The 55,427-nt window shown below is 70.8% G+C and carries 53 protein-coding genes, 2 tRNA genes and 1 riboswitch (2 of these 56 running past the window's edge); of the genes, 15 read left to right on the top strand and 40 right to left on the bottom strand.

The features are described from left to right. The 6 genes from FDM97_RS05610 to FDM97_RS05585 form a co-directional block, all read right to left on the bottom strand. Positions 1-618, bottom strand: partial view of a response regulator gene (locus tag FDM97_RS05610; RefSeq protein WP_137989150.1) — the 5' portion only. The gene continues 45 nt to the left of window position 1, outside the view; 618 of the gene's 663 nt are visible here — the first part of the coding sequence; the start codon lies at positions 616-618; its stop codon lies off the left edge, out of view. Next, entirely contained in the window at positions 549-1,874 is a 1,326-nt protein-coding gene (locus FDM97_RS05605) for a sensor histidine kinase (RefSeq protein WP_137989149.1), read from the bottom strand. The genes FDM97_RS05610 and FDM97_RS05605 overlap by 70 nt, the downstream gene beginning before the upstream one ends. Before the next feature lie 127 nt (positions 1,875-2,001). Then, positions 2,002-3,648, bottom strand: coding sequence for an AMP-binding protein (locus tag FDM97_RS05600; protein ID WP_137989148.1), 1,647 nt, complete (start codon positions 3,646-3,648; stop codon positions 2,002-2,004). A 25-nt stretch (positions 3,649-3,673) separates the two neighbouring features. Next, positions 3,674-4,264 carry a lytic polysaccharide monooxygenase auxiliary activity family 9 protein gene (locus FDM97_RS05595; protein ID WP_137989147.1) on the bottom strand — a complete coding sequence of 197 codons (591 nt, stop codon included), beginning with the start codon at positions 4,262-4,264 and terminating at the stop codon, positions 3,674-3,676. A 154-nt stretch (positions 4,265-4,418) separates the two neighbouring features. Further along, a complete protein-coding gene (locus FDM97_RS37065) occupies positions 4,419-5,720 on the bottom strand; it encodes an SPFH domain-containing protein (protein WP_432816194.1) in 1,302 nt (433 codons plus the stop codon). A 1,089-nt stretch (positions 5,721-6,809) separates the two neighbouring features. Then, positions 6,810-8,180, bottom strand: coding sequence for a peptidoglycan-binding protein (locus FDM97_RS05585; protein WP_137989146.1), 1,371 nt, complete (start codon positions 8,178-8,180; stop codon positions 6,810-6,812). A 184-nt stretch (positions 8,181-8,364) separates the two neighbouring features. On the opposite strand from FDM97_RS05585, the gene FDM97_RS05580 reads away from it, so the two are divergent. After that, a tRNA-Lys gene (locus FDM97_RS05580) sits at positions 8,365-8,438 on the top strand. Positions 8,439-8,704: 266 nt separating this feature from the next. Here FDM97_RS05580 and FDM97_RS05575 read toward each other — a convergent pair. From FDM97_RS05575 to FDM97_RS05515, 13 genes are all read right to left on the bottom strand, one after another. Then, positions 8,705-9,337, bottom strand: a complete 633-nt coding sequence (locus FDM97_RS05575; protein WP_137994674.1) for a class F sortase — start codon at positions 9,335-9,337, stop codon at positions 8,705-8,707. Between the two features lie 41 nt (positions 9,338-9,378). Then, complete coding sequence (locus FDM97_RS05570; protein ID WP_137989145.1) at positions 9,379-10,044, bottom strand: PT domain-containing protein; 666 nt, start codon at positions 10,042-10,044, stop codon at positions 9,379-9,381. Positions 10,045-10,136: 92 nt separating this feature from the next. Then, positions 10,137-10,916 (bottom strand): HAD-IIA family hydrolase, encoded by a 780-nt coding sequence (locus FDM97_RS05565; RefSeq protein ID WP_137989144.1) that lies wholly within the window; start codon positions 10,914-10,916, stop codon positions 10,137-10,139. 82 nt (positions 10,917-10,998) lie between these two features. Next, positions 10,999-12,534, bottom strand: a complete 1,536-nt coding sequence (locus FDM97_RS05560) for an alkaline phosphatase family protein (RefSeq protein WP_137989143.1) — start codon at positions 12,532-12,534, stop codon at positions 10,999-11,001. A gap of 147 nt (positions 12,535-12,681) precedes the next feature. Next, positions 12,682-13,758, bottom strand: coding sequence for a 2-aminoethylphosphonate ABC transporter substrate-binding protein (locus FDM97_RS05555; RefSeq protein ID WP_137989142.1), 1,077 nt, complete (start codon positions 13,756-13,758; stop codon positions 12,682-12,684). Between the two features lie 14 nt (positions 13,759-13,772). Then, complete coding sequence (locus FDM97_RS05550; RefSeq protein WP_137989141.1) at positions 13,773-14,570, bottom strand: ABC transporter permease; 798 nt, start codon at positions 14,568-14,570, stop codon at positions 13,773-13,775. Continuing rightward, positions 14,557-15,465: a 2-aminoethylphosphonate ABC transporter permease subunit gene (locus FDM97_RS05545; protein ID WP_137989140.1), complete on the bottom strand. Its 909-nt coding sequence runs from the start codon at positions 15,463-15,465 to the stop codon at positions 14,557-14,559. The genes FDM97_RS05550 and FDM97_RS05545 overlap by 14 nt, the downstream gene beginning before the upstream one ends. Positions 15,466-15,481: 16 nt before the next feature. Further along, positions 15,482-16,597: an ABC transporter ATP-binding protein gene (locus FDM97_RS05540; RefSeq protein ID WP_137989139.1), complete on the bottom strand. Its 1,116-nt coding sequence runs from the start codon at positions 16,595-16,597 to the stop codon at positions 15,482-15,484. Then, entirely contained in the window at positions 16,594-17,271 is a 678-nt protein-coding gene (locus tag FDM97_RS05535; protein WP_137989138.1) for a phosphonatase-like hydrolase, read from the bottom strand. The genes FDM97_RS05540 and FDM97_RS05535 overlap by 4 nt, the downstream gene beginning before the upstream one ends. Positions 17,272-17,276: 5 nt before the next feature. Next, entirely contained in the window at positions 17,277-18,398 is a 1,122-nt protein-coding gene (locus FDM97_RS05530; protein ID WP_137989137.1) for a TIGR03364 family FAD-dependent oxidoreductase, read from the bottom strand. 140 nt (positions 18,399-18,538) lie between these two features. Then, the gene (locus FDM97_RS05525) at positions 18,539-19,354 is read right to left on the bottom strand and encodes a GntR family transcriptional regulator (protein WP_137989136.1); all 816 of its coding nucleotides are present in this window, start codon (positions 19,352-19,354) and stop codon (positions 18,539-18,541) included. 156 nt (positions 19,355-19,510) lie between these two features. Beyond that, on the bottom strand, positions 19,511-20,308 hold the full coding sequence (locus FDM97_RS05520) for a hypothetical protein (RefSeq protein ID WP_137989135.1): 798 nt from the start codon (positions 20,306-20,308) through the stop codon (positions 19,511-19,513). Between the two features lie 125 nt (positions 20,309-20,433). After that, positions 20,434-21,864, bottom strand: coding sequence for an ROK family transcriptional regulator (locus FDM97_RS05515; protein ID WP_137989134.1), 1,431 nt, complete (start codon positions 21,862-21,864; stop codon positions 20,434-20,436). A gap of 56 nt (positions 21,865-21,920) precedes the next feature. Between FDM97_RS05515 and FDM97_RS05510 the strand changes: the two genes are divergently transcribed. Beyond that, positions 21,921-23,000, top strand: coding sequence for a Gfo/Idh/MocA family oxidoreductase (locus FDM97_RS05510; protein ID WP_137989133.1), 1,080 nt, complete (start codon positions 21,921-21,923; stop codon positions 22,998-23,000). Positions 23,001-23,017: 17 nt separating this feature from the next. Here the strand turns inward: FDM97_RS05510 and FDM97_RS05505 are convergent, their stop codons facing one another. The 5 genes from FDM97_RS05505 to FDM97_RS05485 all read right to left on the bottom strand — a co-directional run bounded on the left by FDM97_RS05505 (position 23,018) and on the right by FDM97_RS05485 (position 26,470). Then, positions 23,018-23,575, bottom strand: a complete 558-nt coding sequence (locus FDM97_RS05505) for a Uma2 family endonuclease (protein ID WP_137989132.1) — start codon at positions 23,573-23,575, stop codon at positions 23,018-23,020. Positions 23,576-23,598: 23 nt separating this feature from the next. Continuing rightward, complete coding sequence (locus FDM97_RS05500) at positions 23,599-24,456, bottom strand: fumarylacetoacetate hydrolase family protein (RefSeq protein WP_137989131.1); 858 nt, start codon at positions 24,454-24,456, stop codon at positions 23,599-23,601. A 165-nt stretch (positions 24,457-24,621) separates the two neighbouring features. Next, the gene (locus tag FDM97_RS05495) at positions 24,622-25,290 is read right to left on the bottom strand and encodes a YidC/Oxa1 family membrane protein insertase (RefSeq protein ID WP_137989130.1); all 669 of its coding nucleotides are present in this window, start codon (positions 25,288-25,290) and stop codon (positions 24,622-24,624) included. An 81-nt stretch (positions 25,291-25,371) separates the two neighbouring features. Beyond that, positions 25,372-25,665: a DUF6412 domain-containing protein gene (locus FDM97_RS05490; protein ID WP_137989129.1), complete on the bottom strand. Its 294-nt coding sequence runs from the start codon at positions 25,663-25,665 to the stop codon at positions 25,372-25,374. A gap of 25 nt (positions 25,666-25,690) precedes the next feature. Further along, positions 25,691-26,470: a class E sortase gene (locus FDM97_RS05485; RefSeq protein ID WP_254705514.1), complete on the bottom strand. Its 780-nt coding sequence runs from the start codon at positions 26,468-26,470 to the stop codon at positions 25,691-25,693. 63 nt (positions 26,471-26,533) lie between these two features. On the opposite strand from FDM97_RS05485, the gene FDM97_RS05480 reads away from it, so the two are divergent. The 6 genes from FDM97_RS05480 to FDM97_RS05455 all read left to right on the top strand — a co-directional run bounded on the left by FDM97_RS05480 (position 26,534) and on the right by FDM97_RS05455 (position 35,393). Then, complete coding sequence (locus tag FDM97_RS05480; protein WP_137989128.1) at positions 26,534-27,553, top strand: SEC-C domain-containing protein; 1,020 nt, start codon at positions 26,534-26,536, stop codon at positions 27,551-27,553. A gap of 100 nt (positions 27,554-27,653) precedes the next feature. Continuing rightward, positions 27,654-29,201 (top strand): ATP-binding protein, encoded by a 1,548-nt coding sequence (locus tag FDM97_RS05475; RefSeq protein ID WP_137989127.1) that lies wholly within the window; start codon positions 27,654-27,656, stop codon positions 29,199-29,201. Then, positions 29,194-30,177 (top strand): PD-(D/E)XK motif protein, encoded by a 984-nt coding sequence (locus FDM97_RS05470; RefSeq protein ID WP_137989126.1) that lies wholly within the window; start codon positions 29,194-29,196, stop codon positions 30,175-30,177. The genes FDM97_RS05475 and FDM97_RS05470 overlap by 8 nt, the downstream gene beginning before the upstream one ends. A gap of 49 nt (positions 30,178-30,226) precedes the next feature. Next, entirely contained in the window at positions 30,227-33,208 is a 2,982-nt protein-coding gene (locus FDM97_RS05465) for a Z1 domain-containing protein (RefSeq protein ID WP_137989125.1), read from the top strand. A 58-nt stretch (positions 33,209-33,266) separates the two neighbouring features. Beyond that, on the top strand, positions 33,267-34,250 hold the full coding sequence (locus tag FDM97_RS05460) for a DNA cytosine methyltransferase (RefSeq protein WP_137989124.1): 984 nt from the start codon (positions 33,267-33,269) through the stop codon (positions 34,248-34,250). A 171-nt stretch (positions 34,251-34,421) separates the two neighbouring features. Beyond that, positions 34,422-35,393: a DNA cytosine methyltransferase gene (locus FDM97_RS05455; protein WP_254705513.1), complete on the top strand. Its 972-nt coding sequence runs from the start codon at positions 34,422-34,424 to the stop codon at positions 35,391-35,393. Positions 35,394-35,401: 8 nt separating this feature from the next. Here the strand turns inward: FDM97_RS05455 and FDM97_RS05450 are convergent, their stop codons facing one another. The 4 genes from FDM97_RS05450 to FDM97_RS05435 all read right to left on the bottom strand — a co-directional run bounded on the left by FDM97_RS05450 (position 35,402) and on the right by FDM97_RS05435 (position 40,055). Continuing rightward, positions 35,402-36,370: a DUF6339 family protein gene (locus tag FDM97_RS05450; protein WP_137989122.1), complete on the bottom strand. Its 969-nt coding sequence runs from the start codon at positions 36,368-36,370 to the stop codon at positions 35,402-35,404. Further along, on the bottom strand, positions 36,370-37,350 hold the full coding sequence (locus tag FDM97_RS05445) for a hypothetical protein (RefSeq protein ID WP_137989121.1): 981 nt from the start codon (positions 37,348-37,350) through the stop codon (positions 36,370-36,372). The genes FDM97_RS05450 and FDM97_RS05445 overlap by 1 nt, the downstream gene beginning before the upstream one ends. After that, positions 37,347-39,452, bottom strand: a complete 2,106-nt coding sequence (locus FDM97_RS05440) for a helix-turn-helix transcriptional regulator (RefSeq protein ID WP_137989120.1) — start codon at positions 39,450-39,452, stop codon at positions 37,347-37,349. Before FDM97_RS05440 ends, FDM97_RS05445 begins: the two co-directional genes overlap by 4 nt. 114 nt (positions 39,453-39,566) lie before the next feature. After that, a complete protein-coding gene (locus FDM97_RS05435) occupies positions 39,567-40,055 on the bottom strand; it encodes a very short patch repair endonuclease (RefSeq protein WP_137989119.1) in 489 nt (162 codons plus the stop codon). A 103-nt stretch (positions 40,056-40,158) separates the two neighbouring features. Between FDM97_RS05435 and FDM97_RS05430 the strand changes: the two genes are divergently transcribed. Continuing rightward, complete coding sequence (locus FDM97_RS05430) at positions 40,159-40,461, top strand: hypothetical protein (RefSeq protein ID WP_137989118.1); 303 nt, start codon at positions 40,159-40,161, stop codon at positions 40,459-40,461. A gap of 98 nt (positions 40,462-40,559) precedes the next feature. Here the strand turns inward: FDM97_RS05430 and FDM97_RS05425 are convergent, their stop codons facing one another. From FDM97_RS05425 to FDM97_RS05410, 4 genes are all read right to left on the bottom strand, one after another. Beyond that, positions 40,560-41,861, bottom strand: coding sequence for a DUF445 domain-containing protein (locus FDM97_RS05425; protein ID WP_137989117.1), 1,302 nt, complete (start codon positions 41,859-41,861; stop codon positions 40,560-40,562). Positions 41,862-41,878: 17 nt separating this feature from the next. Beyond that, on the bottom strand, positions 41,879-42,856 hold the full coding sequence (locus FDM97_RS05420) for an ABC transporter ATP-binding protein (protein ID WP_137989116.1): 978 nt from the start codon (positions 42,854-42,856) through the stop codon (positions 41,879-41,881). Between the two features lie 3 nt (positions 42,857-42,859). Further along, positions 42,860-43,636 (bottom strand): ABC transporter permease, encoded by a 777-nt coding sequence (locus tag FDM97_RS05415; RefSeq protein WP_137994672.1) that lies wholly within the window; start codon positions 43,634-43,636, stop codon positions 42,860-42,862. A gap of 67 nt (positions 43,637-43,703) precedes the next feature. Further along, positions 43,704-44,504: an ABC transporter permease gene (locus FDM97_RS05410; protein WP_175439374.1), complete on the bottom strand. Its 801-nt coding sequence runs from the start codon at positions 44,502-44,504 to the stop codon at positions 43,704-43,706. Positions 44,505-44,669: 165 nt separating this feature from the next. Between FDM97_RS05410 and FDM97_RS05405 the strand changes: the two genes are divergently transcribed. Then, positions 44,670-46,970, top strand: coding sequence for a transglycosylase domain-containing protein (locus FDM97_RS05405; protein ID WP_137989114.1), 2,301 nt, complete (start codon positions 44,670-44,672; stop codon positions 46,968-46,970). Here the strand turns inward: FDM97_RS05405 and FDM97_RS05400 are convergent. The 3 genes from FDM97_RS05400 to FDM97_RS05390 all read right to left on the bottom strand — a co-directional run bounded on the left by FDM97_RS05400 (position 46,967) and on the right by FDM97_RS05390 (position 48,175). Then, positions 46,967-47,287 (bottom strand): DMT family transporter, encoded by a 321-nt coding sequence (locus tag FDM97_RS05400; RefSeq protein ID WP_137989113.1) that lies wholly within the window; start codon positions 47,285-47,287, stop codon positions 46,967-46,969. The genes FDM97_RS05405 and FDM97_RS05400 overlap by 4 nt on opposite strands. A gap of 34 nt (positions 47,288-47,321) precedes the next feature. Next, a riboswitch (guanidine-III (ykkC-III) riboswitch) is annotated at positions 47,322-47,396 on the bottom strand. Between the two features lie 73 nt (positions 47,397-47,469). Then, the gene (locus tag FDM97_RS05395) at positions 47,470-47,808 is read right to left on the bottom strand and encodes a GroES family chaperonin (RefSeq protein WP_137989112.1); all 339 of its coding nucleotides are present in this window, start codon (positions 47,806-47,808) and stop codon (positions 47,470-47,472) included. Positions 47,809-47,854: 46 nt separating this feature from the next. Beyond that, entirely contained in the window at positions 47,855-48,175 is a 321-nt protein-coding gene (locus FDM97_RS05390) for a DUF3618 domain-containing protein (RefSeq protein ID WP_137989111.1), read from the bottom strand. A 121-nt stretch (positions 48,176-48,296) separates the two neighbouring features. On the opposite strand from FDM97_RS05390, the gene bcp reads away from it, so the two are divergent. Further along, on the top strand, positions 48,297-48,764 hold the full coding sequence (gene bcp, locus FDM97_RS05385; protein ID WP_137989110.1) for a thioredoxin-dependent thiol peroxidase: 468 nt from the start codon (positions 48,297-48,299) through the stop codon (positions 48,762-48,764). 36 nt (positions 48,765-48,800) lie between these two features. Next, positions 48,801-48,884 (top strand) — tRNA-Leu (locus FDM97_RS05380). Between the two features lie 56 nt (positions 48,885-48,940). Here FDM97_RS05380 and rdgB read toward each other — a convergent pair. The 4 genes from rdgB to FDM97_RS05360 all read right to left on the bottom strand — a co-directional run bounded on the left by rdgB (position 48,941) and on the right by FDM97_RS05360 (position 51,070). Continuing rightward, positions 48,941-49,543 (bottom strand): RdgB/HAM1 family non-canonical purine NTP pyrophosphatase, encoded by a 603-nt coding sequence (gene rdgB, locus FDM97_RS05375; RefSeq protein ID WP_137989109.1) that lies wholly within the window; start codon positions 49,541-49,543, stop codon positions 48,941-48,943. A 19-nt stretch (positions 49,544-49,562) separates the two neighbouring features. Continuing rightward, entirely contained in the window at positions 49,563-49,901 is a 339-nt protein-coding gene (locus FDM97_RS05370) for a hypothetical protein (protein WP_175439373.1), read from the bottom strand. Positions 49,902-50,028: 127 nt separating this feature from the next. Further along, positions 50,029-50,760 (bottom strand): ribonuclease PH, encoded by a 732-nt coding sequence (rph, locus tag FDM97_RS05365; protein WP_137989107.1) that lies wholly within the window; start codon positions 50,758-50,760, stop codon positions 50,029-50,031. Positions 50,761-50,836: 76 nt separating this feature from the next. Beyond that, positions 50,837-51,070, bottom strand: a complete 234-nt coding sequence (locus tag FDM97_RS05360; protein WP_033308152.1) for a glucose PTS transporter subunit EIIB — start codon at positions 51,068-51,070, stop codon at positions 50,837-50,839. Between the two features lie 218 nt (positions 51,071-51,288). Between FDM97_RS05360 and FDM97_RS05355 the strand changes: the two genes are divergently transcribed. Together FDM97_RS05355 and FDM97_RS05350 are read left to right on the top strand one after the other, a co-directional pair. Beyond that, positions 51,289-52,590 (top strand): PTS transporter subunit EIIC, encoded by a 1,302-nt coding sequence (locus FDM97_RS05355; RefSeq protein ID WP_137989106.1) that lies wholly within the window; start codon positions 51,289-51,291, stop codon positions 52,588-52,590. 276 nt (positions 52,591-52,866) lie between these two features. Continuing rightward, positions 52,867-54,132, top strand: coding sequence for a PTS transporter subunit EIIC (locus FDM97_RS05350; protein WP_137989105.1), 1,266 nt, complete (start codon positions 52,867-52,869; stop codon positions 54,130-54,132). Positions 54,133-54,238: 106 nt separating this feature from the next. Here the strand turns inward: FDM97_RS05350 and FDM97_RS05345 are convergent, their stop codons facing one another. Continuing rightward, positions 54,239-54,991 carry an MBL fold metallo-hydrolase gene (locus FDM97_RS05345; protein ID WP_137989104.1) on the bottom strand — a complete coding sequence of 251 codons (753 nt, stop codon included), beginning with the start codon at positions 54,989-54,991 and terminating at the stop codon, positions 54,239-54,241. Between the two features lie 188 nt (positions 54,992-55,179). On the opposite strand from FDM97_RS05345, the gene FDM97_RS05340 reads away from it, so the two are divergent. Next, on the top strand, positions 55,180-55,427 hold the 5' portion of the coding sequence (locus FDM97_RS05340; RefSeq protein ID WP_137989103.1) for a type II toxin-antitoxin system PemK/MazF family toxin. 226 nt of this gene lie beyond the right edge of the window; 248 of the gene's 474 nt are visible here — the first part of the coding sequence; the start codon lies at positions 55,180-55,182; its stop codon lies beyond the right edge, outside the window.

Raw genomic sequence — 55,427 nt, 5'->3', positions numbered from 1 at the left:
GTCCTCGGCGGGCGGCAGGTTCAGCTTCCCCAGGATGTTGCCGATGTGCTTGCCCACGGCGGCCTCGGTGACGACCAGCCGGCGAGCGATCTCCCCGTTCGAGTGCCCCTCGGCGACCAGCGCGAGAACCTCGCGTTCGCGCGGGGTCAGCGCCTCCAGCGGGTCGCGGTGGCGGCGCAGCAGCTGCCGTACGACCTCGGGGTCCACGACCGTGCCGCCGTCGGCGACCCGGGTGAGGGCGTCGAGGAACTCCTCGACCTGGCCGACCCGGTCCTTCAGGAGATAGCCGACCCCGGTCCCGTCGCCCGCGTCGAGGAGATCGGCGGCGTAGGTCCGCTGCACGTACTGGCTGAGGACGAGCACGGGCAGACCGGGGCGGTCGGCCCGCAGGGCGACGGCGGCGCGCAGCCCCTCGTCCTGGAACCCCGGCGGCATCCGGACGTCGGTGACGACGATGTCCGGGTCGTGCTCGGCGACGGCCGCGCGCAGTCCGTCGGCGTCGCCGACCGCGGCGACGACCTCGTGGCCGAAGCGGGCGAGCAGCCCGATCAGCCCTTCGCGGAGGAGGACGCTGTCCTCTGCGAGGACGACGCGGAGCGATCGGGCAGTGCGGGACAAGGAATCTCCACTCGTAGGAGGGTCGGGCCGCCGGCCGGGCTGATGATCGTCAGTGTGCCATCGAGGACGGCGAGCCGGTCGGCGAGTCCGGTGAGGCCGGTTCCGGCGGACCCCGCGGCGGAGCCGCTGATGGATGCGGTGGCGCCGCCGCGGCCGTCGTCCTCGACCTCGATCGTGAGGGAGGCCGCGTGCCGGGCGCTGATCCGGGCCCTGGTGGCACCGCTGTGCCGGCCGATGTTGGCGAGCGCCTCGCAGACGGCGAAGTAGCCGGCGCTCTCGACGGCGGCGGGCAGCCGGGGCAGGTCGATGTCCGTGGTGTCCACGGGGACGGCGGAACGGTCGGCGGCGTCGGTGAGGGCGGCGGCGAGGCCGTAGTCGGCGAGGACCTGCGGGTGGATGCCGTGGATGAGTTCGCGCAGTTCGGTGAGGACCTGGCCGGCCTCCTCGTGGGCCTTGGCGAGCTGGTCGGCGAGCGGGCCGGGCGGGGCGTCGAGCCGGGCGAGGCCCAGGGTCATGGTGAGAGCGACCAGGCGCTGCTGGGCGCCGTCGTGGAGATCGCGCTCGATCCGCCGGCGCTCGGCCTCGAAGGCGGCGACGAGCCGGGCCCGGGAGGCGGTGACCTCACCGATCCGGTCCCGCAGCTCGGCCTCGCGGGGAGCGAGCAGCGCCCGGCTCAGGGCGGCGCGGGCCCCGGCGAACGCCCCGAGCGGGTAGAGGAGGACGACGAGGAGCGCGGCCCCGAGGAGGGCGGCGGCGAAGGCCTGGGGGTAGGAGGTGACCAGGTAGGCCTTGACGACCTTGGTCTCCTGGCCGTCCAGGGCGAGCCGGAGGGGCGCGCTCAGCAGGGCGGCGGGCAGCCCGAGGGCGACCGCGAGGACGAGCAGGTCGAGCGGCCACAGGACGGTGGCGTGCAGCACGGCGTACGCGAGCTCCCGCCAGGTGACCTGCTCCCGGACCCGTACGCGGAGCCAGGCGGCCAGGCCGGGGGCGTCGGGGACCCGGTGCGGATCGGCGGCGGGGTCGAGGTCGACGAGCCGGAGCCGGCGCCGCTCGACGCCGCCGAGGGCGAGGGCGGTGAGCAGGAGGAGGGGGATTCCGACGAGAACGACGGCGAGGACCCCGAAGAGCAGCAGGACGGCGAGTGCGATCGCCCCGGTGACGACGCCGCTGCCGAGATAGCCGACGGCCCGCCAGGGCCAGCCGGTGCGGACGTATCGGCCGCGGGTGAGGGCCTGCCAGGGGGTACGGGGCTCCATGGGGATCACGGTAGGGGGCGGTCGCGGTGCGGGGCCATCGGTCTGGCGGGTGGGCAGGAGGTATGCCTGGCACTACCCCCCGGGGGGCGCCCGTCGCCCCGCGGAACGTATGCCCACGACAGTGAAGCTAGGACGGCAGCGGGCGGCCGTGGGCGGCGTACTCGTCGCGCAGGGACGCGATGGCGTCCATGGTCAGGCGTTCGTACGGGGCCGTCGGCGTCGGGCGCCACCAGACCGGGTCCTCGCAGAGGAAGGACTCCCGGCGCAGCGCCACGCGGTGGATCTTGTTCGTCGCGGTCAGCGGGAGCGCGGGGACCACGCGCACGAAGCGCGGCGGCATCTTCGTCCCCAGGTCCGGCTGGGCGGCGAGGAACTCCTGGAAGGCCGCCGGGTCGAACGCGGCGCCCTCGCGCAGGGCGATCGCCGTCATCACCTGGTCCCCCGCCACCGGGTCCGGTATCGCGTAGACCGCGACGCCCGCCGCGCGCTCCCACCGCGCCAGGATCTGCTCGATCATCGCCGCCGCGAGGTTCTCGCTGTCGACCCGCAGCCGGTCGTCCGTACGCCCCGCGAAGTACAGGAACCCGTCCGCGTCGCGGTAGAAGAGGTCCCCGGTCCAGTACCAGCCTCCGCGCAGGCGGGCCGCCTGCGCCCCGGGGTTGCGCCAGTAGCCCTCGAAGGGGTTGCGGCCGCGGTTGACCAGCTCGCCGATCGCCGAGGAGGCGTTGAGGAGCCGGCCGGTGGGCGAGAAGGCCGCGGGCTCGCACTCCTCGCCGGACTCCGGGTCCACGACCGCCAGGTCGTCCCCCGGGGCCGCCCGCCCGATGGCACCCGCCGGTGTGTCCGGCGTCCGGCGGATCGCCGCGCCGCCCTCGGAGGAGCCGTACCCCTCCACCAGCCTCGCCCCGAACCGCTCCTCGAAACGGGCCGCGTCCACCGCCCCCGCCTCCGTACCGAAGCCGAGCCGCAGTCCGTGCGCGCGGTCGTCGGGGCCGGGCGGGGTGGCCAGGAGGTACTGGATCGCCCGGCCCACATAGGTGAAGTAGGTGGCGCCGAACTCCCGTACGTCCGGCAGGAAGCGCGAGGCCGAGAACCGGGCCCGCAGTGCGACACCCGCGCCGGCCGCGAGCGCCGGGGCCCAGTCCGCGATCACTGCGTTGCCGTGGAACATCGGCATGCAGATGTAGTGGACGTCGTCCGGCCGTACGCCGAACTGCTCCACCAGCGACGCGCCCGCCGCCGCGAGCCGTCCCTGACTGCAGATCGCCGCCTTGGGCGCCCCCGTCGAGCCGGAGGTGAAGTAGAGCAGCAGCCGGCTGTCGTGGCGCACCGGGCGGGCGACGGCCTCGCCCGGTTTCGCGCCCTCGAAGGGGACCAGGAGTTCCCGGTACGCGTCGGTGTCGGTCACCAGGACGCGTACGCCCGGCAGGGGAAGCCCGTCGAGCAGGGGAAGGTACGCGCGCTGGGTGACCAGGATCCTGACCTGGGTGTGCTGGATGTCGCGGGCCAGTTCGGCGCCGCGCCGGGTGGGGTTGATGCCGGCGACGGCGGCCCCCGCGAGGGCCGCCGCGCTGAGCCAGAGCGGGAACTCCGGCGTGTTGTCGAGGAGCACCCCGAGGTGCGGCTCGGCACCCCGGGGCAGCAGATCGACGAGCAGCGCGGCCCGCGCGGCGGCTCCGGCGGCGACCTGGTGGTGGGTGAGGACCGTGTCCTGCGTCCTCAGTCCGACCCTGTGGTCGCCCCACTGACGCTGCACGAGCTCCGCCACGGTCATACGCCGGACGGTAACTGACGAGACGTCAGAATTGAACATCCGAGCACGCGTAGAAGGCGTTCCCGGTGTCCGCGATCGTCCAGACCGCCAGAATCAGATGCCGGCCCGTCTTGCCCGCCGGGATGGTCCCGGAGTGCGAGAGCGTGGACGGCGGCTGCTGGTTGTTGTACGGGACGGTGAGGAACGGCTGCGGGTCGAGGGCGGCCCGCGTGAGCTTCTGGGTGCCGTTCCAGCCGTTCTTGGTGATGTAGTACCTGAAGTCGGTGGTGCTGTGGCGGGCGGTGAACTGCCAGCGGAAGGTGTGGCTCTGGCCCGAGGTGAGCCTCGTGGTGGGCCAGGCGCCGCCCCGGGGGTCGTCGAGCTGGGCGAAGCGGGAGTTGCCGCCGGCGCAGATCGTGCCGTCGGCGGGCCCGGCGGCCGGGAAGCCCTTGGGGCCCTCGACCGACTGCGGCTCCCACTGGATGCCGCCGCAGTTGGTCACGGTGCCGTTGGCGCAGAGCTTCTGGCGGCTGATGGGGAGGTCGGTGTAGCCGTGACTGCTGGCCGTGCTCGTGGCGAAGAGGGAGGCGCCGGCGACGCCGAGCGTCACCGCCGCCACGCCTATCTTTTTGCGCATGCTGTCGCTCCAGGTGAACGTGGGGGAGTTCTGTGACCCGTGCTGCACGCGTGCGGTGGTGGTGCGGTAGTTCTGCGGTGGTTCTGCGGTAGTGCCTATTCCGGTCTAGACCAAGTAACAAGGTATTGACGGAAGTTGGCCGTGTCCAGACCGGTCACGCGCCTTCTCCGGAGGCCGTGCGGCCGGTGTAGAACGCCACGGTCAGGTCCTTGACCAGCGCCTTGCGCTCGTAGTCGTCCAGCTCGACGAGACCACGCGTGGTCAGCCGGTGGACCACGTCGTCCACCGCGTCCACGACGGAGGTCAGCACGCTGTCCCGGTGCTTGGCGTCGATCGCGGCGATCCGGCGCCGCTGCATCGCGGCCGCGATCTCGGGGGCGTACTCGATCCGGGTCGGCTGCGCCGAGAACACGTCGATCCCCACCGGGGCGCACTCCGCGGAGATCATCCGGGTCAGGGCCTCGCCGACGGCCTCCGCGTCGCGCAGGGTCGGGGCGTCCTCGTGGAAGGCGTCCGCCGGAAGCTGGGACAGGACCCGGGCCATCGCCGCCTCGACCTGCTCGCGCAGGTACTCCTCGTGCCCGTCGACACCGAGCGCGGCGCGGACGGTGTCCCGGATGCGCCAGACGACGAGGACGACGACATGGAGGGCGGTGCCCTTGGCGTCCACCGCGGAGAGCGGCTCGCTGCGCCAGTGGCGCAGGCGGACGTCGACGCGGCGGCGCAGGAGGAGGGGGCTCATCCAGACGAGACCGGTGCGGCGGACGCTGCCGCGGTAGTCGCCGAAGAGGGTGAGGACCCAGGCGTAGCCGACGCGGCCGCGGCCGAGACCGCCGAAGGAGAAGAGGGTGATGAGCACGCCGAGGGCGAGGAGGGCCCACTGTCCGAGGTGGATGCCGTGGTACGGACGCGGGGGCAGCCGGAGCATCCGGGCGAGCTGCTCGGGCACGGCCCCGGTCCACCACAGGACGGCCGCGCACCCGGCGAGCGCCAGCATCCCGGCGACGACCCCGATCCACCCGGGCAGGACGGGGCCGTCGCGCTCGACGAGCTTGGGGTCGGCCGTGGGGGCGGGGCGGGCGGGATGGGAGCGGGTGGGGGCGGGGATGACGGCCTTGGGGGTGGGGGACGCGGCCGGCACCGGGGGTGCCATGGCGACGGTGTCCGGGCCGCCGTCGTCGTCCGGCTCCTCCCGGAAGAGCAGGTGCACGGGGATCGACCCGGTCGTCTCGGCCCCGATCACGGTCCTGCGCCGGACGGAGGGGCGGGCCTGGGTCTGCGTCGGGGGCTGGGTCTGGGGTGGGGTCTGGGGTGGGGGCAGGGTCTGCGCCTGCGCCTTCATGTCGGCGGCCACCGGCACGGCGACGACCCGCACCCCGGCCCCGACGATCCGCCGAAGATCGGGCACGCCTCCGGGCGCGTCCACCGGGGGCGCGGCGCTTTCGCCGGAGCCCACGGGGTGTTCGCCCACCTCGCTCGGACCGACCGAAGCCGCGGTCGGCGTACCCGGCCGCAGCTCCCGACCGCCCAACGCGGTCGCGCCAAGGCCGGTCGGCGTGACGAGGCGGGACTCCGGGCCGCCCGAGCCGATCGGGGTACCGGAGCGAAGCTCCGGGCCGCCCAAGGCCGTCGCGCCAAGGCCGGTCGGCGCACCGGGCCGGGACTCCGGGCCGCCCGAGCCGGTCGGGATGACGGACCGAAGCCCATCCGGCCCACGCGCGACGGACGGACCCGAGTCATCGGACCAGGCCCCCGGCGCGCCCGGAGCGGACGACGCACCCGGAAGGGTCGCCGCGGCCGACCCTGCGGGGGCCGTCGGCGTACCGGCCCGAAGGACCGGACCGACCGAAGCCGCGGTCGGCACACCGGGCCGCAGCTCCCGACCCCCCAACGCGGTCACGCCCAGGCCGACCGGCGTACCGGGCCGGGACTCCGGACCACCCAGAGCTGTCGCACCCGAACCGGTCGGCGTACCGGAGCGAAGCTCTGGACCACCCAACGCGGTCGCGCCCAGGCCGACCGGCGTACCGGGCCGGGACTCCGGACCACCCAGAGCTGTCGCACCCGAACCGGTCGGCGTACCGGAGCGAAGCTCGGGACCACCCAACGCGGTCACGCCCGAGCCGGTCGGCGTACCGGGCCGGGATTCCGCGCCGCCCGAGCCGGTCGGGGTGACGGACCGAAGCGCATCCGGCGTACGGGTCGAAGCCGCGGTCGGCGTACCCGGCCGCAGCTCCCGACCGCCCAAGGCGCTCGGCGTGACGAGCCGGGGCTCCGGGGCGGTCGGGGCGGCGGGCGCGGCCGGGGGCTGGGCGGCGGACGGGCCCACCCGCTCCCCCGCAGGGCCGACCGCAGGACCGACCGCGGGACCGGCCGCGGGGCCCGGCGGAGTCGGCCCCGTACCGGCGACGGTCGACGGTCTCGGGCGCGCGCGGAGCTCGTCCGTCAGGCGGCGGGCCGTGCGGGCCGCGTCGCGGCTCGCCGCCGCGCCCGAGTCGGGGGTTGGGGTCGATGCGGTCATGGGGTCCACCTCATGCTCTCGGGGTCATCGGAACAAGCGCCGCCAGGTCTCCGGGCCCGGGTAGCCGTCGGCCGCGCCGCCGCGCCATCCCTGTGCCCGCTGGAACGCTTCGACACTGCGACGGTCCGCCTCGCTCCAGCGCGGACCGGGACCCGACAGGTAGTGCTTGCCGTAGCCCCGCTTCACCAGCTGTTTGCCCAGCTTCTCCACATATGCGTTGGATTGGCCCGGACGGAAGTAGCCACGCCCGGGGAACCCCGCCACATGGGCGCTTGACCCGCCCGAACCACTCGAACCGCCGATGCTCCTGCCCTGGCCCGCCACCAGAAGGCGCCAGGTATGCGGCCCGGGCATCCCGTCCGCCTCCTTGCCCTTCCAGCCCTGCGCCCGCTGGAACGCCTGGGTCGCCCGCCGGTCCGCCTCGCCCCAGCGCGGGCCGGGGCCCGTGCTGTAGTACGCCTTGCCGCCGCGCTGGACGAGCAGCCGCCCGAGCTGGGTGACGTACGCGTTGTTCGCGCCCGGCCCGAACATCGCCGAGCCCGGATACGGCGTCGCCGTCGTGGTCGAGCCGGCGCTGCCGCCGCTCACCACGCCCCGGTACCGGTAGGCCGTGTAGCGGTCGGAGTAGCTCCAGTACGCCAGCGGCGTGGCCTGCCGGCGGGTGCGCGGCTTGGTCTGCTCGTACGCGATGTACGAGGTGTGGGTGTAGTCCGTCCAGCCGCCGAAGATCGTGACGTGCGAGCCCTTGGTCGGATTGGCCGGGTTGTGGAAGAGCAGGATGTCGCCGGGCTGGAGCTCCGTGCGGTCGATCCGCTCGCCGAAGCGGTCGAGGCTGCCGGTCCACTCGTTGGCGCGCAGGTTCCACGCCATCGAGATGTAGCCGGAGCAGTCCTGGCGGTAGCCGTCGGACCAGTACCTCTCCATCGAGTACGGGACCTGGGCGTTCACCCACCGCTTCGCGCGGTTGATGATCTCGGCGCGGGTGGTCTTCCGCAGGGACTGGGTGGTGATCTGACTGGTCGTCGGAGTGGCGACGGGGGACGGCTGCGCGCCGGGGCCGGGGGCTCCGTGCAGCGGGCCGGTGCCGCCCTGGGGGGTGTCGGGGCCGGGTACGGCGGCCGTGGCCGCCGCGCCCGCACCCGTCTCCGACGTCAGGTCCGCCGGGGTGACGGGCGCCGCCGGGTCGGACGGCCGGGCGAGCGCGCTCACTCCCCCGCCGCCGAGGACCACGCCTGCCGCGGTCACCAGGACCAGCGCGCGGCGCGCTCCGTGCGCCGCCGGGTGACCGCCTGCCCGTACGGGCAGGCCAAGGGCATGATCGCGCCGCTGCTGGGCGCAGCCCGCGCAGCCGCAGTCGGCCGCGGGCTCGAACTCCTCGAAGACCGGCACACTCATGCGATTCCCCTCCACACTCGTCAAGATCTTTTGGCGCTGGTGCACGGGCGCCAGTGTCTCAACTGTCTGGACAAATCGCATTTTGACGGATCGAAGCTACGAAAGGACCATCCGACAGGCCGGGGGCGATCGGTAATGGTCAGGAGCACCCTCGGACGTCGGGTAGAGTTATGCAGGTCAGCAGGCGCCGCTAGCTCAGTTGGTTAGAGCAGCTGACTCTTAATCAGCGGGTCCGGGGTTCGAGTCCCTGGCGGCGCACGCACAGTAGAGGCCCCCTCACCATCGGCGAGGGGGCCTCTACTCGTTCATCCAACTCCCGTACGGAATCGGCCATCTCCCCGGTCGTGCGGAGGAGATCTGGGCCGGGACCGGACGCCCGTTCTAGAGTTGCGGAACCCGAACCTCCCGCGGCGGCGCCGGGCTTCTCCCGCAGTCCGTGCGCCCGCGGTCGAGGACCGGCCCGGCCGTCGGGCGCGCGGGGCGTGGCCCGCCGGCCGGGCCCGGTGGTCCGATCGTGGCCGTGATCAGGCCTTCGCCGTTCCCGTCAGGTACGCGGAGACGACCACGTTCGCCGTGTACGTACCGGTCGCGCGGTCGAAGGTCCCGCCGCAGGTGATCAGGCGCAGCTCGGCGCGGTCGGCCTGACGCCGGCCGTACACCTTCCGGGCGTCGAAGTTCTCGCGCGAGAAGACCTGGACGTCGTCGATGGTGAACACGGCTATCGAGCCGTCCGTCCGGGTCACCTTCACCGTGGCGCCGGGGCGGGCGGAGCTCAGCGCGTAGAAGACGGCCGGCCTGGTCGCGGTGTCGACATGGCCGACGAAGAGGGCCGCGCCCGCCGCGCCCGGATGGGTGCCGGTGCGGAACCAGCCGACCGTGCGCGGCATCTCGAAGGGCGGCGGGTCGACCGCGCCCGTACCGTCCAGGCCGCGTCCGACGACCGGCGCCGCGATGCCGAGGGAGGGGATCTCCACCCGGCGCGGCTCGGCGGGGTTCATGGGGCGGTGGGCGGGCGGCAGGGGGGCGCCGAGCGGGCGGCCGACCGCGGCGATGTCACCGGTGGTCGGGGCCGAGGCGCCACCGGGCCCGTCGGCGATCTCGCGGCCCCAGAGCGAGAGCCCGAGGAGCAGGACGGCCCAGGCCACCCCGGTCGACATCCGCCCGCTGCCCGCCGGGCGGGGCGCGGAGGACACGGCCGTCAGTCCGTGCCCGGGGCCGAGCCCGTACGGCGGCGGCGTGCGCTGCGGAAGGCGACGGCCACGGCGGCGATGGCGGCGAGGCCCAGGCCGACCAGGGTGTACGGGGTGCCGAGGCCGTTCGCGCTGGTGGTCTGCGCGACGCCCGGTGCGGCCGGAGCCTGGACCGCGAGGGCCGCACCGCCGCCCCCGGCCCGGACCGGGGCGATCGGGCTCGCGTGCTGGGTGGGCCGGTGCGTCGGTTGGTGGGTGGGCTGATGGGTGGGCTGATGCGTCGGTTGATGCGTCGGCTGGTGCGTCGGCTCGGGCTTGCGGTGCTGGACGCGGATCAGGCCGACGTCACGATGCTCCCGGCCGTCGCAGGTCACACTGACCTTGTACGTGCCCTTCTCCAGGCCCGACTTGACGGTGGTGTCGCCGAACAGCGGGAAGTCGCCGCCGTCACGGCCGGTGAGCTCGGCGTCGGCGACGAAGGCCTGGGACCTGGCGACACCGGTCGTGCCCTTGCAGCCCTGGACGCGGATGTCGACATCGGCGCCCGGCGCGGCGGTGGACGGGGTGACGGTGACCTTCACCCCGTCGCCGGCGTAGGCGGTACCGGCCGCCGGTGCCAGTACCAGCAGGGCCGCAGCCCCTGCGGCACGGAGAGCAATGGGACCTGAACGCATCGTGACCTCCTGATACTGGCAGGGTCACCCGGTTCTGGCCTTCTCGCATCCGCAGGGGTCCGACCAGGGGCTTTCCAGACGCGCTGGACGCGCTAGACGCGGTCCACAAGGTCGGCGATCGAGTCGACGATCTTGGAGGGCCGGAACGGGAAGCGGTCGATCTCCGCCTGCGACGTCAGACCGGTGAGCACCAGGAAGGTCTGCATGCCCGCCTCCAGGCCGGCCAGGATGTCGGTGTCCATCCGGTCGCCGATCATGGCGCTGGTCTCGGAGTGCGCTCCGATGGCGTTGAGGCCGGTGCGCATCATCAGCGGGTTCGGCTTGCCCGCGAAGTACGGCTCCTTGCCGGTGGCCTTCGTGATGAGGGCGGCGACCGAGCCGGTGGCCGGCAGCGGGCCCTCCAGGGACGGGCCGGTCTCGTCGGGGTTGGTGCAGATGAACCGGGCGCCGGCGTTGATGAGCCTGACGGCCTTGGTCATGGCCTCGAAGGAGTACGTACGCGTCTCGCCGAGGACCACGTAGTCGGGGTCGTGGTCGGTCAGGACGTAGCCGATGTCGTGCAGCGCGGTGGTCAGTCCGGCCTCGCCGATGACGTACGCGGTGCCGCCGGGGCGCTGGTCGTCCAGGAACTTGGCGGTCGCGAGCGCCGAGGTCCAGATGTTCTCCACCGGCACCTCCAGGCCCATGCGGGCGAGGCGGGCGTGCAGGTCGCGGGCGGTGTAGATCGAGTTGTTGGTGAGCACCAGGAACGGCTTCCCGGTCTCCCGCAGCTTCTTGATGAACGCGTCGGCGCCGGGGATGGGAACGCCCTCGTGAATGAGGACGCCGTCCATGTCGGTGAGCCAGGATTCGATCGGCTTGCGCTCTGCCATGTGCGTCGGACTCCTGCCGTACAGAAATCGTGCGGTGTGCTGGGGGCGCCGCGACAGCGCTGTGGCGACGCCCCCAGCCTAATCAGGAAGCCGTGACCTTGACCCCGTCGATCACCCAGTACCAGTTGTTGGACCCGGTGTAGCGGAAGCGGAAGCTCACACTGGACGCCCCGGAGGGGACGTTGACGGTGAGCGACTGCGGCTGGGAGACGACGTCGGAGGTGTAGCTCTTGACGACGGTCGGCGTACCGCCGTTGAAGGAGGCGAGGACCTGGGCGGTCTGGCTGCCCTCCTGGCGGTAGAACGTGGTGAAGTCCAGGGTGACCCGGGTCGCGCCGGAGACGCCGTACGCGGGCGTGACCAGGGTCGAGTCGTACGTACCGGAGAAGGACTTGTCGGCCCACTCGTCGGAGTCGGCGACGGCGAAGACGCCGCGGGCGCGGACGTTGAGCTCACGGGACTGGTCGCGCTGGGTGCGGGACCAGAACTCGTCGGTGGCGAAGGCCCAGCCGCGCCACTCGGCCATGCCGCCGGTGCCCATGGCGTTGTTGATGACGGACCAGCCGCTGGGCGCGGTGTGGGTGAAGCCGAGGACGCCGGTGGGGATGCCGGTCTCGTCGACGCGGGTGCTCAGCGATCCGTGGAGCGCGTCGAAGGGGTCGGTGGAGCGCTGCTGGATCGGTTTGCCGTCCAGGCCCCAGGAGGCGGCGGGGACGATGCCGAGCTGGTGGAAGACGGTGGCGGCGACGTCGACGAGCCGGGTGTCGATGGGGCGGGCGCCGGCGGCGATCCCGGGGCCCTGGGCGAGGACGAAGGTGCGGCGCTCCTCGATGGCGGAGCCTCCGTGGCCGCCGGCGTCGGTGTGGCCGTGGTCGGTGGTGACGATGACGGTCCAGCGCTCGGTCGCGTAGGCGGGGCGGGCCTTGATCGCGGTCAGCAGCCGGCCGAGGTAGCCGTCCTGGACGTCGATGGCGTCGAGGTAGCGCCGGCTGGCGGCGCCGTAGCTGTGGCCGGCCGCGTCGGTCTCGCCGAAGTAGACGAAGAGGACGTCCGGGTTCTGGTTGCGGAGGATGTCCTCGGTGATGTCGGTGATCACCTTGTCGTTGACGGCGTAGTTGTTGTTGTAGACGAGCTTGGCGTCGGCGCCGGGGGTGACCGTGCCGTGGGTGTCCAGCTCGGGCCAGTCGACGGCGGCGAAGAGCGAGAGGTCGGGGCGGATCTGGCCCAGCCGGGCCAGGAATCCGGGGTAGGCCGCGTAGTTCTTGCCGGTGAAGGTGTTGTCCTTCACGCCGTGCTTGTCGGGCCAGACGCCGGTGGAGATCGTGGACCAGCCGGGGCCGGACGAGGTCGCGGCCATCGGGTTGGCGTAGAGCAGGGAGAGGCCGTACGTCCCGTTCGCCATCAGGGACTTGAGGGTGGGGGCCTTGGCGGCGTCGATCCTGTCGTGGCGCACGCCGTCCATGCCGACGACGAGCACCTTGTCCTTGCTCGTGCCGTTCGGGAGCGTGGGGGAGGCGGCGTGGGCGGCGGGCGCGGTGACGGCGCCCGTGGCGGCGAGGGCGGTGGTGGCGCCTGCGGCGGCGAGCACGGTGCGACGGGATATGCCGGTGATCGGCATCTTCGTTTCCTCCGTGAATGGGGGTGGCGGCATGCCAACGCCCCCGACTCCTCGGGGGCGTTGGTGCGTTGGTGCGTTGGCACCTTGGTCCGTACCCGTTATCTTTCCGCTACATGGGAGGGGATTCCAGAACCGTGCGGTGAACTCTCAGCTGCCGGTCGCGGACTTCCACGCGTCGACGTACGCCTTGAGGTTCTTGTCGACGTCCGCCCAGTCCGGCTCGAAGATCTCGACGCCCTCCATCAGCTTCGCCAGCTCGATCGCGTTGGCGTCGGTGGCCTTGACGTCCTTGCGGGCCGGGAAGCCGCCGCCGATCGCGCTGACCTCGCGCTGGGCCTGCTCGCCGAGCATGAAGTCGAGCAGCTTCTTGCCGTTCTCGCCGTGCGGGGCCTTGTTCACCAGGCCGGCGGCGTACGGCAGGGCGAAGCTGGTCGGCTTGCCGCCGTCCTTGGCCGGGAACCAGATGCCGAGGTTCGGCATGGACTTGGACTGGGCGAAGTTCATCTGGACGTCCCCGTTGGCGACGAGGATCTCGCCCTTGTCGACCTTGGGGGCGAGCTTGGAGGTGGAGGAGGACGGGCCGACGTTGTTGGCCTGGAGCCTCTTCAGGTACTCCATCGCCGGCTCCTGGCCGCCGAAGTCGTGCATCGCCTTGATGACGACGGCCGTTCCGTCGCCCGCGACACCGGGCGTGGAGTACTGCAGCTTGTTCTTGTACGAGGGATCCAGGAGCTGCTCCCAGGTCGTGGGGGCCTGCTTCAGCTGCTCCTTGTTGTAGATGAAGCCGAAGTAGTTGTTGACGACCGAGGTCCACTTGCCGTCGGCGGCCTTGTCGGCGCCGCTGACCTGGTCGGCGCCCTGGGGGGTGTAGGACTGCAGCAGCCCCTTGGAGTCGGCCTGCTGGATGAAGGGCGGCAGGGTCACGATGACATCGGCCTGCGTGTTGTTCTTCTCGCGGACGGCGCGCTGCACCATCTCGCCGGAACCGCCCTCGACGTACTTGACCTTGATGCCGGTCTGCTTCTCGAAGTCGGCGAAGACCTTGTCGTACCAGCCGTCGCCCTTCTCGCCCTTGAGGCCGTCGGCGCTGTAGACGGTGACGATCTTCTCGTCGGATGCGGTGCCCGAGGAACCGCCGCAGGCGGTGAGCGTGGCGGTGAGCGTGGCGGTGAGGGCGAGGCTGCCGATGACCGTGGCGGCGATCGGGTTGGCGTACGTACGCATGACGTCGTTTTCTCCTAACGGAAGGAAGCTCTGGTACGGATACGGGAGACGGCGAGCAGGACGAGCAGGGTCGCGGCCATGAGGACCACGGCGAGCGCGGAGCCGGTGAAGAGGGAGCCGCGGTCGGTGGCGGTGAAGATCAGCACCGGAAGCGGCAGCCAGTCCGGCGGGTAGAGCATCATCGTGGCGCTCAACTCGCCCATGGACAGGGCGAAACAGAGCCCGGCGGCCGCGTTCAGGGACGGCAGCAGGAGCGGCAGCTTCACCCGGAGCAGGACGTACGAGGGGCGGGCGCCGAGACTGGCCGCCGCCTGCTCGTACATCGGGTCGAGACGGAGGATGGCGGCCGCGACCGACTGGTAGGCGAACGCCGTGACAAGAATCGTGTGCGCGAGGACCACGATCCAGCGCGTGCCGTTCAGGAGCACGGGCGGCTGCGAGAAGGCCACCAGGACGGCGAGTCCGACGACCACCGAGGGCACGGCGACCGGCAGCACGAACAGCGCGTCGAGGAGCCTCCTGCCCTTGGCACGGAGGGCGGCCGCGGCGAGCGCCGCCCAGGCGCCGATGGTCAGCGCGAGCACGCTCGCGGTGACGGCGGTGACCAGGCTGGTGGTCAGCGCCTGGAGCGACTCGCCGCGCACGGCCGCCGTGTAGTGCCCGGCCGTGGGCCCGGAGGGAAAGGCGCCGGACCAGTGCGTGGAGAACGAGGCGGCGAGGATCACGAGGAGGGGCAGGGCGAAAAGCGGCACGAAGAGGACTGCGAAGAGGACCCAGGCGGTCCACCGGCCCGTACGGCTATGCACCAACACGACGACTCACCACCCGGTAGAGGCCGTAGAGACCGACGGAGATCGCGACGTTGACGACGGCGACCACGCACGCGGCGGCGTAGTCGGACTCGAGGATCGCCTTGCCGTAGACGAGCATCGGGAGTGTCGTGACGCCCTTGGCGCCGGTGAAGAGGACGATCCCGAACTCGTTGAGGCACATGACCAGGACGAGACTCCCGCCGGCGGCGAGCGCCGGCAGCGCCTCGGGCAGGATCACCTGCCGCACGATCCGCAGCGGCCGCGCGCCGAGGGAGGAGGCCACCTCCAGCTGGGCGGTCTCCATCTGCGAGAACGCGGCGAGGAGGGGGCGCATCACGAAGGGCGTGAAGTACGTGATCTCGGCGAGGAGGACACCCCAGGGGGTGGTCAGGAACCGGAAGGGCCCGGTGCCGGGCTCGGCGCCCGTGAGGTCCGTCCACACGCCGTTGGCCATGCCGACCGTGCCGTAGAGGAAGAGCAGGGCGAGCGTGATCAGGAAGGACGGGAAGGAGAGGAAGACGTCGATGAACTTCGACACCGCCTTCCCGCCGGGGAACGGCACGAACGCGATGACGAGGGCCAGGACGAACCCGAGGACCAGGCACCCGACGGTGGAGCCGACGGCCAGCCAGACGGTGGTGACCAGGGCCTCGCGGAAGGTGTCCGAGGAGAACACGTCGGCGTAGGCGCCGGGGGCGAGGGACTCCCGGACGACGAGGGCGAGGGGATAGAGGAAGACGAGCCCGAGGGCGACGACGGGCGGAACGGCCCAGAGCCATGCGGGCACGCGACGCGGGACGCGTCCCGCGCCGGCGTCCCCTGCGGAAGCGGGGCCCGCGCCACGGCGAGCGCTGGGCGGCTCGTTCTCCACGCCACGTGCGCGTTCAGGCTTCATGAGCGGCTCCGCGGGGCTACCCATCGGTCACCCCGGCCCCCAGCAGCACCCCGTCCTCCGGTGCGAAGTGCAGCGTGACCTCGTCCCCAAGTGCCGGCGTCTCCCGGAGCTCCCGGACGTCCGCTGTGACGCGGTGGCCCTGGACGTCGACGTACAGGCGGTGCGTCGAGCCCCGCCACTGGACCTCGGCGATCCGCCCCCGCAAGGCGTTCGGCCCGTCGCCGAGGCCGACGAGGTGCGGTCGTACGCACAGCGTGGCCGGGGAACCGGGCGCCGCGTCGAGGACCGGCACCTTGAGCTCCGTACCTTCGAAGGCGATCCCACCCGCCCCGACCGTCACCGGCAGCAGGTTCGCGTTGCCGACGAACGACGCCGTGAACTCCGTACGAGGACGGCGGTACAGGTCCTGCGGCGTGCCGCAGTCCTGGAGCCGGGCCTTGTCCATGACGGCGATCCGGTCGGCGAGGGTGAGCGCCTCGACCTGGTCGTGGGTGACGTACAGGATCGAGACGTCGGGCAACTCGCGGTGGAGACGGGCGAGTTCCGCCAGCATCCCGGAGCGGAGCTGCGCGTCCAGCGCGGACAGCGGCTCGTCGAGCAGCAGCACGTTCGGCCGGATGGCCAGCGCCCGCGCGATGGCGACGCGCTGCTGCTGTCCGCCGGACAGCTCGCGCGGGTAGCGCCGGGCGTAGGCCGCCATCCCGGTCATCTCCAGGGCCTCGGCGACCCGCCCGGCGATCTCGCCCCTCGGCGTCTTCTGCGCCTTCTGCGCCTTCTGTGCCCTCTGCGCCTTCAGGCCGAAAGCCACGTTGTCCTCGACCCTCATGTGCGGGAAGAGCGCGTACTGCTGCACGACCATCCCGATCCCCCGCCTGTGCGGCGGGAGGGCCGTGACATCGCGGTCGCCGATGAACACCCGCCCGGAGGCGGGCTGGACGAACCCGGCGACCGCCCGCAGCGCGGTCGTCTTGCCGGAGCCGGAGGGCCCGAGCAGGGCCATGACCTCGCCGGGCTCGACGGTCAGGTCGAGCGAGTCGAGCACGGTGTGGTGGCCGTACGCGACGGTGACGCCGTCGAAGCGGATCCCGCTTCCCGTTCCCGTTCCGGTTCCGCTTCCGGTTCCGGTGGTCATGTCCCCGACTCCGCGAGCAGCGCGGGCAGTTCCGCGACCGAGGCGAGGACGTGCGTGGCGCCGTGCTTCCGCAGCGCGGTCTCGTCGTGCGCCCCCGTCCGCACGCCCGCCACGATCCCGGCGCCCGCCCGGACCCCGCTGAGCATGTCGTACGACGTGTCGCCCGCGACCACGATCTGCCGGACGTCGTCCACGACTCCGGTACGGAGGAAGGCGGCGAGGACCATGTCCGGATACGGGCGCCCCCGGCCGCCCGCGTCCGCCGGGCAGAGGGTCAGCTCGACCAGGTCCCGCCAGCCGAGCGCGTCGAGGATCGCGTCCTGGGTGACCCGGGCGAACCCGGTGGTCAGGACGACCGTCCGGCCCTGCCGCCTCAGCTCGGCGATCGCCTCGGCCGCGCCGGGGACCGGCGCCATCAGGCCGCCGGCGACCAGCTCCCCGTACGCCTCCTCGAAGGCGAGGTTGGCCTGCCGGGCGCGGGTCTCGTCGCCGCCGAAGAGGTGGCGGAAGACGGAGATCTTGGACTCGCCCATGGTGGCGCGGACGTAGTCGATCATCGTGGCGGGGTCCTCGCCGAGGCGCTCGGCGGCCGCCGTGAAGGCCCGCTCGACGAGGCCGCCGTCGGCGACGGTGGTGCCCGCCATGTCCAGTACGACAAGGTTCCGTTCGGTCATGCCGCTCACCAGCCCAGTTCGTTCGCGGTCGTCTCGGCGATGGCGGGCGAGCAGGTCATGCCGCGCCCACCGGGTCCCGTCACCAGCCACACGCCGTCGCGGACCTGCCGGCGGTGCACGACCCGGCTGGTGTCGGTGCACTGCGCGTACACGCCCGCCCAGCGGCGCCGGATCTTCGGCAGCGGGCGGCCGAGGAAGGACTCGACGACGCGGGTGAGATGCTCGTAGGGGTCTTCGAGGGTGTCGAAGGCGAAGGGGTGCTCGTACTCGTGCGTGTCGCCGATGGTCAGTCCGCCGTCGAGGCGCTGGACCATCAGCAGCTGCATCTTGTGGGCGGCGGCGGTCGGGTCCTGCGCCTGCCCGGAGTCGAGGGCGTCCAGCGCCTCGGACGCGTACGCCGGGTAGTAGCGGAAGGAGTCCGCGTCGGCGACGGAGGTGGTGAGCGGTTCGCCGAGCGGGTCGGTCTGCATCATCTGCAGCCGGACGCGGCGGACCGGGATCTCGCCGGCGATCTCGCGGACGAGACCGCCGAGCCAGGCGCCGGTGCAGAGGACGACGGCGTCGCCGGTGTGGGTCTGGCCGTGGTCGTCCCGTACGGCGTTCTCGCCTATGACGTCCCGTACCTCGCGGTTCGGCAGGAACGTGTACTTCCCGGAGGCCAGCAGGGCCTCGCGCAGGGCGAGTTGGGCGGTGCGGGGCTCGACGGCCGCGTCCCGCTCGCAGAACAGGGCGGCCTCGAACGCGCCGCGCAGGGCGGGGTTGTGCGCCCGCGCCTCGTCGGCCGTCAGCAGCTTGTAGCCGCGGGCGGCGGCGTCGGGGCGGGCGAGGGCGGCCTCGGCGACGGCCAGCTCCAGGGCGTTGCGTACGGGGGTGAGGGAGCCGATCGCCCGGAAGCCGAGCTCGGGGACGCGGGCGCCGATGCCCTCCCACAGTTCGCGGGCGCGCAGCGCGGTGTCGAGCTCCTCTCCGCCCGCGCGGCCGCTCACCCATATCTGGCCGAAGTTGCGGAGCGAGGCCCCGCGCGCCTCGGCCTCGCGCTCGATGTGTACGACCTCGTGGCCGCGTTCCACTGCGTGCCAGGCGTGCATGGTTCCCACCACGCCGGCTCCTACGACGATCACCTTCATGCCCGTCACGCTCGCGGCGACGAGTGGCCCGGACGCGTCCGGGCGACGACGGGTCGGTGAACGCCCTGACAAGCTTGGCCTAGACCCGTTACCTTTCTGTGATCATACGGGAGGGGTGCGTATGTCGCGGGGAGTCGCCGTCAGCCCTGGTCCTGGCCCTGGTCCTGGGCCTGGCCCTGGGCCTGGCCCTGGTGGCCGAGATGCGCGGTGAAGCTGAAGCGGTCGCCGCGGTAGAGCGTGCGGACGCGTTCCAGGGGGCGGCCGGCGGTGTCCCGGGAGATCCGGTGGATCAGCAGCATCGGGAGCGCGGGCGGGGTGCCGATGAGCAGGGCCTCGCGGGGGGTGGCGAGCACGGTCTCGATCCGCTCGTCGGCGTCGCCGAAGGTGATGCCGAGTTCCTCGCGGAGGTAGGCGTAGAAGGAGGAGTCGGGGTCGAAGTCCTTGTCGAGGCGCGGGGCGCGGGCCTCGGAGACGTACGTACTCTCCAGGCCGACCCGCTCGTCGTCGGCGAGCAGCACGCGCTCCATGTGCCAGACGGGCTCGCCTCGCCGGACCCCGACCTCGGGCGCGAGGGCGTCGGGGCAGGGGAAGCGGTCGAGAGAGATCAGGCCGCGGCCGGGGCGACGGCCCTGACGGCGTACGCCCTCGGTGTAACTGGCGAGCGAGAGCGGCTGCTCCAGCTTGGGCCCGGCGACGACGGTCCCGCGCCCCTGGCGCCGCAGCCGTCCCTCCAGGAGGAGTTCACGCAGAGCCTGACGGACGGTCTCCCGGGAGACCTCGTACCGGACGGCGAGATCCCGCTCGGTGGGCAGCAGCCCGCCTTCGCCCAACTCGTCGATCAGCGAGGCGACTTTCGCCTTCACCGCGTAGTACTTGGGAATGCGGCCGTGCTCGGGGATGCCGGAGCGGATGGGGGCACCGGGTGCCTGGTCGCTCGGATGGTTCGGGTTGTCCACGGGGAGATGCTCGCAGATGGGGATGAACGGGAGGGTGTACGGCGAGTGGCGTGGGGGTGCGGGGGCCGGGCGACGAGCTTGGGGCGACTGGCCGTTCGGGCGCTCGGGCGCTCGACGGACGCGGTTCATCCGACCTGCTCGGCGACAGGACCAGTCCTAGCCGCGCCGGATCCTGCGGCAGGCGGCGAGGGACAGTGCGGCTCCCGTGAGCAGCAGTGCGGCGGAGGCGGGGGCCAGGGTGGTGGCCGACTCGGGGCCCGTGTGGGCGAGTTCGGGGCGGGTGAGGCCGGTGTCGCCCTTCGGTGGCGTGGTCGCCTCGGGGGTGGGGTCCGTCTCGCCGGCCGCTCCCTCGGCGGCGATGGTCAGGCGGTAGTCGCCGGACTCGCCGACCCAGTCGCCGTCGTCCCCCTGCCGCTGCACGATCGCCGCGTTGGCGACGACCTCGTTGGGCGCGGTGCCGGCGCGGAACGCCAGCCGGACGCTGACGGTGACCGTGCGGCCCGCGGGGACGGCGAAGCCGGGGAAGTCGCCGAACACGCCGATGTTCTCGTCCTCCTCGGTCTCCTCGAACCGCACCGGGCGCCAGCGGCGGGCCTCGGAGTCGTAGAAGTCGAGCTGGATCTGGGCCGGCTTGAGGACCCGGTCCCGGTCGGCGAGCGCCAGGACCGGATGGATGCCGCGGCAGGGCTCGGTGGTGGTGTTGGTGAGGTCGAGCTCGAAGGTGCGGAAGGCCTCGCCGGGGACGTAGTCGCCGGGGCCGCCGTGGATCCGGGTGTCCATGGGGAAGTCGGGGTCCGTCGCCTTGCCGCAGGTGGGGGGCTTGCCCCGGCCCTCCGAACCGGAGCCGGAGCCGCGGCCGGGGTCCGCGGAGGAGGGGGCGACGGCCAGGGCGAGGACGGCGGTTCCGGTCGTCGCCGCGGTCACTCCGAGGGCAAGGGCGTTGCGCAGTCGCATGGGGCGGATGCCTTTGCTGCTCGTGGGCGTACGGGACGGCCGCGACCCTGCCACCCCGCCCCGCCCGGGCGCGGCAGCGACGGGCGGCCCCGCCCCGGACGGCCCACACGATCCGTCCGATCAGCCTATTTTCCGAAGACCGGCGCGAGGATCAGCTGCGCCGCCCCCTCTGCGACGGCGTACGGGGTGGCGGTGCCCGAGACCGGTGTGCTCAGCCCGGCCCCGGCGAGGACCGCGCCGACGCCGTGCGCGAAGGCCTCGGGGGCCTCGGTGACGGCCCGGCCGCCGAGGACGACCCGGTCGATGTCGAGGAGCCGTACGAGATTCGCGGCGCCGATGCCGAGGATCCGCGCCGCCTCGGGGACGTCGCCCCGGGCCACGGCCGCCAGGCACAGGACCTCCAGACAGCCCCGGCCGCCGCAGCCGCACGGCGGCCCGTCGAGCTGGACGGTCTGATGCCCGAACTCCCCCGCCCCGGTCCTGGCCCCCCGGTGGAGGGCGCCGCCGAGGACGAGACCGGAGCCGAGCCCCGTACCGAGATGGAGATACGCGAACGAGTCGGCGACGGGCGCCTGGAGCGCGAGCCCGAGGGCGGCGGCGTTGGTGTCCTTGTCGAGCGCGACGGGCAACCCGAGCCGCCGCGCGAGCTCCTCCCGTACCGGAACCCCGTCCCACTCCGGACACCCGGTGACCCGCCCCGGGACCCCGGTGAGGTGATCGAGCGGCCCGGGCATGGCGACCCCGACCCCGAGGAGGGTGGGGGTGGTGGGGGTGGTGGGGGTGGTGGGGGTGGTGGGGGTGGTGGGGGTGGTGGGGGCCTCCGGCGCGTCGGGGTCCTCGCGGGCCTCGACGGCCTCGCGGCCTTCGCGCGCCCCACGTACCTCACGTGCCTCACGGCCTCCGCCGACCTCGCGGGCTCCCCGGCCCTCGCCGGCCTCCGGGACCGCCGGGACCTCCGGGACCGCCGGGACCGCCGGGACCTCCGAGAGCTCCGGGACCTCCGAGAGCTCCGGGACCTCCCGGCCCCCAGAGGTGTCAGAGGCGCCGGAGGCATCCACGGTGTCCACGGCGTCCAAGGCCCCCCGCCCGGCCTCCCCCCGGGGAACCCAGCCCTCGCGCAGGCCCCCCACCTCCCGCTCGACCGCACCCAACACCACGTCCGCGCCCGCGCCGAGGTCGAGGCGGGTCCGCCGCAGCGCCACCCGTACCCCCGCCAGGTCCACCAGGACGGCCGTCAGCTCGTCGCGGTCGAGGTGCACCCCGACCGCGTACGCCGCCGACGGGACCAGCCGCAGGAGGGTCCGCGGTTTGCCGCCGGTCGAGGCGCGGTGGCCCGCCTCCCGTGCCAGGCCCTCCGCCCGCAGCCGTGCCGTGATCTTGCTGACCGCCTGTGGGGTGAGCCCGGTCCGCTCGGCCAGCTCGAGGCGGCTGATCCCAGCGCCCCCGGCCGTCCGCAGCAGATCGAGCACCAGCGCCGCGTTGTGGCTGCGCAGCGCCGGCAGGTTGACCCCCGTAGCGGCCCTGACACCCCTGACACTTCTGACACTCCTGTTCACGACGCCATTGTCTCCCGCGCTTGCACTTTGGCAACAGCGTTGCTTAAGTGAGGTCCATGACTGGCACCGCTCCGCTCCGCGTCGGACTCGTCGGCTACGGCCTCGCGGGCTCCGTCTTCCACGCCCCGCTGATCGCCTCCACCGAGGGCCTCGTCCTCGACACGGTCACGACCGGCAACCCGGAGCGCCAGGCCCAGGCCCGCGCCGCGCATCCCGGCGTACGGGTCGTGGACTCCCCCGACGCGCTGTGGGCGCGGGCGGACGAGCTCGATCTGATCGTCGTCGCCTCCCCCAACAAGACGCACGTCGCGTTCGCCACCGCCGCCCTGGAGGCGGGCCTCCCGGTCGTCGTCGACAAGCCGGTCGCCGGCACCGCCGCCGAGGCGCGCGAGCTGGCCGCGCTCGCCGAGGAGCGCGGCCTGCTCCTGTCCGTCTTCCAGAACCGCCGCTGGGACAACGACTTCCGTACGCTCCGCGCGCTCCTCGCGGACGGCGCGCTCGGTGACGTCCAGCGCTTCGAGTCCCGGTTCGAGCGCTGGCGCCCGCAGCTCAAGGGCGGCTGGCGCGAGTCCGGCGCCCCGGAGGAGATCGGCGGGCTGCTCTACGACCTCGGCAGCCATGTCGTCGACCAGGCCCTGGTCCTCTTCGGTCCGGCGGTGCGCGTGTACGCGGAGTCGGACGTCCGCCGCCCCGGCGCCGAGGCCGACGACGACACCTTCCTCGCGATCACCCACGCGAACGGCGTCCGCTCCCACCTCTACGTGAGCGCCACCACCGCCCAGCTCGGCCCCCGCTTCCGCGTCCTGGGTTCGCGCGCCGGATTCGTGAAGTACGGACTCGACCCCCAGGAGGCCGACCTGCGCGAGGGCCTGCGCCCGGCGCCCGGAAGGCCGTGGGGCGTGGAGCCGGAGTCGATGTGGGGCACCCTCGGCGCGGGGGAGTCCCCGCTGACGGGCGGCGGCGACCCGGTCGAGACGCTGCCGGGCGACTACCCGGCGTACTATGCGGCCGTCGCCGCCGCCGTACGCGGAACCGGTACGAACCCGGTCACCGCCCACGAGGCCGCGGCCGCCCTCGACGTCCTGGAGGCGGCCCGCCGCTCGGCTCGCGAGGGGATCACGATCCAGCTCGGCTGAGGCGAGGCCTGCGGCAGTTAGGCCAGTTCGGAAGTGTCCAGCTCGAAGCCGAACGGCTCGGGCAGCTGAAGCTTCGCCCCGAAAACTGCGCGGCATTCGTGGCGATAGCGGCCCGCCGAGGGCTCCCGGTGCACAACAGCCTCGCCGCGATGCCGGTCGATGAGCAGATATGCCGGGATCCCGGCCTGGGCGTAAGCGTCGCGCTTGTCGACCCGATCGACTTCAGCGTCTGCTTCCCGCCCCGACGTCACCTCGATGACGAGGAGCACTCCTGACGGGTCCGACCAGGACGGTTGCCCTCGGAAGTACCCGGCAGGAGCGACGGCCCCGTCGACGCGCGCGCGCCCCGCACGGTACGCAGGCACCGCGAGACCGCGCTCCTGGTACACGCGCAGGCCCGGGTCATGTGCCCGCACCTGATCGCCGACCGACATCACATTCTCGTCGTGGTCTCCATCCGGAGCCGGAGTCACGATGAGCCTCCCGTTGATCAACTCGACGTGAAGGCTCTCAGGAGACGCAGCATCGAACGCCTCAAACTCGTCGAGCGTCACTTCGGAATGCGTAACAGTCATGGTGCCCTCCTCGGGGCACCAGCCTACGCGTCCTTGAGCTCCTGGCGCTGGCGCCCGAGCCCGTCGATCTCCAGCTCCACCACGTCACCGGCCCGCAGATACGGCTTCGGCTCCGGCTGCCCCATCGCCACGCCCGCCGGCGTACCCGTGTTGATGATGTCGCCGGGGTACAGGGTCATGAACTGGCTGACGTACCGTACGACCTCCGCGACGCCGAAGATCTGGTCGGAGGTGTTGCCGTCCTGCTTCAGCTCGCCGTTGACCCAGAGCCGCAGGCCGAGGGTCTGCGGGTCCGGCACCTCGTCGGCGGTGACCAGCCACGGGCCGAGCGGGTTGAACGTCTCGCAGTTCTTGCCCTTGTCCCACGTGCCGCCGCGCTCGATCTGGAACTCGCGCTCCGAGACGTCGTGGGCGACCGCGTACCCGGCGACGTGCGCGAGCGCCTGCTCGTCGGTCTCCAGGTAGCGGGCGGTGCGGCCGATGACGATCGCCAGCTCCACCTCCCAGTCCGTCTTGGTGCTGCGGCGCGGTACGAGCACGGTGTCGTCGGGGCCCACGACCGTGTCGGCGGCCTTGAGGAAGACGACCGGCTCGGCGGGGGTCGCCGCGCCGGTCTCGGCCGCGTGGCCGTGGTAGTTCAGCCCGATGCACACGACCTTGCCGATCCGGCCGACCGGCGGGCCGACCCGCAGCCCGGCCGCGTCGAGCGCGGGCAGGACCCCGGCGGCGACGGCGGCCCGGATCCGGTCGAGCGCGGACTCGTCGGCGAGCAGGCTGCCGTCGACGTCGTCGACCAGGGCGGACAGATCGCGCAGCGTCCCTTCCTCGTCGAGCAGGGCGGGACGCTCGGCACCCGCCGGACCGACTCGCAGCAGCTTCATGGTCTTCTCCCTGTGGTCGAGGTGAGCCCCGGCCGATGGAGTGCGGCCATCGGAGGATTGGTCGATCCTCCAAGAGAAGAGACCACTCTGCAAGACCCCGTTCACGGATCGGACCCTTACGCGCCAGTAGCGGATGCCGCCCGTCGCAGCCGGTCAGCAGCACTGTCAGTAGAGCAGCGCTCGCTCCACGGCACTCCAGGCGGTACTGGTCACGATGTAGAGCGCGGCGGCGAGGGGCACGATCGCGACGGTGAGGATCGTGCCGAAGGACAGCAGCGGCATCACCTTGGCCATGGCCCCGGCGCCCGGCCCCTCCAGCGGGGAGGCGGCCAGCTGCCGCTTGGCCCGCCCGTAGGAGAAGGCCGCCACGGCGGCGGCGATCCCGAACATCACGACGTATACGAGCCCGGCCGGACCGAAGACCCCGCCCTGGCCGAGGGCGTCGGTCCAGCGGTCGCCGAGCGGGGCGGCGAAGAGGCTGTGCCCGGCCATCCGGTCACTCGAGAACAGGTGGTACAGCAGGAAGAAGGCGGGGAGCTGGAATAGCGCGGGCAGGATGCCGGAGAGCGGCGAGACCTTCTCTTCGGCGTGCAGCTCCATGACCGCCTTCCGCAGCCGCTCGGGGTTCTTGGCGTGCTTCTTGCGCAGGTCGGCGAGTTGCGGGGCGAGCACGGTGCGGGCCTTCTGGCCGCGGGCGGCGGCCCGGGAGAGGGGGTGGATCGCGAGGCGTACGGCCATCGTGAACAGGACGATCGCGGCGGCGGTCGCGGTGGTGGCGAAGAGCGGCTGGAGCAGGTCGGCGAGCTGCTCGACCAGGGAAGCGAAAACGGACATGGGAGCCCTCCGAGGGGTCTCGTCGTGCCGGAAGACGTACGGGTCGGCATGACGGAATCCGCGCAGGAGACCTCTGGTTCGCTACGCGGCCGTCGGGAGGGGACGGCCGGGTGCTCGCGGCCTGCGGCGCCCCCGGGCATCGGGGTCGCGCTGCGGCAGGAAGGCGGTGCGTTGCTCACGGTCGCGCAGGGCGGTTCGTACCCGGGTCGGGGGCACGACCGGGGCCGTACGGGCGCCGATCAGGCCGCAGACGACGGTGGTCGCGGCGAGGGCGACGGCGGCGGAGACGGAGGCGCCGTCGGAGAGCAGCAGATCGGCGAGGGCGAGGAGGGAGAAGAGCGGCGCGACAACGCGCAGGATCAGATTCCCGATCATCGTGCCCCCCCTCCCATGCCTCTCCTCATTGTAGGAGTCTCGCCCACACGACGAGGCGGTAGGCGGAACTGAACTCGGGCGTACATGTCGTCAGGGTCAGGTAGGAGCCGGGGTCGGAGTACCCGTAGGAGGGCTTGACGAGGGAGCGGGGTACGGGCTGGATGACGCCGGTGTCGCGGGGGGCGGTCTGCGGCAGGACCTGGTCGACGACGTAGACGTACTCGCGCTCCCGGGTGCGTATGTGGATGCGGTCCCCCTTGGCGAGCCGGTTGATGTACCGGAAGGGCTCGCCGTGGGTGTTGCGGTGCCCGGCGAGGGCGACGTTCCCGGGCCGGCCGGGCGCGGCGGTGCCCGGGTAGTGCCCCACGTACCCCTTGTCGAGGACCGACCTCTTGCCGATGCCGCGGGCGATGGGGGCGGTGACGCCGATGCGGGGGATGCGGATGACGGCGTAGGCGGCGGAGGAGCGGGCGGGGGCCGTCGTCGGAGGGGCGGGGTTCACGGAGGCCTCGGGCACTACCGGGGCGGCGGGGGGCACGGGCGCCACGGAGGCCACCGGAGCCTCCGACGCCTGGGGGGCCTCAGGAGGTGATTCCCCCCACTCCCGCCACTCCTCCTCAAGGACGCGGACCTGTTCGCCGGCCTCGGCACGGGCCTGCTCGTTGGTCCACCAGAGCTGATGAACGACAAGAAGCAGCAGAACAACCCCGCAGGTGACGACCGCCTCGGCGCACACCCACAGGACGCGGGCGGGCGTGCTCCGCACCCCGCGTGTCTGGACGACGACCGGCACCCTGTCCCGCACGCGGGGCACGATAAGGGCTGAGGCGCCAACTCTCCAGGGCCGTACAGCAGTACGGTGGTCAGCATGCGCCCCGACACGCCTGCCGACCACGCCACCGAAGCCGAGCGCCTGCTGCGCACCGCCGCTCAGTACCCCGAGGACCAGGAGCCCCTGCTGCTCCAGGCGGCGGCCCACCTGGAACTGGCGGGCGAGCGCGCGCGGGCGACGGCCTTGTACGACACCCTCCTCTCCTCCGCCGCTCCCGTGAACCCCCACCTCATCCGCGCCCTCAAGGCGGCGAACCTGTGGGAGTACGGCCACGAGGCGGAGGCACGCGCGATCATCGAGGGCGTCCGTGCCGCGCGCCCGGCGGAGGCGGCCCCGTGGGAGATCATCGCGGAGACACTCGAGTCCCACGACGAGCTGGAGCTGTCGGAGACGGTGGCGACGGAGGCGGCGGCCCTGCTGGCAGCGACGGCCGATTCCGGGGACTCCGGGGACTCCCTCCCCCACCCCACGCGTTCCTTGCTCACCACGCGCCACCGGGTCCGCCGCATGCTGGCCCTCCCCCACGACGCCTGGGACACCCTGGCGGACAACCTCCACACGGCTGACGTCCCCCTGGACGAGCTCCACGACCCGAAGCGCCTGTGGTCGCTGGGCTCCTCGGACCCGGCGGAACTCCAGGCCGAGATCACCCGCCTCCGCAGCGAACTGGGCTCCTACCGCACGGCCCTCTCCCGCCCCTTCCCGGTGGCGGTCCTCCACTGGCCGGAGCCGGAACTGGACGAGCTCCTCGCGTCGTACCCGGAACTCGAATCCGAGTACCCCACCTACCGCGCCCACCTCACGGACATCGAGGCCTCCCTCCGCGAACTGTCCGCGGCCGGCACCCCCAACCTCGGCATCGTCCCGGCCACGGTCCCCTCCTACGAGGCCTTCGCCGCCTCCGAGTCCTCCTCCCCCTCCAACGCCGACCTGCTCCCCCAGTACGCCACCACCCTGGCGGCCCGTGGGCGTGCGACGGCCTGGCCCCCGGCCCGGGGCGCGGCCTGCTGGTGCGGGTCGGGGCGGACGTACGGGGAGTGCCACGGGGCGGAGTAGCCGCCCCGGGCCGGGCACAACTACCCAACCGGCTGTCGATGTCAGCGCCGTCCATTAGGGTCGCTTGATCAGGTGTAGCGCGCGTATCCCAAGGCGAGACATGACGACTGAGTGGCAGTTCGAAGTACCCACCACCGGCAGCAAGCGCCTGCCTCCGGACGCTCGCTACATGGAGGCCCTCAGCAGTCAGGGCTACGGCTTCGAGGCGGCGGTCGCGGACCTGGTGGACAACTCCATCGACGCCGGCGCCAAGGACGTCGTGATCCACTTCCTGCGCGACGGCGACAGACTTGTCAGCCTGCTCATAGTCGACGACGGCAAGGGCATGGACGAGGACGAGTTGGACGTCGCGATGACCGTCGGTGGTCGCCGCGACTACGACTCCCGAGCACTCGGGATGTTCGGCACCGGATTGAAGTCCGCCTCGCTCAGTCACGCCGGTGCCGTCACCGTGGTCAGCAAGGTGCGACGAACGCGAGCAGCGGCACCGGCAGGGCGGCGCTGGACGATGGAGCGGGCTGTGACCGGCTATCAATGCGACATCGTCGCGCCGGACTACGCCCAGCAGCTCATCGACCGCTACTACGACTGCCCGATCGTCTGGCAGGGCACCGTGATCCGCTGGGACGCTGTCAAGAACTTCCCGCAGACCGGTGGTGGCGGCCAGACGGATCGGTACTTGCACCGCACGATCAACAAGCTGGGGCTCCACCTCGGCCTGCATCTGCACCGTTTCCTGGCTCGCGACGACTTCAACATCACCATCGCCGTCGAGGACGTGTCCACCGGTGTCGAATACATGAACTTCGGTGTCCAGCCGCTCGACCCGTTCGCCTACCCGGTCAGCGGGCACCCCGATTACGCGCACGATTTCGTTGCCGCCATCCCCTCCGTCGACCCGATCACCATGGCTGCGCACATCTGGCCGCCGAAGTCGAACAACGACGAGTTCAAAGCCGTCGGCACGGTCATCGACCGGCAGGGCTTCTATTTCTACCGGCACGACCGCCTGGTCCAGGCCGGTGGCTGGAACAACTTCCGTCAGCCCGAACAGCATCTTGCCCTCGCGCGCGTCGCCGTCGATCTGCCCGACGACGCAATGGCCTCCGAGGTGTTCCGTCTCACGGTGAAGAAGGACGGCGTCGACACCTCTCCGGAGTTCGTGACGGCCCTGGAGTCCGCGGTGGGCTCCGACGGGCGTACGTTCTCCCAGTACGTGGCGGATGCCGACGCGACGTACAGGGAGGCACGGAAGCGGACTGGTACGACCCGCAAGCCCGTGATACCGGCGGGCAAGGGCTTCGAGTCGTCCGTGCGGGAGGCCATCGAGGACGAACTGCCGCTCATACCCGGCGAGGAGCCGATCGCCGTCCGCTGGCAGAAGATCGACAACAGCACGTTCTTCGAGATCGATCGTGAGAACCGGACGATCATCCTCAACCACCACTATCGTGCCGCGATCCTCGGCGGTCGTCGGGGCGGGCTCAACGACGCCCCGACCCTCAAGTCGCTCATGTACCTGTTGCTCCACGGGGTCTTCGAGAAGGAGTACAGCGGCAGCCGCGAGAAGGACAACCTGCAGCTGTGGCAGTCCGTCCTGGTCGCGGCGGCCCGCGCCGAACTGAATCGGGTGGCGGACGATGACTGAGTCGGCCGGCGGCGCGGCACTGTCCTGGTCGACGGTGGAGCATTACCTGGGAGAAGGACTCGGCGCGAGCTACCGTCTGTCCGCCGCCGACAAGCATCCCGTCGTCTCGTACGAGATAGGGCACGGCGGTCGGGACATCGCTCTGTTCGTCGAGCTCGGCCGGAACCAGCAGCCGCCCCGTTCCTCGCTGCCCGCCGTCCGCATCGATCAGGTGGTGGTCCACAAGGGGTTGCGGATGGCCCGCATCCGAACCACACAGGTCGAGTTGATGCGCGACTTCCACGACATGCTGCTTGCCGTGGCCGATCGGATCGTCACGAAGAACCGTCCGCTCGACGGTGCCTTCGTCGAGACCGTGGAGGGCTGGGGCTCGCTGCTCGACCGTCCTCGGGCGATGAGCGTCGAACGCCGGATCGGCCTGTTGGGCGAGCTCTCGATGCTGTCCCGGCTCGCCGAGAGGTACGGCTGGCAGACGGCCGTCGAGGCGTGGACCGGCCCGTACGGCGAGGAACACGACTTCGCCCTCGTGGACTTCGACATCGAGGTGAAGACGACCGCGGCGGAACGGCGACGACACGTGATCCACGGGATCGGCCAGCTGCAACCCGCTCCCGACCGGCCTCTGTGGTTCGCCTCGCTCCGGCTGACCCGGGGCGGTGCGGGTGGCCGCACGCTCTCCGAGTCGGTCCACGCGGTGCGCGGTGCAGTGACGAAACAGGCGCCGGCAGCTCTGGCCCGACTGAACTCCGCGCTGGAGCGGTCCGGGTGGTCGGCCGAACGTGAGGACGACGAGCGCTGGACGCCTCGGGACGAGGCCCTGGTCCTGGCAGCCGAGTCCGTGCCTCGCCTCAGTCCCGAGTTGCTCGCCGCCGCCACACTCGAGCGGATCTCCGCCGTGCGCTACGAAACCGATGTCACCGGGCTCGCGCCCACGCCCGGTGCCCCGGTGGACCTGGCCGGGCTTCGCCTTCCGTGAATCGCCCGTGTACCCCTCTCACACCGTCCTGACAGCCGAGGAACCGCCCATGACCAGTCCCGACACCGCCGCCGGAATCCGTCTCGACCTCCATGCCCGGGCCCTCGGCGACATGAGCTCGGGAAGGCCGAAGCGGCTCGTCCGCGCCCTGGAATACCAGGCCGAGGACCTCGCACCGGGGGCCATGGAGTACGCCGCCGAGGCGGACTTCCTGTCCGTGCTCCGCGAGGCACACGCCACCGACCAGCTGGTGGAGGTGTGGCGCAAGCAGCTGACCCGCTGGGACTACAACGAGAACGTCGCCTGGTCGTCCTCCCCTCCCCGTACGGAGAAGCGGCGGGCCGACGTGTACGCGCTGTTGGGCGTCGGCGACGAGACCGGAAAGCTGCTCGACTCCCTTGTCCCTGTCTCGAAGGCCGGCGGGGCGGTCGTCATCAGCACCGAGCACACACCCTGGTACACCCCGCAGTCCCTCCAGGGGCGCCCCTGGTACTGGCCCGCGTACCGCAGGTTGCTGGCGGACAAGGGGTGGCCCGAGGACGTCGTCGCCGGTCTCGACGAAGCATCCGATCGTGTGGTGGAGCGGCTGGCCGACCCGACGGCACCGGAGGCATACCAGTCGAAGGGCCTGGTGGTCGGCTACGTCCAGTCCGGCAAGACCGCCAACTTCGCCGGTGTCATCGCCAAGGCGATCGACGCCGGCTACCGACTGGTGATCGTCCTGGGCGGCACGCTCAACATGCTGCGTGCCCAGACCCAGCGCCGCCTGGACATGGAGTTGGTCGGCCGCGAGAACATCGTGCGCGGCGCGAGCGAGTACGAGTCCGACTACGCCGACGACCCCGCCTGGAGCCAGGGCAAGTTCGCCACCTTCGGTGCACTGCCCTCCACGCTCGGCGCCTTCGACATCCATCGGATGACGACCCGCGACGACGACTATCAGAGCCTCCTGCAGGGGATCGTCGCCCTCGAGTACGAGAAGCAGGAACCGGGCCTCCCCTTGTACGACCCCCGCAACCTGCACCGGGCCCCGGCCCGCCTGATGGTGGTGAAGAAGAACGAGAGGGTCCTGAAGAAGCTGGTCAAGGATCTACGGAAGATCAAGACGCCCCTCTCCGAGATCCCGGTCCTGATCGTGGACGACGAGTCCGACGAGGCCTCGGTGAACACCGCCGACCTCGCCAAGCCGAACGCAGAGCGGACCGCGATCAACCAGAAGATCTCCGAGCTGCTCCGGATGCTGCCGCGCGCCCAGTACGTGGGCTACACCGCGACCCCCTTCGCGAACGTCTTCGTCGACCCGAGCGACACCGCGGACATCTTCCCCAAGGACTTCATCATCTCCCTGCCGCGCCCGAACGAGTACATGGGCGCCCGCGACTTCCACGACCTCGGCTCCGCTCTGGCCGACGAGGAGCGGACGTATGCGAACTCCAACGAGATGGCGCACGTCCGCGACATCGTGGTGGAGGACGACGAGGACGACGCCTGCCTCGAGCGAGCCATGGACATGTTCGTGCTGACAGCCGCGATGAAGCTGTACCGCGAGGACAAGGGCGGTCTCGGGGATCGCTACTTCCAGCACCACACCATGCTGATCCACGAATCCGTCCGGCAGGACGTGCACCGCGAACTGCTCGGCCGGGTCACACGGCTGTGGTGGGATGCCGGCTACCTCGGGGCCCGCGGCCACCAGCGGCTGCGGGATCTCTTCGACACCGACATCGCCCCGGTATCCGCGGTGCGCGCCGACGGTCAGGCCGTGCCCGCCTCGTTCGACGAGCTCGCGCCCTACATCGGCCCCGCCACGATCCGGATCGGGGGCGACGACAAGCCGATCATCGTGGTCAACGGCGACAAGGACCTCGAAACCGGGGAGGCCGACTTCGACAAGCGGTCCATCTGGAAGATCCTCATCGGCGGCCAGAAGCTGGCCCGAGGCTTCACCGTCGAAGGGTTGACCGTCTCGTACTTCCGGCGCCGCGCCGGAAACGCCTCCACGCTCATGCAGATGGGCCGCTGGTTCGGCTTCCGTAAGGGCTACCGGGACCTGGTCCGGCTCTACTTGGGCCGTCAGGAGGCCATGGGGAGGAAGGAGATCGACCTCTATGAGGGGTTCGAGGCGATCTGCCGGGACGAAGAGACGTTCCGTGCAGAGCTGGAACAGTACTCAGTGACGGTCGACGGTCGCCCGCAGGTCACGCCGGACAGGGTTCCGCCGCTGGTCTCGCAGCACATCCCGTGGCTCAAGCCGACCAGCCCGAACAAGATGTACAACTCGCGCCTGGTCACCCTCCGCTCCCCTGGCCAGTGGCAGGAGCCGACCGCGTACCCGACGAAGGCCTCCGACCTCCGGCACAACACCAACCTGTGGACGCCCGTCCTGGATTCCCTGTCCGCGGAGCCGACGCAGCTCTCCTACCACTTCCCGGAGCAGGGCGTCACTCACCGTTTCGCTGCTCTCACGGGGAGGTTGGACGCCGCCGGTCTCTTCGATCTGGTGTCGAGCATCCGTTGGGGCGCGCCGTCGCAGTTCGCCCCGCACCTGGACTACCTGCGGGAGATCACCACGAGTATTCCCGCCCAGGTGGACGACTGGGTCGTGCTCGCACCGCAGCATGCCCAGACGGGCCGGCGAATCCGGCTCGGCACCGCCGACCGCACGTACTCCTACTTCGCTCGTGACCGTCGCCGTGACCCGCTCTTCGGCGCCATCAGCGACCTCAAGCACCGTGCAGCAGCTATGTGCATCGCGGGCTCGCTCGCCGACTCCGGCGACGCCGCCGTCGAAAGCCTGGTCGCCCCGCGGCGGGGTGTGATCGTCCTCTACCCGATCGTCGAATCCGCACATCGGGACACGCTCGTGGAGTACGGCACGCTCGATCCGAGTCGCATCGTGATGGCTTTCGGCTTCGTCGCCCCGGCCTCGGCCCGCAGCGAGGACGGCCGCGTGCTGCGGTTCACGACCATCGACTCCTCTCAGGAAGGGGTCGCCATCATCGACACCGCCCCTGAAGCCGCCACTGGCTGACGCGCGAGGACATCCCCGGTGGGGCAGGCATACCGAACGAGGATCCACGGAGACAGTGATGACCACCAAGACGACACCCCTGCGGAGTGTCGGCGTCTGCGCCGGTGCCGGGGGCCTCGCCCTCGGCTTGGAGCAGGCGGGCTTCGATCCCGTGCTCCTCCTCGACAACAGGACCGTCACCTGTGACACGCTCCTTGCGAACAGGCCCGCCTGGAACGTCCTCGACCTCGACCTCGTCGAATTCGACCCCGTCGACCACCAGCAAACCTACGACGTGGACCTGCTCGCGGCCGGACTCCCCCGCGTCAAGGCCACCGCCTCCGTACGCCGCGCCGACAGGGACGACGAGTGGGAGGTACTCAAGGCCACGATCATGCTCATGCACGGCGTCCGACCCAGGGCCCTGTTGATCGAGAACGTCCCCGATCTCGTCACCAAGCCGGCGTACGGGCCGATCCGGGAGTACATCGCCGAGGAGCTCGTTCACCTCGGCTACGACATTCATTGGTTCGTGCTCAACGCAGCTGATTTCGGAGTGGCGCAAGATCGGAAGCAAGGTGTCGTGGTCGCCTTCAGGGACGGACGTCTGGACTTCTTCACCCCTCCCACGGCCTCGGTCACACGCCACCGGACCGTCGGGGAGGTACTCGGCCCATCCATGGCCGATCGTGGCTGGCCTCAGGCTGCCGAGTGGGCCGCCCAGGCCGACCGGCCGGCCCCGACCCTGGTCGGTGGTTCCTGGAACCGCGGCGGTGCAGACCTGGGGCCGACGGGCACCAAGCGCGCATGGGCACGCATGGGCGTGGACGGCGGCACGGTCGCCGACGACGTGCCGGGCCCGGACTTCGCCTGGGATCCGTCGCGCGGTCGCCCCGGGATGATGGCCCTCACCGTTCGCCAGGCTGCCACCCTTCAGGGCTTCCCGCCCGACTGGGTCTTCGCAGGCCGGAAGACCGCACAGTACCGGCAAGTGGGCCACGCCACCCCTCCTCCGGTCGGACGAGCGCTGGGCGAAGCGATCAAAGCGGCGTTGAAGTCCTGACCTCGACGCGCGGAATCCGTCACCCTCCGACCATCCGGGAGCGAGGCCCGATCAGCCTCGCCGCTCGATCGGCAGCGCCGGGTAACCTGTAGCGCTGCTGGGGTCTCCCGGTCCCCTTCACAAACACACCACCCCTCTGGAGATCACGTGCCACGCCCCGAGATTGTCGACTTGTTCGCCGGACCCGGCGGGCTCGACGTGGCGGCACGTGAGCTCGGCTACGAGGTGACGGGCATCGAATTCGACCAGGACGCGTGTGATACGCGGACCGCCGCCGGGCTCCTCACCCTGCAGGGAGACGTACAGGACTTCGGGCCGCACAAGTTCCCGAATGCCACCGTGCTCGCGGGTGGCCCTCCGTGCCAGACGTTCACGGTGGCCGGCAGCGGCGCGGGCCGCCGTGCGCTCGACGAAGTGATCGGCTTCGTCAAGCGGATGGCACGTGGAGAGGACGTCCGGTCCGAACTCGCCGTGCTCGACGACCCGCGTACCGGCCTCGTCCTGGAGCCGCTGCGCTGGGCGCTGGAAGCACTTCGTGACGATCGGCCCTACGAAGCGATCGTTCTGGAGCAGGTGCCCGCAGTCCTCCCCGTCTGGAGGGAGTACGGGAAAGTCCTGTCCCAGAAGGGATACTGGGTCGCCGAGCCCCAGGTGCTGCACACGGAACAGTTCGGCGTCCCGCAGACGCGGCGTCGTGCCATCCTCGTGGCCCGCCTCAACCGCATCGTCGAGCTGCCGGAGCCCTCCCACCGTCTGTATCGCAAGGGCGTACCCCGTGAGCAGGGGGATCCTCGCCTGAAGCCCTGGGTCCCCATGTCGGAGGTCCTCGACCGGCCGACTCCCTTCGAGGTCGTCTCGAACTACGGCACCGGCGGCGACCCCAAGGCCCGCGGCCGTCGCTCGTCCGACCAGCCGGCATTCACGGTCACGGGCAAGGTCTCCCGCAACCGCGTCGTCGCCGAGGACGGGACCGAACTTCCCCGCTTCTCGGACGCCGAGGCCGGGATCCTGCAGACGTTCCCCGCCGACTACCCCTGGTCCGGCCGGGCCATCGCCCAGCAGATCGGCAATGCGATCCCGCCGCTGCTGGGCAAGGCGGTCCTCCAGGCCGCGATCGGTTCGGCGGACGAGTACGAGGGCTGATCACCCGGTCACGCGAAGTCCGAAGGCTTCGACAGGGTGACCCCGGGTGCCCTGGGAGCGGGAACGGACGCCCCTGTCTCCTCCTCGGACTCGGAGGACTTCCGCTGCCGCAACGGGGCCTCGGCCCGCAGCTTCTCGAAGAGGGGGAGCAACGCGTCGACGGCGGCTCCCTCGACGCGGCCGTCGGCAGGGCCTTCCGGAAGGCGGTCCCAGTCCACCGCCTCGCCGACACCGGCCTCGATCCAGTCGTGGAGTTCATCGACGTCAGGGTCGCTGTCCCGCGCCAGCACGTCGTAGATGAGGGTGCTGCCGGCCGCGTTCACCGCGGAGGAGAAGGCGTTGACGTGGTCGCCGGGGCGGGGGATGCCCGAGTCGAGCAGTCCGCCGATGACACGGATCATGGCCTGGGCGGTGGGACGGTGGTCGATCACGTCCAGGCGCATCGTGGTGTTCAGAACATCCTGGACTCGGCAGGCCGTGGCGACGGGGCGGTAGTCGTCGCCGTCGCGGAAGAGTTCGGCAGCCCACCAGAGACGGGAAAAGGCCTGCGTGTAGTGGGGACCGCTGAAGCGGGCGGCGGTGGCGATACCAGGGCCTTCGCCCTTGTCGGCTCCCTTGTGCCGCCAGACGACGTAGTCGGGGGCCACGATCATGGCCAAGTGGTTCCAGAGACGACTGTCGGCAGCCTCGGCACGGGTCATCCGAAGGGTGGCGTGAAGACGAGGGGCGAGCCAGCCGTCGGCGGCGTGGCGATCGCCCACGAAACGTCTCATGGCCTCGTCGAGGAGTTCACGGACCGGCGCAGTGCGCCGCCGCTCCGCGGTCCGGTCGTCATAGGCGACGCAGGAGCGGGCGAGTGCCACCTGCGGCGGGAGTTCCCGGCCGGACTGGACGCCTCGGCCGAGGTACTTGGTGACGGCGGCGTCGGGCAGGAGCGCGAGCACCGGCGGCACGTCGACGGGGGCGAGGGGGCTCATCAGATGCCACTCCTTTCCGCACGATCGACAGCGCGCACTGCGCTGGTCAGCTTCTTGGCGATCTGGCTTCGCTTGCCCGCCGCGTACTGGATGGTCGTCTGGAGCTCGGACCAGCCGAACCCCTTGGTGCGGCGTTCCTCGATGTCGTGCAGGGCGTCGGTGAGCTGACGGCCCGGGAGCACATCGGGGAGCATCATCCGGAGAACGGCCTCTCGCCAGCCGGTCGGCATGACAGGGGTGCCGTCCTCGTCGGCGTCGAGATCACTGACGGCGGTGTGGAACATCGCGGTCCACGCGTCCTGGGCGATCTGACTGGAGGTCATATCTCGAAGCAGTTTCTCGGCCGGGGTGCCCCCGCTTCCACCGAGCATTTCGATGAGCCCGTCGACGGATCCGCTGTTGAGGTAGACAGTGGGCACATCGCCGGTGGTCTCCACGATCCAGGGGGAGTCCTTGTACGGTCGGAGCCATTCCTCAGGCCCCTCGCGAAAGTCCACCTCGACGATCTCGATCTCGCGTTGCCGTACAGGGGTGGCTCCCTTGAGGTCGAGATACCAGTCCTGTTCGGTGGTGCCGATCACCCGGCCTTCGACTCCGCCGACGGTGGCGACGACGGACAGGCCGAGGGTGGCACGGTTGAGGTGACGGTTCCGGTACAGGTCGATGGTGCCGCTCCAGACACCGTCGGCCGACCGTCTGAGCCGGGCCGTGGTCCGGGCGTTGGTCGCCTTCTCGGTGAGGGCGGCCAGACAAACCAGGTCCGTCCACTCTCCGTCGGCGATCTCCGCCTCGGGGAGCGATGCCTGCAGCCGAATTGTGCAGTACTCCCAGTTCTCCCGACCGGATTGGTGGAGCGCCACGGTCCGCTCGGACTTGGAGACGTTGGAGTACGGAAGTGGAGACGTCCCGTCGACAGTGATCGCGAGGACGTCGAGGTCGATGTCACCGAAGAGGGTCGTGTACGGGTAGACGGACTTCACGCCGCTCCTCCACGAGCTTTCTGGACATCGACGACGAGACGGGCGAGACCACCCTGGACAGGGTGGGTCGCAGGATCGGTCACTCCCGTGAACACGGCGGTCCGCACGCCGGGGTCGACGACGAGGTTGCCGTTCTCCACGCGGCAGTCGTCGGAAGCAGTGAGCACGGCCCACCCCACGGCTGGGCGGCCGCCGGATCGGACATCGAACTTGGCCACGGGGGTCAGAACCCAGGGGTCCTCGGCGTCGGGAATCTTGAGGCCGACGATGACATGCCAGGCGCCACCGTCCTCGACGTGCGCTTGAACGCTGCGTACGACCGGAAAGCCTTGGGCGCGTCTCCCCCCGCCGGCGCTGCCGGCGCCACCGTCCAACTTCAGCAGCTCGCGGAGGGCGGCCGGGCCGCTGGTGCGGACCGTCTCCCGGCGCCCGACCAGGCTGCGTACTGCCTTGTCGATCTCGGTCCGGAATTCCTTGAGCCGAGTGAGAGCGCCCCGCTCGTAGAGAGTCGTGAGCTCCTCGGTACGGTCCCAGCGGTCGTGCTCGGGTGGTTCGGAGGCGCGAAGGAACGCCTCCGCGAGTTCGACGTCTTCGCCTTCCCGACCGGTGGCGAAGCCGGCGAGCAGAACGGCCTGGAACGGCGCGGTGCCGAGAGGGAGCTCTCGGGGGCGCTGTTCGGTGATGGTCATCCGATTGCCTCGCATGCAGACGACGCGGCTGTGCCGCTCGTCCCGATCCGCGGCCGCGGTGAGCAGGAGTACTGCGGGGTGCTCACGGCCCTTGTCCCGGGCGCGACCGCGCCCCTTGAGCGGGGAGACGACGAGGGGTACCTCGACGAGAGCGACCTGATCGCCGGAGGTCAGTTCGGGGACCGTCTCCCCGTCGAGGTAGGCCTGGAATGCGCGGCCCAATGCGGGGTGGTGGGCGTGCGGGTCGACCCGCTCCTCGGAGATCAGGACGTGGCCGTTGCGGAGGGTGGTGACGCTCGCCTCCATCAACGCCCCGGCCGACTTGCCTCCGATCATGGAGGCCCAGAACCCGTCGGCGAGCGATCGAACGAGCTTGTCGTGCATCTCCTGAAGGGTCTCGGCGTCGCCGGAGGCGTCGTGGGCACCGACGATGAGAAAGGAGGTACCGGGGGCGGTGCCCAGCCGGTCCAGGTGGAGGGAGCGCACCTCGTCCTCGTCGGCCCACCACGAGCGTGACACGCCCTTGTGGACGGGCTCGGGCTCCGGCTCGCCGAACCAAGCCGGTCCTGCGTAGGCCTCGTCGTCGAGTTCGTGCCAGGGAAGGTCGAGTCGTCCGACGACACGGCGTTCGCATCGTCCCTCGTGAGGATCGGAGAGGGTGGAGTTGACGAGGACGAGTCCGAGACGGCTGGTGGCCCAGAGCGTGGCCTTGCCCAGTCCGTACGAACCACCGGCACGACCGCCGGCCTGCTTGTGACTGTCGAGCTGGCGACGTACGACGGCGGCGTAGCGGCCGTCCTGATACTCCGGGCCGGTGAGACCGGCGGCGTTGTAGTCCTCGACACGGAGCAGGAGCAGGGAACGCTGATCGTCCAGATCGTCGAGTGCGGCCTGAAGACTGCGGGAGACCTTCTGGCTGCCGGCAGCGGCGGCCTCGTAATGCGGGCGCAGTTCGTCCCATCGCATGGCAGTGAGGAACGCGTCCAGGTGTTCGCCGGTGAGTTCGTGGAGGACGTATCGGACGCGAACCGGAGCCGTGGGGTCGAGGCGCTCGTCGAGGGAATTCTGAGTGGCCTCGCGGGCAAGGACGGACAGGTCGGCATCGAAGGCGAAAGCCGCGGCGTTGCCGTACTCGCGGCCGCCGTCGGTGTGCGCCGGTCGGTGGTGCCACTGACGGGGAAGGGCGGAGGCGATGTCGGTCGTACGGTTGTAGACCGAGGACGGGTCGATGTCGAAGACGGCTGCGATGGCCCGCTTGATCTCCTCGCGAGGTTCGGCGCGACCGTTGATCCACGCGGAGACCGCGGCTCGGGTGAGCCCGAGGCGCTGCGCGAGGTCGACCTGTTTCATGTCCGCTCGCGCGAGCTGGCGCTCCAGCCAGGTGCCGAACTCCTCGCCCTGCGGTTCCCTCACGCGTATCCCCCCGGACCTCGCCCTTCACTGCGCAGGATGCGTGCAGCGAGAAAGATCCTTCGCACACACCCCCTGCAGACACGTTACCATCAGTCATTTGACAGATGCAGATTGTCAAATACCGGTTGGCGAGCTCTCTTGACCGCCCTCGAGAGCCACGCCACGTACCGCTCTCCCAGCCCGCTGGAGAGCCCGCCGCTCCGCGACGACCGCAGCGACCCTTGCGGCAGCCACGTCCGCGGCCTCGTGCTCCCATACCCGCAGGGATACCCAGCCCGCTTCCTGCAGGCGGGCGTCGGTGTTCGCGTCCCGTTCCCGATTCTTCTCGATCTTCTCCCGCCAGAACATCGAGTTCCTCTTCGGCCACGTCGCGTGTTCCGGACAGCCGTGCCAGAAGCAGCCGTCGACGAATACGGCCACCTTGGCGGGACCGAAGACGATGTCCGCTTCCCGCCGCACGCCTTTGAGCGGACGTCGGTGAACCCGATAACGGAACCCTGAAGCGTGCAGGGCACGACGCAGCGCCATCTCCACATCGGTGTTACGGCTGCGCTGCTTGCTCATCCGGGAGCTCGTCTCCGCAGTCGTCTCCAGGGCTCTCATGGTGGCCATTGTGACGCGGATGCGGCGCGGAAGATCGCGCCTCCGGTAGTGGACCGCCTTGCCCTAGGCTCGAAACACGACGCGTCGACCGGAAAGGCACCCCATGCCCCGCATCCCCGCCCCCGTCATCGCAGCCACCGGCCTCGTCGGTGGATACGCCGTCGCCCGGTGGACCAAGAAGCGGCCGCTCGGTGGGGTCGTGCTCGCCGCCGCCGGGGGGATGGCCGCGCGGGAGTGGGGGCAGGTGGTCGGGGGGAAGGCTGCCGTCGGGCTGACGGCGGCGTATGTCGCCGCGTTCGCCGGGGCGCATCCGTTGGCCAAGAAGGTCGGGGCGTGGCCCGCGGTGTTCGGGGTCGCCGGGGTCATGGCGGGCACCTCGTGGGTCGTCACCCGGGCCAAGGGCTGAACGCCCCGACCCTCCCGTACGTATAGAGCGATGCCCTCCCCATGAGCGCTGGGCGGGTGAGCCGGAACTCATCCGCCCAGCGCCCCGGCACCCCCGCCTCAGCCGCCCAGCGCGTGGCTCACCGTGTAGATCAGCAGGCCCGCCAGTGCGCCCACCACCGTGCCGTTGATGCGGATGAACTGCAGGTCGCGGCCGATGTTCGCCTCGATCTTCTTCGAGGTCTGGTCCGCGTCCCAGCTCGCGACCGTGTCGCTGATCAGGGACGTGATCTCGTCGCGGTACGTCGTCACCACGTACGCCGCCGCGTCCTCGCCCCACCCCTCGACCTTCGCCTGAAGACGGCCGTCCGTCACCAGCCGGCCGCCGAAGGAGATCAGGGACGCCCGGGCCCGCAGGCGCAGCTGGCTGCGGTCGTCCTCCGCCGCCGCGATGATCATGCCGCGGACCGATGCCCATGCCGAGGCGATGATGTCCTGCACCTCCGGGCGGGCCAGCAGGTCCGCCTTCAGGCGTTCCACCCGCGCGCGGGTGTCCGTGTCCGCCTGGAGGTCGGCCGCGAAGTCCGTCAGGAAGCGGTCGATCGCGCCGCGCGCCGGGTGGGCCGGCATGTCCCGCATCTCGGAGATGAAACGGAGCAACTCCCGATACACGCGCTCGCCGACCTTCCTGTCCACGAAGCGCGGCGTCCAGCCCGGCGCGCCGCCCTGGACCGCGTCCATCACCGAGTCCGCGTGGAAGACCAGCCAGTCGTGCGCGCGGGCGCAGATCAGGTCCACGGCCCGGTGGTGGGCGCCGTCCGCGACGATCCGCTCCAGGGTCTTGCCGATGCCGGGCGCGATCTCCGCCGCCTCCGCCCGCCGCGTGATCGCCTCGCCGACGACCGCCTGGACGTCGGAGTCCCGCAGGACCGTCAGGGCGCCGCGCAGAGCGGTGGACAGCTCCGTGGTCACCCGGTCCGCATGCCCCGGGTCCGCGAGCCAGGCGCCCAGGCGGCCGGCGAGGCCGAGTGCGTGCAGTCGCCCCCGTACGACGCTCTCCGACAGGAAGTTCTCGCCGACGAACGAGCCCAGCGTCGCCCCCAGCTGGTCCTTCTTCGTCGGGATGATCGCGGTGTGCGGGATCGGCAGGCCCAGCGGGCGCCGGAACAGCGCCGTCACCGCGAACCAGTCCGCCAGCGCACCCACCATGCCGGCCTCCGCCGCGGCCGCCACATAGGCGGTCCAAGCGCCGAGCCCCTCGTTCTTCCCCCAGGTCGCCAGGGCGTAGATGACGGCCACCACAAGGAGAAGGCCCGTCGCGAGCGTCTTCATGCGACGGACCCCGCGGTGCCTCTCCGCGTCCGCCGCCGTGTACGAGAACGCCACCAGCGGTGTCCTGGCCTCGCTTCTCGTGTCGCTCATCACCCCACCTCCCTACATCAGGGACTTCCCAGACGCACCTCAAGTTCCCGTTCCCCGTACATCTTCGCGATCACGGCCTCGATGTCCGGTTCCCGCACCGACAGATCCACCAGCGGATACGCCTCCGCCACCGCCGCCACGAGCGGCGCCGCGGAACAGGACGCGGGAAACGCCAGCACCTGCCGCGGGCCCTCCGACCGTACGAAACGCGCCCCCGCCAGCTCGATCGGCGGCAGCTCCCGCTCCAGGTCCACGACCAGGAGACGCTCGCTCTCCCCGACCTCGTGCAGGCCCGCCAGTTCGCCGTCGTACATCAGCCGCCCGTGGTCGATCACCATCACCCGCTGGCACAGCTGCTCGATGTCCGTCAGATCGTGGGTGGTCAGCAGCACGGTCGTCCCCCGCGAGGCGTTGAGCTCGCGCAGGAACTCCCGTACCCGCGCCTTCGACACGACGTCGAGGCCGATCGTCGGCTCGTCCAGGTACAGCACGTCCGGGTCGTGCAGCAGCGCCGCCGCGATGTCGCCCCGCATCCGCTGCCCCAGCGACAGCTGGCGTACGGGGACGTCCAGCAGCTCGCCCAGTTCCAGCAGGTCCACACAGCGCGCGAGGTTGGCGCGGAAGCGGTCGTCCGGGATGCGGTACATCCGGTGCATCAGACGGTACGAGTCCTTCAGCGGCAGGTCCCACCACAGCGTCGTCCGCTGCCCGAACACCACCCCGATCCGCCGCGCGAGCCGCGTCCGCTCCCGCGACGGGTCGATGCCCGCGACCCGCAGCCGGCCCCCGCTGGGGGTGAGGATGCCCGTCAGCATCTTGATCGTGGTCGACTTGCCCGCGCCGTTCGGGCCGATGTAGCCGACCATCTCGCCGCGCTCCACCCCGAAGGTGATCCCGTCGACCGCCCGGACCTCACGCTTCTCCCGGCGCACCAGTCCCGTCTTGCGACGCACCGTGAAGACCTTCTCGACGTCCTCCAGCTCAATGAAGGCCATGCCTCAGCTCCCTGTGGATCGGTACGCACGAATTCCCGCGCGCCACGCCAGTCCGGCGAGCCCGCAGCACACCGCCGCGACCAGCGGCGACACGAACGCCGCCCAGCCCGGCACGCCCGCGGGCGCCTCGCGCCCGAGGATGTACAGCGCCGGCAGCCAGTTCACGAACGCCAGCGGTACGACATAGACGACACCCCGCACCAGCTCCTGCGCGAAGATCGTCGGCGGGTACTGCAGCAGCGTGTTGCCGCCGTACGTGAAGGAGCTGGTCACCTCCGCCGCGTCCTGCGCCCAGAACAGGGCGGACGCGCCCGCGACCATCACCGCCGCGAAGATCAGCGCGCCGCACACCACCGTCACCGGCAGCAGCAGCACCTTCACCGCCGTCCACTCCACGTCCAGGATCAGCAGCGCCCAGACCAGCACGAACAGCCCCTGCGCCACCCGGCCGAGGCGCCGCAGCGCGAACTTGTCCGCCGCCACCTGCGCGAGGACCGGCGCCGGACGCATCAGGAACATGTCCAGCGAGCCGTCGCGCACCCGCTTGCCCATCCGCTGCAGCGAGCCCATCGTCAGGTCGGCGAGACCGAAGGCCGTGCCGGCCGTTCCGTACAGGAACGCGACCTCGGCGAAGGAGAAGCCGCCCAGACCCTCGACCTGACCGAACATCAGCAGGATCACGACGAAGTCGAAGAAGGTGACGGCGAAGGAGGAGAAGAGCGTCAGCGCGAAGGAGGCGCGGTACGTCATCGTCGAACGGATCCACATGCCCGCGACCATCCGGTACGTACGCCAGGAGTCCGCGAGTACGTCGACGCCCGCCGAGGACCGGCCGGATCGCAGCCGCTCACCCACCCTGCACCACCACCTTCCGCGTCGCGAGCGACTGCGCCAGCCGCCCCGCCGCGAGCAGCACCGCCGCCCAGCCGAGCTGGAAGGCGTACGCCCCGAGCAGCCCCCACCCCTCGTACTTCTCCAGGTAGACATCCGCCGGGATCTGCAGCATCGACGCCCACGGCAGCACCCGCGCCACCTCGCCCAGCGCGCCGGGGAAGACGTTCAGCGGCAGCAGCATCCCGGAGAAGAACAGCCCGCCCAGCCACGCCACCTGCACCACCCCCTGACCGTCCATCAGCCAGAACGCGCTCATCGCGACCAGGTACCAGATCGCGAAGCTGACGGCCGACCCGAGGGCGATCGCCACGAGGAACGCCACCCACGTCAGCGGACGTGAGGGCAGCGCGATGTCGAAGGCGAGCGCGCCGACCGCCATGGGGACCACGCCGCGTCCGAGCAACTGGTAGGCGCTCCGGCCCGCGTTGGCCGAGAACCACCAGGTCTGGAGGTCGGCGGGACGGTAGAGGTCGACGGCGATGTCGCCGGTCCTGATCCGTTCGATCAGTTCGTCCTCGAACCCGCCGCCCATCAGCCCGCAGACGGTGATCAGTCCCTGGCCGATCCACACATAGGCGAGCGCGTCGGCCATGTCGTACCCGCCGAGCTGCGGCCGTTCGTCCCACAGGGCGATATACGTGTACGACAGAATGAAGCCGAACACGGTGTTGGTGAACACCCCCGCCGCCGTGGCCATGCGGTACGTGGCATGGCGCCGGAACCCACCCGCGGCAACCGTCCCGTACAGCCGCAGCATGCGCCCTCCCTCCTGTCCCGCCTGTCGGCACCAAAGCGCACGACCCTAGTGGGCCCGATGCCGCCACCGCGAGTGGATTTCGAGTCGCATTCCTCAGGTTCTGTCCCGGTGCGTGCAGTATGGGGGAGCCATCCCCCTTCATCCGGTACGGGAGCTCCGCACATGAGCGACGACCAGCCACACCGGCCCGGCTGGGCGCCCAGGGACCCCACCGTCCCCGCCAGACCCTCCAAGCCTCCGAAGTCCTCGAAGGCTCCGAAGCGGCGTCTGCGGTGGCGGATCCTGCGGGCGCTCCTCGGCACGTTCCTCTTCGCCGCCCTGCTGCTGACCGGCGGCTTCGTCGCCGGCTATCTGCTCGTCGACATCCCGCCCGCCAACGCCGCCGCGACCGCGCAGTCCAACGTGTACCTCTACCAGGACGGCACCCAGATCGCCCGCGACGGCGAGATCAACCGCGAGAACGTACGGCTCACCCACGTACCCGCGCACGTCCGGCACGCCGTACTGGCCGCGGAGGACCGCGAGTTCTACTCCGAACGGGCCGTCGTCGACCCCAAGGCCATGGTCCGCGCCGCCTGGAACACCCTCACCGGCAAGGGCCGCCAGTCCGGCTCCACCATCACCCAGCAGTACGTCAAGAACTACTACCTCGGCCAGGAACAGACCGTCACCCGCAAGGTGAAGGAGTTCTTCATCGCCATCAAGCTCAACCGCGAGAAGACCAAGGACGAGATCTTCGAGGGCTATCTGAACACCAGTTACTTCGGCCGCAACGCCTACGGCATCCAGGCCGCCGCCCGCGCCTACTACGGCAAGGACGCCGGACAGCTCGACACCGCCGAGGGCGCCTACCTCGCCTCCCTGCTCAAGGCCCCGAGCGCCTACGACGTCGCCACCCACCCCGAGAACCGGGCCAAGGCGCTCGCCCGCTGGAACTACGTCATGGACGGCATGGTCAAGGAGCAGTGGCTCTCCCCCGCCGACCGGGCCATCGCCGCCTTCCCGGCCCCCCAGACCGCCCGCCCCGCGACCGGGCTCTCCGGACAGCGCGGCTACATCGTCCTGGCCGTCGAGGAGTACCTGACGAGCCACGGCGTCATCGACGAGAACACCCTCGCCGGCGGCGGCCACCGCATCACCACCACCTTGGAGAGGCGGAAACAGGACGCCTTCGTCGCCGCCGTCGACGACCAGGTGATGTCCCGGCTCGACCCGGCGCGGAACCCCACCGACCGCTTCGTACGGGTCGGCGGCGCGGCGATCCACCCGGCGACCGGCCACGTCGTCGCGATGTACGGCGGCATCGACTACACCAAGCAGTACGTCAACAACGCCACCCGCCGCGACTACCAGGTCGGCTCCACCTTCAAGCCCTTCGTCCTCACCGCGGCCGTCGAGAACGGCGCGTTCACCCAGGAGGGCGAGCAGATCACCCCGAACACCTACTACGACGGCACCGACAAGCGCCCCGTGGAGGGCTGGAACGGCGACTCCTACGCCCCCGCCAACGAGGACGACGCCTCCTACGGCTACATCACCCTCCGCACCGCCACCGACAGCTCGGTCAACTCCGTGTACGCACAGCTGGCGGTGGACGTCGGGCCCGCGAAGGTCAGGGAGACCGCCGTCGCCCTCGGCCTGCCCCCGAACACCCCCGACCTCAGCGCCTCCCCCTCCATCGCGCTGGGCCCCGCCACCGCGAGCGTCCTCGACATGGCGGAGGCGTACGCCACCCTCGCCAACCACGGCAGGCACGGCACGTACACCCTCGTCACCAAGGTCACCAGGAACGGCCAGGAACTGGAGCTGCCGGCCTCCGCGAGCCGGCAGGCGGTGGGCCGGGAGGCCGCCGACACGACGACGGCGGTCCTGCGCGGTGTCGTCGAGAGCGGTACGGGAACGGCGGCGCTGTCCGCGGGCCGGCCGGCGGCGGGGAAGACGGGCACGGCGGAGGACGACAAGGCCGCCTGGTTCGCGGGGTACACCCCGGACCTGGCGACGGTGGTCACGATGATGGGCCAGGACCCGGAGACCGGCGAACAGAAGCCGCTGTACGGGGCGCTGGGGCTGCCCCGGATCAACGGGGGCGGGGCGCCGGCGGAGATCTGGGCCCAGTTCACGCGGGAGGCGCTGGCGGGGACGGAGGCGCGCGAGTTCGAACTCCAGCCGGCACCAGGGACGGAGGAGTCGATGGACCCGATGGACCCGCACGAGCCGTACCTACCGGACTGGTCGGACTGGTCGGAGTGGTCGGACGAACGGCCTCGTACACCGCAGCGCCACCCACGGCCGGGACCGCTGCCCCTGCCCCTGCCGCTGCCCCAGGCACCGGAAACCAGCGCGAGTGCGAGTACGAGTGGGAGTACCGGCACCAGCACGACGCCGACGCCGATGCCGATGCCGATCCCGCCGGCAACGTCAACGCCGACGCCCACGCCGACGCCGACGCCACCGTTCCTCTAATGCCCCGAGGTCGCCTTCAGACCCACCACCGCGACCAGGAGCAGACAGACGAAGAAGATCCGCGCGGCGGTCGCCGGCTCACCGAGCACCACCATGCCGAGCACCGCCGCACCGGCAGCACCGATGCCGACCCAGACGCCGTACGCCGTGCCGATGGGCAGCGTCCTGGCGGCGTGCGAAAGGAGCAGCATCGAGGCGACGATCCCGGCGGCCGTGAAGACACTGGGCCAGAGGCGGGTGAAGCCGTCGGTGTACTTCATACCGATCGACCAGCCGACCTCGAGCAGACCGGCGACGACGAGAAGAACCCAGGCCATGACGACAAGCACCTCCGCGAGACGGATCAACAGGGGTGCGTCGTCTTTGCGTGTCGTGCGTGGGGCCCGGTACGGCGCGTCTCGTCGGGTGACTCCAGGCTAGCAAAAGGCAGACAAAAGGCCTGGTGACACCGGTCACCAGGCCTTCGCCGCTCTATAGGTAGCGCTCTACAGGTACCGCTCTACAGGTACAGACCCGTGGTGTCCTTCGAACCCTCGAACCGGTCCGCGGCCACCGCGTGCAGGTCGCGCTCTCGCATCAGGACGTACGCCACGCCCCGCACCTCGACCTCGGCGCGGTCCTCGGGGTCGTACAGGACACGGTCGCCGGTCTCGACCGTACGGACGTTCTGGCCGACCGCGACGACCTCGGCCCAGGCCAGTCGGCGGCCGACGGCGGCGGTCGCCGGGATCAGGATGCCGCCGCCCGAACGCCTCTCCCCCTCGGGGGAGTCGCTCCGGACCAGGACACGGTCGTGGAGCATCCGGATGGGCAGCTTGTCGTGCGTGTTCTCGCTCACGGTTCGAACCTACCTGCCCGGGCGTGTCGACCGTACTCGGGAGGGGTCATCCCTTGTGCTTGCGCGCGGAGGCCGCGAGCAGCCCCACGAGGGCCGCGGCGGCGAGCGCCACCGGAACCACTCGCTCCAGGCGCGGCGAACCGTCCTCGTGGGTGAAGCGGGCCTTCACGTCGGACACGGTCCGGTTGACGGCGACGAACGCCCGCCCGACGGTGTGGTCGACCGTGGACGCCACCCTCGCCTTCGCGTCACCGATGATGGTCTTCGGGTGCACCCGAATGCCGATCTCGTCGAGAGTGACGGCGAGCTGCTCGCGCCGGCGGACGATGTCCGCCTCGATCTGCGCAGGGGTCCTGGCGTTCGACACCGCGCTGCCTCCGTAGTCGTAATCGGTCGTTGACGGACAGTCTCTCAGCTTTGGCACCCGTGGTCTGTCTCAGGCCCCCATTAGGCTCGGTCGCGTACGCCCAGATACCACGAGGAGAGCCATGAGCGAGCGACTTCAGCCCGGCGACACCGCCCCCGCCTTCACCCTTCCCGACGCGGACGGCAACGAGATCTCGCTCGCGGACCACAAGGGGCGCAAGGTCATCGTCTACTTCTACCCGGCGGCGCTCACCCCGGGCTGCACCAAGCAGGCCTGCGATTTCACGGACAACCTGGACCTGCTGGCCGGCGCCGGCTACGAGGTCATCGGCGTGTCGCCGGACAAGCCGGAGAAGCTGGCGAAGTTCCGCGACAAGGAGGCCTTGAAGGTCACGCTGGTCGGCGACCCGTCGAAGGAGGTCCTGGAGGCGTACGGCGCCTTCGGGGAGAAGAAGCTGTACGGCAAGACGGTGACGGGCGTGATCCGCTCGACCGTGATCGTCGACGAGGAGGGCAAGGTCGAGCGCGCGCTGTACAACGTGAAGGCGACCGGCCATGTCGCCAAGATCATCAAGGATCTGGGCATCTGAGCCGGGCGTCCGGCCAGTAGCATGGCCGGGCGACGCGCGGCCGTGGTGGAACTGGCAGTCACGCTGGGTTTAGGTCCCAGTGGGGTAACACCCGTGGGGGTTCGAGTCCCCCCGGCCGCACTTTTCGGCGAAGGGCCGTCCCGATGGGGCGGCCCTTCGCCGTACGGTACGGGTCGTCAGCCCAGCAGCTCGCGGATCACCGGGACGAGCGCCCTGAACGCCTTCCCCCGGTGGCTGATCGCGTTCTTCTCCTCCGGCGACAGCTGGGCGCACGTCACCTCGTAGCCCTGCGGCTGGAGGATCGGGTCGTAGCCGAAGCCGTTCGTGCCGATCGGGGCGTGGCGCAGGGTGCCCGGCATGCGGCCTTCGACGACGCGTTCCGTGCCGTCGGGGAGGGCGAGGGCCGCCGCGCAGGCGAAGTGGGCGCCCCTGTGGTCGTCGTCGATGTCGGCGAGTTGGGCGAGGAGCAGGTCCAGGTTGGCGCGGTCGTCGCCGTGGGCGCCGGACCAGCGGGCCGAGAAGATGCCGGGGGCGCCGTTCAGGACGTCGACGCAGAGGCCGGAGTCGTCGGCGATGGCCGGCAGGCCGGTGGCCTGGGCCAGGGCGTGTGCCTTGAGGAGGGCGTTCTCGGCGAAGGTGACGCCGGTTTCCTTGGTGTCGGGGATCTCGGGGTACGCGTCCGCGCCGACGAGGTCGTGGGTGAGACCTGCGTCGGCGAGGATCGCGTGGAGTTCGGTGATCTTGCCCGCGTTGCGGGTGGCGAGGATCAGGCGGGTCATGTCCCCAGTATCTACGGGGCTACGGGGTGCAGACCTTGCCGATCTCGGTGGCCGCGTCCGTGATGGGCTTGATGTCCGGGGTGGTGTCGCCGTTGTTGACGGCCGTCTTGACGGATTCGACGCCCTTGGTGAGGTCGTCGACGGCCTTGGACAGGTCGGCGTTGTCGGTCGTGTCCTTGAGGTTGCCGAGCTCCGTGGAGATCTCGTTCAGGGCCTCGTTGAGCTGCGTCGGGTCGTTGGAGGCGTTGGAGACGGCCTGCTGGAGCTTGTCGACGCTGGTGGCTATCGCGTCGGCGGTCTGGACGCAGTCCATCGCCTTGTCGAGTGCCGCGCAGCCGACGAGCGTGGTGGTGAGCATGGCTGCCGAAGCCACGGCGAGTGCGATACGGCGACGCTTCAAGACTGGTCCTCCCCAGAGGTACGGATGGCAGTACGGGCGTACGGTTCGGTCCGTACGCCCGTGTTCACGAAGACGCGGTGGCGTCTCAGAGAGTTCCTTCGAGCGCCTTGCGCTGGATCTCGGCGAGTTCGGCGCAGCCGCCGGAGGCGAGGTCGAGGAGCGCGTTGAGCTCCTTGCGGTCGAAGGGCTCGGCCTCGGCGGTGCCCTGGACCTCGACGAAGCGGCCGTCGCCGGTGCAGACGACGTTCATGTCGGTCTCGGCGCGGACGTCTTCCTCGTAGCAGAGGTCGAGCAGCGGGGTGCCGTCGACGATGCCGACGGAGACGGCGGCGACGGTGCCGGTGAGGGGCTTGCGGCCGGCCTTGACGAGCTTCTTGCCCTGGGCCCAGGAGACGGCGTCGGCGAGGGCGACGTACGCGCCGGTGATGGCGGCGGTGCGGGTGCCGCCGTCGGCCTGGAGGACGTCGCAGTCGAGGACGATGGTGTTCTCGCCGAGGGCCTTGTAGTCGATGACCGCGCGCAGGGAGCGGCCGATGAGGCGGGAGATCTCGTGGGTGCGGCCGCCGATCTTGCCGCGGACGGATTCGCGGTCGCCGCGGGTGTTGGTGGCCCGCGGGAGCATCGAGTACTCGCCGGTGACCCAGCCCTCACCGCTGCCCTTGCGCCAGCGCGGAACGCCTTCGGTGACGGAGGCGGTGCAGAAGACCTTGGTGTCGCCGAAGGAGATGAGGACGGAGCCCTCGGCGTGCTTGCTCCACCCGCGTTCGATGGTGACGGGGCGGAGCTGTTCGGGGGTACGGCCGTCGATACGAGACATGCCACGAGCGTAGCCGTACGCGACGGGAGCCCGTTCCCCTGCCGGAACGGGCCCCCGTCGGGGGCGCGTCAGCTGCTCACATCATGTCTTCGATGTCGGCGGCGATGGGGTCGGCGTCGGTGCCGATGACGACCTGGATCGCGGTGCCCATCTTCACGACGCCGTGGGCGCCGGCGGCCTTGAGGGCGGCCTCGTCGACCTTGGCGGGGTCGACGACTTCGGTGCGGAGGCGGGTGATGCAGCCCTCGACCTCTTCGATGTTGTCGATGCCGCCGAGCCCGGCGACGATCTTCTCAGCCTTGCTGGCCATGTGTTTCTCCCTGTCCGTTCCGTTCAAAGAACGTGAGTCTCGGCGCACCGAAGGTTCGCTTTGTCACGTTAACCCACGGTTGGCCCAACTTCGCGAGCGAGTGCACTCGTTCTGCCGAAGGATGACGATCACCGACGGCCTGCCCTCAGCGGGCTCCGGGGAGCCTATCGCAACTGGTCTACACCAGTTTGCAACGTGTCGGGCCAGGGAGGAAGCCGATGAGTACCGACAGCGCCGCGGCCGCGCCGAAGAAGTCGCTGTGGGGCGGCTTCTTCCAGGGGCTGCAGAAGATGGGCCGCAGCCTTCAGCTGCCCATCGCGGTCCTGCCGGCGGCGGGCATCCTCAACCGGCTGGGACAGGACGACGTCTTCGGGGCGGAGGGGCTCGGCTGGGACGACGTCGCCAAGGTGATGAAGGGCGCGGGCGGCGCCCTGCTCGACGGCAACCTCGGACTTCCTCTGCTGTTCTGCATCGGCGTCGCGATCGGCATGGCGAAGAAGGCGGACGGCTCGACCGCACTCGCGGCCACGGTGGGCTTCCTCGTCTACTACAACGTGCTGCGCCAGTTCCCCGAGGAGTGCCCGCGGGGCACGGCGGACATCAACGGCGGCTGCCTCTCCCCCGAGCAGGCCTTCACCGGCTACACGTACCAGAACCCGGGCGTCTTCGGCGGCATCGTCATCGGTCTCCTCGCGGCCTGGTTCTGGCAGCGCTACCACCGGGTGAAGCTGGTGGACTGGCTGGGCTTCTTCAACGGCCGCCGGCTCGTGCCGATCATCATGACCTTCGTCGCGATCGCCTTCGCGGCCCTGTGCCTGTGGGTCTGGCCGCCGATCGGCGACGGGCTCGAGAACTTCAGCGACTGGCTGGTGGGCCTGGGCGCCTGGGGTTCGGGCATCTTCGGCGTCGCCAACCGCGCGCTGCTGGTCATCGGCCTGCACCAGTTCCTGAACGTGCCGATCTGGTTCCAGTTCGGCACCTTCGAGAAGCCGGACGGCCAGGTGGTCCATGGCGACATCCCCATGTTCCTCGGCGGCGACCCCGAGGCCGGCCAGTTCCTGACGGGCTTCTTCCCGATCATGATGTTCGCGCTCCCGGCGGCGGCCCTGGCGATCACCCACTGCGCCAAGCCGCACCGGCGCAAGGAGGTGGGCGGCATGATGCTCTCGGTCGCCCTGACCTCGTTCGTCACGGGCATCACCGAGCCGATCGAGTACTCGTTCCTCTTCATCGCCCCGGTGCTCTACGCGATCCACGCGGTGCTCACGGGTGTGTCGATGGCCGTGACCTGGGCGCTGGGGGTGAAGGACGGCTTCAGCTTCTCGGCCGGCCTGATCGACTACGTCATCAACTGGAACCTCGCGACGAAGCCGTGGCTGATCATTCCGATCGGTCTCGCCTTCGCCGCCGTCTATTACGTGATCTTCCGGTTCGCGATCACGAAGTTCGACCTCCCGACGCCGGGCCGCGAGCCCGAGGAGGTGGCGGAGGAGATGGAGCGGGACGCCACCAAGGCGTGACCCCGGCGTAGCGCCCGGCTCGGGACGTACGTCCCGTTTCGCGGAGGCGCGAAGGGCCCCTGGACCTCATGGTCCGGGGGCCCTTCGTCGTTCACACGCAGCTATGGCTCGGGCACACAGAATTCGCAGGTTCCTTATCTAAGTCTCACGTGCTAAAACAGGTCTACACCACTCATTGGTGTAGACCACGCGGTCCAGACCACCGCGTTCCACGAGACGCCGCCGTCCCCCCGTACCACCTGTCCCCTGGCGGCGCCTTGCCCACTGGAGGAAGTTGTGTCTACGGCTAGCGCCGCCCCCGCGGCCGACAAGAAGAAGGGCTCCGGCGCGATGGCTGTCATGCAGCGCATCGGCCGCAGCCTCATGCTGCCCGTCGCGGTGCTGCCCGCCGCCGCGCTCCTGGTGCGGTTCGGCCAGGCGGACATGCTCGGCAAGGAGTCCTTCCCGGACTTCATCAACAAGCTCGCCGGCTACATGGCCGCCGGTGGTGGCGCCATCCTCGACAACATGGCGCTGCTGTTCTGCGTCGGTATCGCGATCGGCTTCGCGAAGAAGTCGGACGGCTCGACCGCGCTCGCCGCCGTCACCGGCTACCTGGTCTTCCAGAAGGTCCTGGCGACCTTCACCGACAAGAACCTTCCGCAGGTCGCGTCCGTCGTCGACGGCAAGATCGTCATGAACGACGCCCCGGTCAACGCCGGTGTCCTCGGCGGTGTCGTGATGGGCATCATCGTCGCCCTGCTGTACCAGAAGTTCTACCGGACCAAGCTGCCCGACTGGGCCGGCTTCTTCGGCGGGCGCCGTCTGGTCCCGATCCTCTCCGCCTTCGCCGGTCTGATCACCGGCATCGTCTTCGGTCTGATCTGGCCCGTCCTCGGCGCCGGTCTGCACAACCTCAGTGAGTGGCTCGTCGGCTCCGGCGCCGTCGGCGCGGGCATCTTCGGTGTCGCCAACCGTGCGCTGATCCCGATCGGCATGCACCACCTGCTGAACTCGTTCCCGTGGTTCCAGGCCGGCGAGTTCGACGGCAAGAGCGGCGACATAGCCCGCTTCCTCGCCGGCGACCCGACCGCCGGACAGTTCATGACCGGCTTCTTCCCGATCATGATGTTCGCCCTTCCGGCCGCCTGCCTGGCGATCGTCCACTGCGCCCGTCCCGAGCGCCGCAAGGTCGTCGGCGGCATGATGTTCTCCCTCGCGCTCACCTCCTTCGTCACCGGTGTGACCGAGCCGATCGAGTTCACCTTCATGTTCATCGCCCCGGTGCTGTACGCGATCCACGCGGTCCTGACCGGTGTCTCGATGGCGCTGACCTGGGCCCTCGGCATGCGGGACGGCTTCGGCTTCTCCGCCGGTGCGGTCGACTTCCTCCTGAACCTCGGTATCGCCTCGAACCCGTGGGGTCTGGCGCTGGTCGGCCTCTGCTTCGCGGCGGTCTACTACGTCGTCTTCCGCTTCGCGATCACCAAGTTCAACCTTCCGACGCCGGGCCGCGAGTCCGACGAGGAGCTCGCCGAGCTGCTGAAGGCCGAGGCGAAGTAGGCCCGTCCACACACGCCGAAGCCCCTGCCCCCTCGCGCTGAGGGGGCAGGGGCTTCGGCGTTGCCGTACTCGGATCCCGTCTCGGATCCCGTCTCGGATCCCGTACTCAGATCTCGTAGACCGCGCCCGGGCGCGCCAGCTCCGCCGGCCCGTCGTAGGCCACCCGCGCGTCCGCCAGGTTCTGCTCGCCGTCCGTCCACGGCGGGATGTGCGTGAGCACCAGCCGGCCCACCGACGAGCGGGCCGCCTCCGCGCCCGCCTCGCGGCCGTTGAGGTGGAGGGCCGGGATGTCCTCCTTGCCGTGGGTGAAGGACGCCTCGCACAGGAACAGGTCCGTGCCGTCCGCCAGTTCGTGCAGGGCGTCGCAGACTCCCGTGTCTCCGGAGTACGTGAGCGAACGGCCGCCGTGCTCGATCCTGATGCCGTACGCCTCCACGGGGTGGCTCACCTTCTCCGTACGGACGGAGAACGGGCCGATCTCGAAGGAGCCGGACTTCAGCGTCCGGAAGTCGAAGACCTCGCTCATCGACTTGTCCGAGGGGGTGTCCGCGTACGCCGTCGTCAGGCGCTGCTCGGCGCCCTCGGGGGCGAAGACCGGGATCGCGTCGCAGCGGCCGCCGTCGTGGCGGTAGTAGCGCGCGACGAAGTACCCGCACATGTCGATGCAGTGATCGGCGTGGAGGTGGCTGAGGAAGATGGCGTCGAGGTCGTACAGACCGATGTGGCGCTGCAGCTCGCCCAGGGCGCCGTTGCCCATGTCGAGGAGCAGCCGGAAGCCGTCGGCCTCTACGAGGTAGCTCGAGCAGGCCGAATCCGCGGACGGGAACGACCCGGAGCAGCCGACGACGGTGAGCTTCATGGAGCGTGAACCTCCGAGGGCGGAGAGCGGCGGGGGAGGTCTTGCGATGCGTCGAGCGTAAGGGGCTGCACGGCCCGTCGCTCCTCCGTGGCGGCCCGTTGTGGGCGAACTCACGGGCTCTGTCACCGGTTCGGATGGACCTGGGGCGGGTGAGCGCGGGGTGGCGGTCGCCGGTAACGTCTGGGGGTATGGACACGTCCTGGTGGCCGGCTCTCCTCGCGGTCGTGGTGATCGCGCTGGTCGTGGCGCTGGCGGACGGCTGGAAGCGCTCGGCCCGGAGGCCCGGGGGGCGGACACGGCCGCCCGCGCGACCCCCCGTGCGGCCGCGCGCTCCGGGGAAGGCGCCCGGACGGGTCCCCCGGCCGGGCGAGATCTGGTGGGCCGATGTGCCGTATGAGGACGGGCCCGGCTCCAAGGACCGGCCGTGCCTGGTCCT

Source organism: Streptomyces vilmorinianum, from assembly GCF_005517195.1.
GTDB lineage: Bacteria > Actinomycetota > Actinomycetes > Streptomycetales > Streptomycetaceae > Streptomyces > Streptomyces vilmorinianum.
Note: the sequence above shows the minus strand (reverse complement) of the source record. Positions and strands in the feature narration are given on the sequence as shown.

Bases quoted from the DNA above. Each gene is read 5' to 3' on its own strand.
- FDM97_RS05555 (WP_137989142.1), bottom strand. From the start codon at position 13,758: ATGCGTACGTACGCCAACCCGATCGCCGCCACGGTCATCGGCAGCCTC.
- rph (WP_137989107.1), bottom strand. From the start codon at position 50,760: ATGTCTCGTATCGACGGCCGTACCCCCGAACAGCTCCGCCCCGTCACC.
- FDM97_RS05495 (WP_137989130.1), bottom strand. From the start codon at position 25,290: ATGTCCGTTTTCGCTTCCCTGGTCGAGCAGCTCGCCGACCTGCTCCAG.
- FDM97_RS05465 (WP_137989125.1), top strand. From the start codon at position 30,227: ATGACCAGTCCCGACACCGCCGCCGGAATCCGTCTCGACCTCCATGCC.
- FDM97_RS05425 (WP_137989117.1), bottom strand. From the start codon at position 41,861: ATGAGCGACACGAGAAGCGAGGCCAGGACACCGCTGGTGGCGTTCTCG.
- FDM97_RS05405 (WP_137989114.1), top strand. From the start codon at position 44,670: ATGAGCGACGACCAGCCACACCGGCCCGGCTGGGCGCCCAGGGACCCC.
- FDM97_RS05480 (WP_137989128.1), top strand. From the start codon at position 26,534: ATGCGCCCCGACACGCCTGCCGACCACGCCACCGAAGCCGAGCGCCTG.
- FDM97_RS05435 (WP_137989119.1), bottom strand. From the start codon at position 40,055: ATGAGAGCCCTGGAGACGACTGCGGAGACGAGCTCCCGGATGAGCAAG.
- FDM97_RS05490 (WP_137989129.1), bottom strand. From the start codon at position 25,665: ATGATCGGGAATCTGATCCTGCGCGTTGTCGCGCCGCTCTTCTCCCTC.
- FDM97_RS05345 (WP_137989104.1), bottom strand. From the start codon at position 54,991: ATGAAGCTCACCGTCGTCGGCTGCTCCGGGTCGTTCCCGTCCGCGGAT.
- FDM97_RS05430 (WP_137989118.1), top strand. From the start codon at position 40,159: ATGCCCCGCATCCCCGCCCCCGTCATCGCAGCCACCGGCCTCGTCGGT.
- FDM97_RS05450 (WP_137989122.1), bottom strand. From the start codon at position 36,370: ATGAGCCCCCTCGCCCCCGTCGACGTGCCGCCGGTGCTCGCGCTCCTG.
- FDM97_RS05595 (WP_137989147.1), bottom strand. From the start codon at position 4,264: ATGCGCAAAAAGATAGGCGTGGCGGCGGTGACGCTCGGCGTCGCCGGC.
- FDM97_RS05355 (WP_137989106.1), top strand. From the start codon at position 51,289: ATGAGTACCGACAGCGCCGCGGCCGCGCCGAAGAAGTCGCTGTGGGGC.
- FDM97_RS05505 (WP_137989132.1), bottom strand. From the start codon at position 23,575: ATGACTGTTACGCATTCCGAAGTGACGCTCGACGAGTTTGAGGCGTTC.
- FDM97_RS05415 (WP_137994672.1), bottom strand. From the start codon at position 43,636: ATGGTCGCGGGCATGTGGATCCGTTCGACGATGACGTACCGCGCCTCC.
- FDM97_RS05420 (WP_137989116.1), bottom strand. From the start codon at position 42,856: ATGGCCTTCATTGAGCTGGAGGACGTCGAGAAGGTCTTCACGGTGCGT.
- FDM97_RS05545 (WP_137989140.1), bottom strand. From the start codon at position 15,465: ATGAAGCCTGAACGCGCACGTGGCGTGGAGAACGAGCCGCCCAGCGCT.
- FDM97_RS05510 (WP_137989133.1), top strand. From the start codon at position 21,921: ATGACTGGCACCGCTCCGCTCCGCGTCGGACTCGTCGGCTACGGCCTC.
- FDM97_RS05360 (WP_033308152.1), bottom strand. From the start codon at position 51,070: ATGGCCAGCAAGGCTGAGAAGATCGTCGCCGGGCTCGGCGGCATCGAC.
- FDM97_RS05530 (WP_137989137.1), bottom strand. From the start codon at position 18,398: ATGAAGGTGATCGTCGTAGGAGCCGGCGTGGTGGGAACCATGCACGCC.
- FDM97_RS05565 (WP_137989144.1), bottom strand. From the start codon at position 10,916: ATGGCAGAGCGCAAGCCGATCGAATCCTGGCTCACCGACATGGACGGC.
- FDM97_RS05470 (WP_137989126.1), top strand. From the start codon at position 29,194: ATGACTGAGTCGGCCGGCGGCGCGGCACTGTCCTGGTCGACGGTGGAG.
- FDM97_RS05585 (WP_137989146.1), bottom strand. From the start codon at position 8,180: ATGAGTGTGCCGGTCTTCGAGGAGTTCGAGCCCGCGGCCGACTGCGGC.
- FDM97_RS05570 (WP_137989145.1), bottom strand. From the start codon at position 10,044: ATGCGTTCAGGTCCCATTGCTCTCCGTGCCGCAGGGGCTGCGGCCCTG.
- bcp (WP_137989110.1), top strand. From the start codon at position 48,297: ATGAGCGAGCGACTTCAGCCCGGCGACACCGCCCCCGCCTTCACCCTT.
- FDM97_RS05605 (WP_137989149.1), bottom strand. From the start codon at position 1,874: ATGGAGCCCCGTACCCCCTGGCAGGCCCTCACCCGCGGCCGATACGTC.
- FDM97_RS05400 (WP_137989113.1), bottom strand. From the start codon at position 47,287: ATGGCCTGGGTTCTTCTCGTCGTCGCCGGTCTGCTCGAGGTCGGCTGG.
- FDM97_RS05540 (WP_137989139.1), bottom strand. From the start codon at position 16,597: ATGACCACCGGAACCGGAAGCGGAACCGGAACGGGAACGGGAAGCGGG.
- FDM97_RS05475 (WP_137989127.1), top strand. From the start codon at position 27,654: ATGACGACTGAGTGGCAGTTCGAAGTACCCACCACCGGCAGCAAGCGC.
- FDM97_RS05560 (WP_137989143.1), bottom strand. From the start codon at position 12,534: ATGCCGATCACCGGCATATCCCGTCGCACCGTGCTCGCCGCCGCAGGC.
- rdgB (WP_137989109.1), bottom strand. From the start codon at position 49,543: ATGACCCGCCTGATCCTCGCCACCCGCAACGCGGGCAAGATCACCGAA.
- FDM97_RS05520 (WP_137989135.1), bottom strand. From the start codon at position 20,308: ATGCGACTGCGCAACGCCCTTGCCCTCGGAGTGACCGCGGCGACGACC.
- FDM97_RS05500 (WP_137989131.1), bottom strand. From the start codon at position 24,456: ATGAAGCTGCTGCGAGTCGGTCCGGCGGGTGCCGAGCGTCCCGCCCTG.
- FDM97_RS05370 (WP_175439373.1), bottom strand. From the start codon at position 49,901: ATGCTCACCACCACGCTCGTCGGCTGCGCGGCACTCGACAAGGCGATG.
- FDM97_RS05600 (WP_137989148.1), bottom strand. From the start codon at position 3,648: ATGACCGTGGCGGAGCTCGTGCAGCGTCAGTGGGGCGACCACAGGGTC.
- FDM97_RS05575 (WP_137994674.1), bottom strand. From the start codon at position 9,337: ATGTCGACCGGGGTGGCCTGGGCCGTCCTGCTCCTCGGGCTCTCGCTC.
- FDM97_RS05535 (WP_137989138.1), bottom strand. From the start codon at position 17,271: ATGACCGAACGGAACCTTGTCGTACTGGACATGGCGGGCACCACCGTC.
- FDM97_RS05460 (WP_137989124.1), top strand. From the start codon at position 33,267: ATGACCACCAAGACGACACCCCTGCGGAGTGTCGGCGTCTGCGCCGGT.